The 57671-nt window shown below is 33.0% G+C and carries 55 protein-coding genes, 2 tRNA genes, 1 pseudogene and 1 riboswitch (1 of these 59 running past the window's edge); of the genes and pseudogenes, 39 read left to right on the top strand and 19 right to left on the bottom strand.

Annotation, left to right across the window (positions count from 1 at the left end; genetic code table 11):
• Positions 1-305: the 5' portion of a DUF3899 domain-containing protein gene (locus HMPREF3239_RS06480; RefSeq protein ID WP_070855092.1), read on the bottom strand. Its footprint begins 73 nt before the window's first position; the window shows 305 of its 378 coding nt (coding positions 1-305); the start codon lies at positions 303-305; the stop codon falls past the left edge of the window.
• Positions 306-550: 245 nt separating this feature from the next.
• Between HMPREF3239_RS06480 and opp3b the strand changes: the two genes are divergently transcribed.
• From opp3b to opp4C, 10 genes and pseudogenes are all read left to right on the top strand, one after another.
• The gene (opp3b, locus tag HMPREF3239_RS06475) at positions 551-1477 is read left to right on the top strand and encodes an oligopeptide ABC transporter permease (RefSeq protein ID WP_053029731.1); all 927 of its coding nucleotides are present in this window, start codon (positions 551-553) and stop codon (positions 1475-1477) included.
• Entirely contained in the window at positions 1477-2544 is a 1068-nt protein-coding gene (gene opp3C, locus HMPREF3239_RS06470; protein WP_070855091.1) for an oligopeptide ABC transporter permease, read from the top strand. The genes opp3b and opp3C overlap by 1 nt, the downstream gene beginning before the upstream one ends.
• Positions 2545-2561: 17 nt before the next feature.
• Entirely contained in the window at positions 2562-3641 is a 1080-nt protein-coding gene (locus HMPREF3239_RS06465; protein WP_053029729.1) for an ABC transporter ATP-binding protein, read from the top strand.
• The gene (locus HMPREF3239_RS06460) at positions 3634-4578 is read left to right on the top strand and encodes an ABC transporter ATP-binding protein (RefSeq protein WP_053029727.1); all 945 of its coding nucleotides are present in this window, start codon (positions 3634-3636) and stop codon (positions 4576-4578) included. The genes HMPREF3239_RS06465 and HMPREF3239_RS06460 overlap by 8 nt, the downstream gene beginning before the upstream one ends.
• A 26-nt stretch (positions 4579-4604) precedes the next feature.
• A complete protein-coding gene (locus HMPREF3239_RS06455; RefSeq protein WP_053029725.1) occupies positions 4605-6266 on the top strand; it encodes a peptide ABC transporter substrate-binding protein in 1662 nt (553 codons plus the stop codon).
• A 195-nt stretch (positions 6267-6461) separates the two neighbouring features.
• Entirely contained in the window at positions 6462-8174 is a 1713-nt protein-coding gene (gene opp4A, locus HMPREF3239_RS06450; protein WP_070855090.1) for an oligopeptide ABC transporter substrate-binding protein, read from the top strand.
• Between the two features lie 46 nt (positions 8175-8220).
• Positions 8221-9192, top strand: coding sequence for an ABC transporter ATP-binding protein (locus HMPREF3239_RS06445; RefSeq protein ID WP_070855089.1), 972 nt, complete (start codon positions 8221-8223; stop codon positions 9190-9192).
• A gap of 13 nt (positions 9193-9205) precedes the next feature.
• Positions 9206-10176 (top strand): annotated as a pseudogene (locus HMPREF3239_RS06440) (ABC transporter ATP-binding protein).
• Positions 10173-11135 (top strand): oligopeptide ABC transporter permease, encoded by a 963-nt coding sequence (gene opp4B / locus HMPREF3239_RS06435; protein WP_053029715.1) that lies wholly within the window; start codon positions 10173-10175, stop codon positions 11133-11135. The pseudogene HMPREF3239_RS06440 and the gene opp4B overlap by 4 nt, the downstream one beginning before the upstream one ends.
• A 24-nt stretch (positions 11136-11159) precedes the next feature.
• Entirely contained in the window at positions 11160-12068 is a 909-nt protein-coding gene (gene opp4C, locus HMPREF3239_RS06430; RefSeq protein ID WP_141763599.1) for an oligopeptide ABC transporter permease, read from the top strand.
• Positions 12069-12122: 54 nt separating this feature from the next.
• Here the strand turns inward: opp4C and trpS are convergent, their stop codons facing one another.
• The gene (gene trpS, locus HMPREF3239_RS06425) at positions 12123-13112 is read right to left on the bottom strand and encodes a tryptophan--tRNA ligase (protein WP_053029711.1); all 990 of its coding nucleotides are present in this window, start codon (positions 13110-13112) and stop codon (positions 12123-12125) included.
• 288 nt (positions 13113-13400) lie between these two features.
• Between trpS and spxA the strand changes: the two genes are divergently transcribed.
• From spxA to HMPREF3239_RS06395, 6 genes are all read left to right on the top strand, one after another.
• Entirely contained in the window at positions 13401-13796 is a 396-nt protein-coding gene (gene spxA, locus HMPREF3239_RS06420; protein WP_011276230.1) for a transcriptional regulator SpxA, read from the top strand.
• A 327-nt stretch (positions 13797-14123) separates the two neighbouring features.
• Positions 14124-14843 carry an adaptor protein MecA gene (gene mecA, locus HMPREF3239_RS06415; protein ID WP_053029709.1) on the top strand — a complete coding sequence of 240 codons (720 nt, stop codon included), beginning with the start codon at positions 14124-14126 and terminating at the stop codon, positions 14841-14843.
• A gap of 102 nt (positions 14844-14945) precedes the next feature.
• Entirely contained in the window at positions 14946-15905 is a 960-nt protein-coding gene (locus HMPREF3239_RS06410; RefSeq protein ID WP_070855087.1) for a competence protein CoiA, read from the top strand.
• 64 nt (positions 15906-15969) lie between these two features.
• Positions 15970-17778 carry an oligoendopeptidase F gene (gene pepF / locus HMPREF3239_RS06405; RefSeq protein ID WP_070855086.1) on the top strand — a complete coding sequence of 603 codons (1809 nt, stop codon included), beginning with the start codon at positions 15970-15972 and terminating at the stop codon, positions 17776-17778.
• Between the two features lie 349 nt (positions 17779-18127).
• A complete protein-coding gene (locus tag HMPREF3239_RS06400) occupies positions 18128-18505 on the top strand; it encodes a hypothetical protein (protein ID WP_053029704.1) in 378 nt (125 codons plus the stop codon).
• 15 nt (positions 18506-18520) lie between these two features.
• The gene (locus HMPREF3239_RS06395) at positions 18521-19168 is read left to right on the top strand and encodes a hypothetical protein (protein ID WP_070855085.1); all 648 of its coding nucleotides are present in this window, start codon (positions 18521-18523) and stop codon (positions 19166-19168) included.
• 62 nt (positions 19169-19230) lie between these two features.
• On the opposite strand, the gene yjbH is transcribed toward HMPREF3239_RS06395, so the two are convergent.
• From yjbH to HMPREF3239_RS06380, 3 genes are all read right to left on the bottom strand, one after another.
• Complete coding sequence (gene yjbH, locus HMPREF3239_RS06390; protein ID WP_053029700.1) at positions 19231-20028, bottom strand: protease adaptor protein YjbH; 798 nt, start codon at positions 20026-20028, stop codon at positions 19231-19233.
• Between the two features lie 23 nt (positions 20029-20051).
• Positions 20052-20417 (bottom strand): truncated hemoglobin YjbI, encoded by a 366-nt coding sequence (locus tag HMPREF3239_RS06385; protein ID WP_070855084.1) that lies wholly within the window; start codon positions 20415-20417, stop codon positions 20052-20054.
• Between the two features lie 87 nt (positions 20418-20504).
• Positions 20505-21086, bottom strand: coding sequence for a CYTH domain-containing protein (locus tag HMPREF3239_RS06380; protein WP_070855083.1), 582 nt, complete (start codon positions 21084-21086; stop codon positions 20505-20507).
• Between the two features lie 245 nt (positions 21087-21331).
• On the opposite strand from HMPREF3239_RS06380, the gene HMPREF3239_RS06375 reads away from it, so the two are divergent.
• From HMPREF3239_RS06375 to fabI, 7 genes are all read left to right on the top strand, one after another.
• The gene (locus HMPREF3239_RS06375; protein ID WP_070855082.1) at positions 21332-21679 is read left to right on the top strand and encodes a UPF0738 family protein; all 348 of its coding nucleotides are present in this window, start codon (positions 21332-21334) and stop codon (positions 21677-21679) included.
• Positions 21680-21695: 16 nt separating this feature from the next.
• Complete coding sequence (locus HMPREF3239_RS06370) at positions 21696-22325, top strand: GTP diphosphokinase (RefSeq protein WP_011276222.1); 630 nt, start codon at positions 21696-21698, stop codon at positions 22323-22325.
• Positions 22326-22337: 12 nt separating this feature from the next.
• Positions 22338-23147 carry an NAD kinase gene (locus HMPREF3239_RS06365; protein WP_011276221.1) on the top strand — a complete coding sequence of 270 codons (810 nt, stop codon included), beginning with the start codon at positions 22338-22340 and terminating at the stop codon, positions 23145-23147.
• The gene (locus tag HMPREF3239_RS06360; protein ID WP_070855081.1) at positions 23144-24007 is read left to right on the top strand and encodes an RluA family pseudouridine synthase; all 864 of its coding nucleotides are present in this window, start codon (positions 23144-23146) and stop codon (positions 24005-24007) included. The genes HMPREF3239_RS06365 and HMPREF3239_RS06360 overlap by 4 nt, the downstream gene beginning before the upstream one ends.
• A 21-nt stretch (positions 24008-24028) precedes the next feature.
• Complete coding sequence (mgtE, locus tag HMPREF3239_RS06355) at positions 24029-25414, top strand: magnesium transporter (protein WP_053029688.1); 1386 nt, start codon at positions 24029-24031, stop codon at positions 25412-25414.
• Between the two features lie 9 nt (positions 25415-25423).
• Complete coding sequence (locus HMPREF3239_RS06350) at positions 25424-27268, top strand: monovalent cation:proton antiporter family protein (RefSeq protein ID WP_053029686.1); 1845 nt, start codon at positions 25424-25426, stop codon at positions 27266-27268.
• Positions 27269-27473: 205 nt separating this feature from the next.
• Entirely contained in the window at positions 27474-28244 is a 771-nt protein-coding gene (gene fabI, locus HMPREF3239_RS06345; RefSeq protein WP_053029684.1) for an enoyl-ACP reductase FabI, read from the top strand.
• A 140-nt stretch (positions 28245-28384) separates the two neighbouring features.
• On the opposite strand, the gene cozEa is transcribed toward fabI, so the two are convergent.
• Complete coding sequence (cozEa, locus tag HMPREF3239_RS06340; protein WP_053029682.1) at positions 28385-29470, bottom strand: lipoteichoic acid biosynthesis protein CozEa; 1086 nt, start codon at positions 29468-29470, stop codon at positions 28385-28387.
• A gap of 451 nt (positions 29471-29921) precedes the next feature.
• Here cozEa and HMPREF3239_RS06335 point away from each other — a divergent pair, with 451 nt between their 5' ends.
• Together HMPREF3239_RS06335 and HMPREF3239_RS06330 are read left to right on the top strand one after the other, a co-directional pair.
• On the top strand, positions 29922-30683 hold the full coding sequence (locus HMPREF3239_RS06335; protein WP_070855080.1) for an esterase family protein: 762 nt from the start codon (positions 29922-29924) through the stop codon (positions 30681-30683).
• A gap of 179 nt (positions 30684-30862) precedes the next feature.
• On the top strand, positions 30863-31372 hold the full coding sequence (locus tag HMPREF3239_RS06330) for a YjcG family protein (protein WP_053029679.1): 510 nt from the start codon (positions 30863-30865) through the stop codon (positions 31370-31372).
• A 76-nt stretch (positions 31373-31448) separates the two neighbouring features.
• On the opposite strand, the gene ltaA is transcribed toward HMPREF3239_RS06330, so the two are convergent.
• Both ltaA and HMPREF3239_RS06320 read right to left on the bottom strand, forming a co-directional pair.
• Positions 31449-32645: a lipoteichoic acid biosynthesis MFS flippase LtaA gene (gene ltaA, locus HMPREF3239_RS06325; protein ID WP_070855159.1), complete on the bottom strand. Its 1197-nt coding sequence runs from the start codon at positions 32643-32645 to the stop codon at positions 31449-31451.
• Positions 32623-33798 (bottom strand): diglucosyl diacylglycerol synthase, encoded by a 1176-nt coding sequence (locus HMPREF3239_RS06320; protein ID WP_070855079.1) that lies wholly within the window; start codon positions 33796-33798, stop codon positions 32623-32625. The genes ltaA and HMPREF3239_RS06320 overlap by 23 nt, the downstream gene beginning before the upstream one ends.
• Positions 33799-34189: 391 nt before the next feature.
• Between HMPREF3239_RS06320 and HMPREF3239_RS06315 the strand changes: the two genes are divergently transcribed.
• The 7 genes from HMPREF3239_RS06315 (at position 34190) to HMPREF3239_RS06285 (ending at position 43837) form a co-directional block, all read left to right on the top strand.
• Positions 34190-35674, top strand: coding sequence for a UDP-N-acetylmuramoyl-L-alanyl-D-glutamate--L-lysine ligase (locus HMPREF3239_RS06315; protein WP_070855078.1), 1485 nt, complete (start codon positions 34190-34192; stop codon positions 35672-35674).
• Positions 35664-35915: a YueH family protein gene (locus HMPREF3239_RS06310; RefSeq protein WP_070855077.1), complete on the top strand. Its 252-nt coding sequence runs from the start codon at positions 35664-35666 to the stop codon at positions 35913-35915. Before HMPREF3239_RS06315 ends, HMPREF3239_RS06310 begins: the two co-directional genes overlap by 11 nt.
• A gap of 3 nt (positions 35916-35918) precedes the next feature.
• Positions 35919-37481, top strand: coding sequence for a peptide chain release factor 3 (locus HMPREF3239_RS06305; RefSeq protein WP_070855076.1), 1563 nt, complete (start codon positions 35919-35921; stop codon positions 37479-37481).
• A 128-nt stretch (positions 37482-37609) separates the two neighbouring features.
• Positions 37610-37716: riboswitch (yybP-ykoY riboswitch) on the top strand.
• 70 nt (positions 37717-37786) lie between these two features.
• Complete coding sequence (locus HMPREF3239_RS06300) at positions 37787-38581, top strand: TerC family protein (RefSeq protein ID WP_070855075.1); 795 nt, start codon at positions 37787-37789, stop codon at positions 38579-38581.
• Positions 38582-38839: 258 nt separating this feature from the next.
• Complete coding sequence (locus tag HMPREF3239_RS06295; protein ID WP_070855074.1) at positions 38840-40756, top strand: S1C family serine protease; 1917 nt, start codon at positions 38840-38842, stop codon at positions 40754-40756.
• An 18-nt stretch (positions 40757-40774) separates the two neighbouring features.
• Positions 40775-42133, top strand: coding sequence for a TrkH family potassium uptake protein (locus HMPREF3239_RS06290; protein ID WP_070855073.1), 1359 nt, complete (start codon positions 40775-40777; stop codon positions 42131-42133).
• Between the two features lie 192 nt (positions 42134-42325).
• Positions 42326-43837 (top strand): bifunctional metallophosphatase/5'-nucleotidase, encoded by a 1512-nt coding sequence (locus HMPREF3239_RS06285; RefSeq protein ID WP_070855072.1) that lies wholly within the window; start codon positions 42326-42328, stop codon positions 43835-43837.
• Positions 43838-43920: 83 nt separating this feature from the next.
• Here the strand turns inward: HMPREF3239_RS06285 and HMPREF3239_RS06280 are convergent, their stop codons facing one another.
• Positions 43921-44523: a CPBP family glutamic-type intramembrane protease gene (locus tag HMPREF3239_RS06280; protein WP_053029663.1), complete on the bottom strand. Its 603-nt coding sequence runs from the start codon at positions 44521-44523 to the stop codon at positions 43921-43923.
• Between the two features lie 16 nt (positions 44524-44539).
• Entirely contained in the window at positions 44540-44716 is a 177-nt protein-coding gene (locus tag HMPREF3239_RS06275) for a YkvS family protein (RefSeq protein ID WP_011276202.1), read from the bottom strand.
• Positions 44717-44916: 200 nt separating this feature from the next.
• On the opposite strand from HMPREF3239_RS06275, the gene HMPREF3239_RS06270 reads away from it, so the two are divergent.
• Entirely contained in the window at positions 44917-45906 is a 990-nt protein-coding gene (locus tag HMPREF3239_RS06270; protein WP_053029662.1) for a lipoate--protein ligase, read from the top strand.
• Positions 45907-46080: 174 nt separating this feature from the next.
• On the opposite strand, the gene HMPREF3239_RS06265 is transcribed toward HMPREF3239_RS06270, so the two are convergent.
• The 4 genes from HMPREF3239_RS06265 to HMPREF3239_RS06250 all read right to left on the bottom strand — a co-directional run bounded on the left by HMPREF3239_RS06265 (position 46081) and on the right by HMPREF3239_RS06250 (position 47634).
• Positions 46081-46572 (bottom strand): hypothetical protein, encoded by a 492-nt coding sequence (locus HMPREF3239_RS06265; protein WP_070855071.1) that lies wholly within the window; start codon positions 46570-46572, stop codon positions 46081-46083.
• Positions 46573-46730: 158 nt separating this feature from the next.
• Positions 46731-46819 (bottom strand) — tRNA-Ser (locus tag HMPREF3239_RS06260).
• A 3-nt stretch (positions 46820-46822) separates the two neighbouring features.
• Positions 46823-46897, bottom strand: a tRNA-Asn gene (locus HMPREF3239_RS06255).
• A gap of 152 nt (positions 46898-47049) precedes the next feature.
• Positions 47050-47634: a competence protein ComK gene (locus tag HMPREF3239_RS06250; RefSeq protein WP_070855070.1), complete on the bottom strand. Its 585-nt coding sequence runs from the start codon at positions 47632-47634 to the stop codon at positions 47050-47052.
• A 214-nt stretch (positions 47635-47848) separates the two neighbouring features.
• Here HMPREF3239_RS06250 and HMPREF3239_RS06245 point away from each other — a divergent pair, with 214 nt between their 5' ends.
• On the top strand, positions 47849-48067 hold the full coding sequence (locus tag HMPREF3239_RS06245; RefSeq protein ID WP_053029106.1) for an IDEAL domain-containing protein: 219 nt from the start codon (positions 47849-47851) through the stop codon (positions 48065-48067).
• A gap of 78 nt (positions 48068-48145) precedes the next feature.
• Here HMPREF3239_RS06245 and HMPREF3239_RS12645 read toward each other — a convergent pair whose 3' ends face one another.
• Together HMPREF3239_RS12645 and HMPREF3239_RS06240 are read right to left on the bottom strand one after the other, a co-directional pair.
• Positions 48146-48247 (bottom strand): SAR1012 family small protein, encoded by a 102-nt coding sequence (locus tag HMPREF3239_RS12645; protein ID WP_231119772.1) that lies wholly within the window; start codon positions 48245-48247, stop codon positions 48146-48148.
• Positions 48248-48336: 89 nt separating this feature from the next.
• Entirely contained in the window at positions 48337-48561 is a 225-nt protein-coding gene (locus tag HMPREF3239_RS06240; protein WP_053029107.1) for a TM2 domain-containing protein, read from the bottom strand.
• A 184-nt stretch (positions 48562-48745) separates the two neighbouring features.
• Here HMPREF3239_RS06240 and HMPREF3239_RS06235 point away from each other — a divergent pair, with 184 nt between their 5' ends.
• Positions 48746-49300: a GNAT family N-acetyltransferase gene (locus HMPREF3239_RS06235; protein ID WP_053029108.1), complete on the top strand. Its 555-nt coding sequence runs from the start codon at positions 48746-48748 to the stop codon at positions 49298-49300.
• A 105-nt stretch (positions 49301-49405) separates the two neighbouring features.
• Here HMPREF3239_RS06235 and HMPREF3239_RS06230 read toward each other — a convergent pair whose 3' ends face one another.
• On the bottom strand, positions 49406-50344 hold the full coding sequence (locus HMPREF3239_RS06230; RefSeq protein WP_070855069.1) for a 1,4-dihydroxy-2-naphthoate polyprenyltransferase: 939 nt from the start codon (positions 50342-50344) through the stop codon (positions 49406-49408).
• 179 nt (positions 50345-50523) lie between these two features.
• Here HMPREF3239_RS06230 and HMPREF3239_RS06225 point away from each other — a divergent pair, with 179 nt between their 5' ends.
• Genes HMPREF3239_RS06225 through menB form a run of 4 tightly spaced genes read left to right on the top strand, consistent with a single transcriptional unit; the run spans position 50524 to position 55152 of the window.
• Positions 50524-51891 carry an isochorismate synthase gene (locus tag HMPREF3239_RS06225; RefSeq protein WP_070855068.1) on the top strand — a complete coding sequence of 456 codons (1368 nt, stop codon included), beginning with the start codon at positions 50524-50526 and terminating at the stop codon, positions 51889-51891.
• Complete coding sequence (gene menD, locus HMPREF3239_RS06220) at positions 51881-53551, top strand: 2-succinyl-5-enolpyruvyl-6-hydroxy-3-cyclohexene-1-carboxylic-acid synthase (protein WP_070855067.1); 1671 nt, start codon at positions 51881-51883, stop codon at positions 53549-53551. The genes HMPREF3239_RS06225 and menD overlap by 11 nt, the downstream gene beginning before the upstream one ends.
• Positions 53538-54341: a 2-succinyl-6-hydroxy-2,4-cyclohexadiene-1-carboxylate synthase gene (gene menH / locus HMPREF3239_RS06215; RefSeq protein WP_070855066.1), complete on the top strand. Its 804-nt coding sequence runs from the start codon at positions 53538-53540 to the stop codon at positions 54339-54341. The genes menD and menH overlap by 14 nt, the downstream gene beginning before the upstream one ends.
• Positions 54334-55152: a 1,4-dihydroxy-2-naphthoyl-CoA synthase gene (menB, locus tag HMPREF3239_RS06210; protein WP_053029113.1), complete on the top strand. Its 819-nt coding sequence runs from the start codon at positions 54334-54336 to the stop codon at positions 55150-55152. Before menH ends, menB begins: the two co-directional genes overlap by 8 nt.
• A gap of 108 nt (positions 55153-55260) precedes the next feature.
• On the opposite strand, the gene HMPREF3239_RS06205 is transcribed toward menB, so the two are convergent.
• Together HMPREF3239_RS06205 and HMPREF3239_RS06200 are read right to left on the bottom strand one after the other, a co-directional pair.
• Positions 55261-56421 carry an aminotransferase class I/II-fold pyridoxal phosphate-dependent enzyme gene (locus HMPREF3239_RS06205; protein ID WP_070855065.1) on the bottom strand — a complete coding sequence of 387 codons (1161 nt, stop codon included), beginning with the start codon at positions 56419-56421 and terminating at the stop codon, positions 55261-55263.
• Between the two features lie 124 nt (positions 56422-56545).
• Positions 56546-57553 (bottom strand): acyltransferase family protein, encoded by a 1008-nt coding sequence (locus tag HMPREF3239_RS06200; protein ID WP_053029115.1) that lies wholly within the window; start codon positions 57551-57553, stop codon positions 56546-56548.
• Positions 57554-57671: the final 118 nt, after the last annotated feature.

Genomic DNA, 57671 nt, shown 5'->3' with positions numbered 1-57671 from the left:
GATGATATAAAATAAACCTCTTTTTTGACTTGTGAAGGATTAAAAAACGCATCATGTTTCATTGTCTTTTTCTTTGCACGTGAAGACATTTGATAACGAATACGTCGAAAACCATAACTTGTAGCGTCGAAAATGCCTTCTTGAACTAATAAAATAATGAAAACGAGTATAAAGACTATAAGTGATAGATAAAATAATGTATTTATGTATGAAATAAAGGAATGGTTAGAAAAGATTAACCAAATTATCAATGTAATCATAGGAGTACTTAACAACCAGAGCCCCCAACCTTTTTTATGTTTCATTTGTATACCCCCTGATGAAGTTAATACTAGTTTAACGTATTCGTATAAAGAATAATATCTTAAATCTAAAACATCGGATTATAATATCAAAAACAGTAAAAAGAACATTTATTTTACAATTCAATTTTTAAATATTGTGAAAATTATATTGCAATTGTATGAAAATTGTATATATAATATTACTAAATATTTCTGAAAATTTTGAAGGGAATGTTAATTTTGAAAATTCAAAAGGGAGCGGAGTAATGACGCGATATGTTTTAAAACGATTGGGGTACATGTTTTTGTCGCTGTTTATCATTATTACGATTACATTTTTCTTAATGAAAATGATGCCAGGTTCACCGTTTAATGATGCAAAATTAAGTGCTGAACAAAAGGCTATTCTTAATGAAAAATATGGATTAAATGATCCGGTTGCCGTTCAATATCTTCATTATTTAAAGAACGTTGTAACAGGGGACTTTGGTTATTCATTCCAGTATCATAATCAACCGGTATGGGAGTTAATTAGACCGAGATTGATTCCATCAATGGAAATGGGTATTATCGCTATGATTATAGGTATAATTTTAGGTCTAATCCTTGGTATTGCAGCTGCAACTAAGCAAAATACATGGGTAGACTATACAACTACTGTGATTTCAGTTATCGCTGTATCCGTACCATCGTTCGTTTTAGCCGTACTTCTACAATATGTTTTTGCGGTGAGATTAAGATGGTTCCCTGTTGCTGGTTGGGAAGGAATTGCTACAGCTGTATTACCTTCACTTGCGCTATCTGCAGGGGTTATGGCAACAGTAGCAAGATATATACGAGCTGAAATGATAGAAGTTTTAAGTTCGGATTACATATTATTAGCAAGAGCGAAAGGGAATTCTTCTTTGCGTGTGCTATTTGGGCATGCATTAAGAAATGCACTCATACCAATTATTACCATCATAGTACCGATGTTAGCAGGAATTCTAACAGGTACGTTAACCATTGAAAATATATTTGGTGTTCCGGGATTAGGGGACCAATTCGTAAGATCGATTACGACAAATGACTTCTCAGTTATTATGGCTACAACAATTTTATTCAGTACTTTATTTATTGTTTCAATCTTTATCGTAGATATTTTATACGGAATCATTGACCCAAGAATTCGTGTACAAGGAGGTAAAAAGTAATGGCAAATGATAAATTTGAAAAGCCATTTGATGATCATTCAAATGCGGCTATGACACATACCTCTGAAGGCATTGCAGCTTCTGATTTCGTAATGAGAGAGCTTGATTTAAATAGAGAACCAGAAATGCAAAGAGAAAGTAAAAACTTCTGGCAAGATGCCTGGACCCAATTAAAAAGAAATAAATTGGCTATTGTAGGATTAATCGGATTGGTTTTAATTGTTATTATGGCTTTTATTGGTCCTTTATTAAGTGATCATGATTATGCCGAACAAGATGTCTCAAGACGAAATTTACCTGCTAAGATTCCGGTATTAGATAAGGTACCTTTCCTTCCATTTGACGGAACAGGCGCAGATGGAACAAACGCATATAAAGATGCAGGCGTTAAAGAAAATTTCTGGTTTGGTACTGATCAATTAGGTAGAGATTTATGGACACGTACATGGACAGGTGCTCAAATTTCATTATTTATCGGTGTAGTAGCTGCAGTACTAGACATTTTTATTGGTGTTGTATATGGTGCAATATCCGGTTTCTTCGGAGGACGGGTAGATAATATCATGCAACGTATTCTAGAAATTATTGCATCTATTCCTAACTTAATTGTCGTAATTTTATTTGTACTCATATTTGAACCGTCTATATGGACAATTATCTTAGCGATGTCGATTACCGGATGGTTAGGAATGAGTAGGGTAGTTCGTGGGGAATTCTTAAAGTTAAAAAATCAAGAATTTGTGATGGCATCAAGAACATTAGGTGCATCAAAATTCAACTTAATTTTTAAACATATTTTACCAAATACGTTAGGCGCAATTGTTGTAACTTCAATGTTCACAGTGCCAAGTGCCATATTCTTTGAAGCATTCTTAAGCTTCATTGGGATCGGTGTACCAGCACCACAAACATCACTTGGTTCATTAGTTAATGATGGACGTGCTATGTTATTAATTCATCCACATGAACTATTTATTCCTGCAACAGTATTAAGTTTGCTCATCTTATTCTTTTACTTATTTAGCGATGGTTTACGCGATGCATTTGACCCTAAGATGCGTAAATAAAAAAGGAGGCAAAGGTTATGTCAGAAAGAGTTTTAGAAGTAAACGACTTGCATGTTTCCTTTGACATTACGGCAGGGGAAGTGCAGGCAGTTAGAGGCGTAGATTTTTATTTGAACAAAGGGGAAACGTTAGCAATAGTAGGCGAGTCTGGTTCGGGTAAATCAGTAACGACAAAAGCAATCACTAAATTATTCCAAGGGGATGTTGGAAGAATAAAAAAAGGTAAAATTGATTTCTTGGGCGAAGATTTGGCCGTCAAATCTGAAAATGAGCTTATTAAATTACGTGGTAAAGACATTTCAATGATTTTCCAAGATCCAATGACATCGCTTAATCCGACGATGCAAATTGGTAAGCAAGTTATGGAACCACTTATCAAGCATAAAAATTATAATAAGGCGGACGCTAAAAAACGTGCGCTAGAAATATTGAATTTAGTAGGATTACCTAATGCAGAAAAACGTTTCAAAGCGTATCCACATCAATTCTCTGGTGGGCAAAGACAAAGGATTGTTATCGCAACAGCTTTGGCTTGTGAACCGAAAATATTAATCGCTGATGAACCAACGACTGCCTTAGACGTTACTATGCAAGCACAGATATTAGATTTAATGAAAGAATTGCAACAAAAAATTGATACATCAATTATATTCATAACACATGATTTAGGTGTTGTAGCAAATATTGCAGATAGGGTTGCTGTCATGTATGGCGGACAAATGGTGGAAACCGGGGATGTAGATGAAATCTTCTATGATCCAAAACATCCGTATACTTGGGGATTACTGTCATCTATGCCTGATTTAACTACGAGCAATGATACAGAATTAATTGCAATTCCAGGGACACCTCCTGATTTACTACATCCACCTAAAGGGGATGCATTTGCTCGACGAAGTCAATATGCTTTAGATATTGATTTCAAACAAGAACCACCATGGTTTAAAGTATCACCAACTCATTTTGTTAAATCTTGGTTATTAGACGAAAGAGCGCCTAAAGTAGCACCACCAGAAATGGTGATGAAGAGACAGCGCCAAATGCCTAATAATTACGACAAACCACGTCAAGTAGAAAGGGTGTCGTTCGATGGATAAGAATAATGAAATATTATTAGAAATTAAAAATTTAAAACAATATTTTAATGAAGGTAAACGAAATGAAGTAAGAGCCATAGAGGACATCTCTTTTGACATTTATAAAGGGGAAACACTAGGGTTAGTTGGAGAGTCAGGATGTGGTAAATCAACAACAGGAAAGGCAATTATTAAATTAAATGACATCACGAGTGGAGAAATTTTATATGAAGGTCAAGATATTCAGAAAATTTCTAAACGTAAAGATTTATTAAAATTCAATAAAAAAATTCAAATGATATTTCAAGATCCATACGCATCTCTTAATCCTAGGTTAAAGGTAATGGATATCGTTGCTGAAGGAATTGATATTCATAAATTAGCTAGTGGTAAAAAAGATCGTAAACGACGTGTATATGATTTACTTGAAACAGTAGGTTTAAGTAAAGAGCACGCAAACAGGTATCCTCATGAATTCTCAGGTGGACAAAGACAGCGTATTGGCATTGCACGTGCGTTGGCCGTTGAACCAGAGTTTATCATTGCGGATGAACCAATTTCAGCACTAGATGTATCGATTCAAGCGCAAGTTGTTAACTTAATGTTGAAACTACAACGAGAACGAGGTATTACTTTCTTATTTATCGCACATGACTTATCTATGGTTAAATATATTTCAGATCGTATCGCAGTGATGCATTTTGGGAAAATTGTAGAGTTGGGTTCTGCCGATGAAATATACTATCATCCATTACATGAATACACTAAATCATTGTTATCAGCCATTCCACAACCCGACCCAGATAGTGAAAGAACACGTAAACGTGTAGCATACAAAGATGATGAATCTAAAAATAGTGAGCGAAGCCTTCAAGAAATTAGACCTGGTCATTTTGTCTTTGTTACTGATGAAGAAGCGGCTCAATTAAAAGAACAGCATCTAACGCAAAGCGTTTAATACTGGGGAAGGAGGATGAAATTGTTATGAGAAAAATTAACTTTAAAGTGATTTTAGGTTTAATTGTAACTACTTTACTATTAAGTGCATGTGGTAAAGGTGGTGGATTATATGATGATAGTGGGCAAACATATCGAGTTGCCACTTCTTCAGATATAAATACACTTGATTCAACACTAGCTACTGATACAGTTTCATTTACGATATACAATCAAGTATTCGAAGGGTTATATTCACTTAATGGTAAAGATGAAGCTGTACCAGGTGTCGCAAAAGGACAACCTAAAAAGTCAAATGGTGGAAAAACGTGGACAATTAAATTACGTAAAGATGCAAAATGGTCTAATGGGGACCCGGTAACGGCACATGATTTTGTATTTGCATGGCGTAAAGCTGTTGATCCAGAAACTGCATCAGAATATGCATACATAATGTACGATTTGAAAAATGCAGAGGATATTAATCTAAATAAAAATGGTAAGAAACCTAAAGATTTAGGAGTAAAAGCATTAGATGATTACACATTACAAGTTGAGTTAACAAAACCAATTCCTTATTTCCAACAAATGTTAGCTTTTGGTACGTTTATGCCACAAAATGAAAAAGTAGTAAAAAAATATGGTAAATCTTATGGTACTACTGCTGATAAAACTGTTTATAATGGTCCTTTTAAAATTGATAAGTGGGCTGTAGAAGATAAAATCATGTTAACTAAAAATAATGATTATTGGGATAAAAACCATGTTAAATTAGATAGAGTCAACTATAAAATATTGAAAGATACACAAGCTGGTGCCTCATTATACGATACAGGTTCTGTTGATGTTGCAGGTATAACATCTGAACAAGTAGACAAGTATAAAGATAGTCCAGCGTTATTCAAACGTTTATTAGCATCTACATTCTTTTTGAAACTAAACCAGAAAGAACAACCAGAATTTAAAAATAAAGACATGAGATATGCGATTGCTCAAGCAATTAATAAAAAGGACTATGTTAATGAAGTGCTTGGTACAGGTGCAAAACCGTTTGATGGCTTTACTGCACGTGGAACAGCTAAAACACCAGATGGCAAAGATTATGCTGATACTGTAAATTCACCACTTAAGTACAATCCTAAAAAAGCAAAAGAACATTTAGAAAAAGCGAAGAAAGCACTAGGTAAAGATGAATTTACCTTCACATTAAATACTGAAGATACACCAGATTCTAAAATTTCTGCGGAATTTATTAAATCTCAAATTGAAAATAATTTACCAGGAGTAACGGTAAAAGTTAAGCAATTACCTTTTAAACAAAGAGTTCAAGCTGAATTGACGATGAATTACTCAATGTCATTATCAGGTTGGGGACCAGATTATCCTGATCCAATTACTTTCTTAGATACGATGACAACAGGAAATGCTCAAAACAACACTGGTTGGAGTAGTAAAGAATATGACAACTTATTAAAAAAAGCGAACGGTAGTTTACTACAAAAACCAAATGAGAGATTTGCTGCTATGCGCCAAGCTGAGGAAATTTTCTTAAATGATGCACCTGTAGCACCAATTTATCAAAAAGGTGCTGCTTCATTAAGAAATCCACAATTAAAAGGTATTGAGTATCACCAAATTGGTGGAGATTATTCATTAAAACATGCATATATGGACAAATCGATTGATAGAGAAACTGGTAAGAAAAAATAAAAATGAATAAAGCGTGTCAAAATGCAGCCTAGCTACGAATGAGATAGTTAGGTTGTATTTTTTATGGAAAATTTAAAGTAATTGAAAGTTAATAAATAAAATGTTATCTGAAAATTCTAAAATTTAACTTGTTAATTTTTATTTTAGAAGTAAAATAAGAAAAACATCTTAGAATCAACAGGAGGATTGATATGAGTGAAAGTCATTGGTAAATATTTAATACTCTTACTAGTAGCAGTATTAGTATTGAGTGCATGTGGAAAAGGAAAACAGGATGAAAATTCAAAGGATTTGTCAAAAACAGAAACATCTAATCACAAAGGTGGAGTATTAAACGTAGGTTTAAATGCTGCTCCTTCAGGAACACTGTCATCTGTGTTGAGTTCAGATGCTTCAGACTCAGCAGTCGAAGCTTATTATAATGAATCATTAATTAAACTAGATAAAAATATGAAACCTAAACCATTTATTGCTTCATGGAAAGATATTGATCCAGGTAAGAAGATTAAATTTACAATTAAAAAAGGCATTAAATGGCAAGATGGTAATGAGTTTAAAATTGATGACTGGATTTATACGTTAAATGTTTTAGCAGACAAAGATTATGAAGGTAGTTATTTCCCTATTGTTGAAAACATCGAAGGTGCTAAAGAAAAACATGAAGGCAAAGCGGACACGATTAGTGGATTGAAAAAACTAGATGATTATTCTATGGAAGTTACTTTTAAAGAGAAGAAAGTAAACTATCTTGAAGGCTTCTTTGCTGGTCCATTATTAAGTAAAAAATATTTAAGCGATGTAGCAGTTAAAGATTTAGCGAAATCAGATAAAATCAGAAAACATCCAATTGGTATTGGACCTTATAAAGTGACAAAAGTTGTTCAAGGTGAAGCAGTTCAATTAGAGAAATTTAATGATTATTGGCAAGGTAAACCAAGTTTAGACAAAATTAATTTAAAAGTTATTGATCAAACACAAATTGTGAAAGCTATGAAAAATGGCGAAATTGATATGACTGATTCTACTACAGGTAGTATTGCTCAAGAAGCTAAAAAATCTGGAGATGGAAAACTTAAAGTATTATCAACACCAGGTACAGACTATTCTGTTATTGGTTTTGTATCTCATGATTATGATAAAGAGAAGAATAAAACTGGTGCAGAACGTCCTAAATATAAAGAAAAAGAACTTAGACAAGCAATGTTATATGCAATTGATAGAAAAAAATGGATTAAAGCATTTTATCAAGGTTATGGTAAAGAACTAAATAGCTTTGTTCCATCTATCCATTGGATTGCAGCCGATCAAAAAGACTTAAATAACTATAGTTACGATCCTGAAAAAGCTAAAAAAATGTTAGATAAATTAGGATATAAAGATAGAAATGGAGATGGCTTCAGAGAAGATCCTAACGGTAAACCTTTTGAAATTAACTTAAAACATTATTCAGGCTCAAACCCTACATTTGAACCTAGAACTGCGGCTATTAAAGATTTCTGGGAAAAAGTAGGATTAAAAACAAATGTGAAAATGGTTGAGTTTGGTAAATATAACGATGATTTAGCGAGTGCTTCTAAAGATATGGAAGTTTATTTCAGAACATGGACAGGCGGTTCTGACCCAGACCCTTCTGATTTATATCATACTGACAGACCACAAAACGAAATGCGTACTACTGATAAAACATCAGATAAATTGTTAGATGATGCGTTAGATTTCAATAAAGTAGGAAATAACGATAAAAAACGTAAAGAAATTTACTTAGAATGGCAAAAACATACTAATGAAGTTCTTCCAGCATTACCAATTGTTCAATTAGATACTATTACAGTAGTCAATGATAAAGTGAGAAATGTTGATATCTCAATTGGCTCAGATAAGGATTTATATCAAATAACTAAAGAATAAAAGATGAACCTCGACTTTAGTCGAGGTTTATTGATTGGAGCAAATTATGGATAACTATTTATTAGAAATAAATGAATTAGAAACATCTATTAATATCAACAACAACTGGTACCCTACAATTGATCAAATTTCTTTTAAATTAAAAAGTAATGAAACACTTGGAATTGTTGGAGAATCTGGATGTGGCAAATCAATCTTAAATAAGTCAATTGTAAAACTCTTACCAGAAAAAATATCTAAAATCACACACGGTAAAATTATATTCGACGGTAAAGCGCTACAAAATGCTAGTGAAAGTGAATACCGAAAAATTAGAGGGAAAGATATCGGTATGGTGTTTCAAGAGCCTATGACGGCACTGAATCCTGTATTTAAAATCAAAAATCAATTAATAGAACCTATTATTTTACATTTACATAAAACGAAAAAAGAAGCATATGTGTTGGCTAAAGAATTGTTACAGCAAGTAGGGATAGCTCGAGTAGAAGAAGTACTAAATAGCTATCCGCATCAATTATCCGGTGGGATGCGACAAAGAGTGATGATTGCGATTGCAATTTCTTGTAACCCAAAATTATTAATTGCTGACGAACCGACTACAGCGTTAGATGTAACGATACAAGCACAAATTCTTGAATTACTAAAAAAATTACAGCAAGAAAATAACATGTCAATTATTCTGGTTACGCATGATTTAAGTGTCGTATCGGAATTTTGTGATAAAGTCATCGTCATGTACGCTGGACAAATTGTTGAATTTGGGGAACTACATCAAATTTTAAATCATCCTAAACACCCATATACTAAGAAATTACTTCGTACAATTCCAAAGTTAAATGAAAGTGTGGAGTATTTAGAAGTGATTGATGGCATGGTACCCAGTATAACTGAGTTTAATAAAAATCAATGTCGTTTTGCGAATAGATGCGAAGTCAGAATGGAATTATGTAACCAACGAGAACCAAAACTTATGAGTAGGGATGGTAGTCAAGTACGCTGTCATCTTTTAGACCAATAGAGGGGAAGAAAAAATGGATAACATCTTAGAAATACAGAATTTAAAAACATATTATCCTATTAAATCAGGCCTTTTTAAACCAACGCAATACGTTAAAGCAGTAGATGATATTTCTTTTACAATTAGAAAAGGACAAACATTTGGTTTAGTAGGAGAATCAGGATGTGGTAAGTCAACGCTTGGAAAATCTATCGTTCGATTAGAAAATATAACATCGGGTGAAATTAAAATTAATGATGTTGATATTACGCAATTAAATGGAAAAAAATTACGAGAAGCGCGTAAAAATTTTCAAATGATATTTCAAGACCCCTATGCTTCGTTAAATCCAATGCAAATGGTTGGAGATATCATAGGCGAACTGTTACAAAATTACCATGTAGTTGATAAAAAGAAACTTAAAGATGAAGTAATGTATTTATTAAACTGCGTAGGGATGAGTGAGGATACGTATTACAAATATGCGCACCAATTTTCAGGGGGACAAAGACAGAGAATAGGTATAGCTAGAGCGTTAGCAATTAGACCAAAACTTATTGTGGCTGATGAACCTGTGAGTGCTTTAGATGTATCTGTTCAGTCTCAAGTATTAAATCTTATGAAAGATCTACAAAAAGAATTTAATTTAAGCTATTTATAGCTCATGATTTGAGTGTAGTGAAACATATTAGTGATGTGATAGGTGTTATGTACTTAGGACATATGGTGGAAATCGCAGATAGCACTGAGTTATATAGAAATCCACAACACCCTTATACTAAGGCTTTAATTTCGTCTATACCCCAATTTAATCAGGCTAAGGGAAATAGAATTATTTTGAAGGGAGAATTACCATCTCCAAGTAATCCACCTAAAGGATGCCCATTCCACACTAGATGTCCGATTGCACAAGATAAATGTCGCGAGCAAAGACCGAAGCTAGAAGAAATAAAAACACAACATCATGTTGCTTGCTTCTTTACTGAAAGGGTGAATGCTAAATGATAAAACTCATCTTAAAACGATTTCTTTTAATGATACCATTACTATTTTTAATATCAATCGTGGTATTTAGCTTAGCAATAATTCAACCAGGTGATCCTTTTAGTGGACAATACAACCCTCATGTTAAGCAAGAGGCAATTGCCGCTCAGAGAGAAAAACTAGGTCTCAATGATTCTATACCAACGCAATATGTCAGATGGATTGGAAATGTAGCACATGGTCATTTAGGAGAATCTATTAAATATAAGCGACCAGTATTTGATTTAATTATTGAACGCTTACCTAATACAATATTGCTTGGTGTTGTATCTCTAATAATTACATATATATTATCGTTTATTCTAGGAATTGTTTCAGGAAGATATGCATATTCAATAGGAGACTATACTATTCAAGTTTTTAACTACGTTATGTTGGCTATTCCTTCATTTATTGCGGGTGTATTTGCAATTTATCTATTTGCATTTCAATTCCCGATATTTCCTTTTCAAGGGTCAGTCAATATTAATCTTCAAGAAGGAAGTTTTGCATACTATTTGAGTAAGCTCTATCATACGATTTTACCTGCTTTAACGTTGGGATTATTATCAACTGCCGGTTATATTCAGTATTTAAGAAACGATATTATTGATAATGCTAATAAAGACTATGTTTTAACTGCTAAAGCAAAAGGTTTATCAATGAATAAAATTTATAATAAACATATTTTACGTAACTCATTAATTCCAATCATTACGTTTTTAGGAGCTGATATTGTAAGTATCTTAGGCGGTGCGGTTATTACTGAAACAATTTTTTCTTTTAATGGTATTGGTAAATTGTTTTTAGAATCAGTAACTGGGCAAGATTATCCATTAATGATGGCGTTAACGTTATTCTTTTCATTTTTGGGGTTATTTGGAAATCTTATATCTGATATAACTTATAATTTTGTCGATCCTAGAATTCGTAGTAATTAAAATGAGAAGAGGTAAAGGTAAATGATGACCAAACGACGTAATCACTTAAAAACTGTAAAAAAGGCATCTTCACCTACAAAGATTGCCTTACACAAATTTGCCAAGAATAAAATTGCTATGGCATCATTAGTATTTTTAATTTTAGTAGCCATTATATCAATTATTGCACCACTATTAGCACCGTTGCCTATTAATCAGCAAGATTTATTAAATATCAAAGGTGACATGACTTCTCAAAATATATTAGGAACCGACTCCGGAGGTAGAGATAATTTCAGTAGATTATTATTTGCAGGAAGAATGTCGTTGACAATTGGATTAGTTTCTACGATTGGTATGCTGATAATTGGGATAGCAATAGGTGTCATATCAGGTTATTTTGGAGGCATACTTGATACCCTATTAATGCGTGTCACTGAATTTGTAATGCTTTTTCCGTTTTTAATTTTCGCAATCGTTTTAAATGCTGCGCTTGGTGATAAAATTAAAAATCCATACGGCTCAGCGATTATTTTAGTAGCAGTTATTATCGTTCTTAGTTGGGGAGGTATTGCTAGGTTAGTACGTGGGAAAGTCATGCAAGAGAAAGAAAATGAATATTTCTTAGCAGCGAAATCGATTGGTACGCCCACACATAAAATTATTTTAAAGCATTTATTACCTAATATTTTAAGTGTAGTTATTGTACAAGCTACTTTAACATTTGCAGGAATGATTGTAGTAGAATCTGGTTTGAGCTTTTTAGGATTTGGGATTAGTAAATCCATTCCTTCATGGGGGAACATGTTAAGTGATGCACAAGAAGGCGACATTATTAGTTCTAAGCCCTGGATATGGATGCCCCCCGCACTAATGATTATGTTTACAATACTAAGCATTAACTTTGTTGGTGAGGGACTCAAAGATGCATTTAACCCTAAAGGAAGAAAATAACTAAAAATAGGTAATAAAAAAGTGAGATGACTTAACTCATCTCACTTTTTATTATTATCGTTTACGTCCTAGTCCCATAGCGCGTTCCATTTTTTTCAATGTTTTGAACGAGGCTTTTTGAGCTTTATCGCGACCATGATCTAGTATTTCATCTAATTTGTCTGAATGATAAAATTCATCATATTTCTTTTGGAAATCAATTAAGAAATCTTTGACGATTTCTGATAAGTCGGTTTTGAATTTTCCGTATCCTTCATTTTCATATTTAGCTTCTAAATCTTTAATAGATTCATTTGTTAGGCTAGAGTAGATTGTTAATAAATTTGATATACCTGGTTTGTTATCTCGATCAAATTTAATAATGCCATCTGAATCTGTTACAGCACTTTTAATCTTCTTAGCAGCCACGTTAGGTTCATCTAGTAATGAAATAAAGTTTTTTTGATTGTCATCACTTTTACTCATTTTCTTAGTTGGGTCTTGTAAACTCATTACACGGCCACCTACTTTAGGCATGCGAATTTCTGGCTTAACTAAAACGTCATTATAACGACTATTAAAGCGTTCAACTAAGTTTCGAGTTAATTCCATATGTTGTTTTTGGTCTTCACCAACTGGAACAATGTTAGTATTGTAAATAACAATATCTGCAGCCATTAACGGTGGGTAAGTTAGTAACCCAGCTGGAATACCATCAGTTCGCTTTTGAGCTTTATCTTTATATTGAGTCATACGTTCAAGTTCACCCACACTTGAGATTGTTGTGAGCATCCAACCAGCTTGTACGTGTGCTGGTACTTCAGATTGTATAAATAAGGTCGCTTTTTCCGGGTTGATTCCTGATGCTAAATAAATAGCTGCAAGTTGACGTATTTGTTTACGCAATTTGATTTTATCTTGCGGCACTGTGATAGCATGTTGGTCAACAATGCAAAAATAACAATCGTAATCATTTTGTACATCAGCAAATTGTTTCAATGCGCCAATATAATTACCAATTGTGGGTATGCCACTAGGTTGAATTCCTGAAAATAATGTCTCCATATTAGATGCCTACTTTCTTAGTTTTAATTCATATTATTTAAATTATAACAGTATTTCTTTAAAATGTAAGTTATGTTAGTATGTAGTTATACGTTAATTCTAAGCCTTTAAAGTTAGGTTTTTAGAAAATTTGAGATTTCTCAGAAAAATTAGGATTTTCTCATTTAATTTTAATGTTAGATAGTTATACTTACATTGTAAGGTTAAGAGGACTAAATAAACGATTATTTCTTAATCAATAAATTTAAAAATAATGAATAATATTCATTCAATAGGAGAGTGAGATGTATGGTAACATTATTTACTTCACCAAGTTGCACATCTTGCCGTAAAGCGAAAGCATGGTTACAAGAACATGACATTCCATATACGGAGCGTAACATTTTTTCTGAACATTTAACAATTGATGAAATCAAACAAATTTTAAAAATGACTGAAGACGGAACTGACGAAATTATTTCTACTCGTTCTAAAACATATCAAAAATTAAACGTTGATATTGATTCTTTACCATTACAAGATCTTTATGCAATCATCCAAGATAATCCTGGACTTTTACGTCGTCCAATTATTTTAGATGAAAAACGTTTACAAGTTGGTTATAACGAAGATGAAATTAGACGTTTCTTACCTAGAAAGGTACGTACTTTCCAATTACAAGAAGCGCAACGTCTTGTAGATTAATTCTAAAATTTAATTGAAGATTATAATATTATGAAGAGGCTAGGCATAAATAATATAATGCAGCTATTTTGCAAATTCGCAGTAGCTGACTGAACTGAAAAGGCGCTTAAATCAAGCTTTTCTCAGTTCTAGTCATCCTTGCGGGGGTGGGACGACGAATTTTAAAAGAATTCTGTTCCACTCCCTTTTTGTAACTTTAAAAGGGAATATGTTAGTATATATAACGATTATAAAATAGTTAAATTTAATCAAACAAATAAATTGTAATTTCCACCACGTTCTAATACAATATGGTTACTATTCATCGACTGTAAGGAGTGAGATGATATGAGAATAGAACGCGTTGATGACACAACAGTCAAATTATTTATAACTTATAGTGATATTGAAGCTAGAGGATTTAGTCGTGAAGATTTATGGACGAACCGTAAAAGAGGCGAAGAATTCTTCTGGTCAATGATGGATGAAATCAATGAAGAAGAGGACTTCGTAGTTGAAGGTCCACTTTGGATACAAGTACATGCCTTCGAAAAAGGTGTGGAAGTTACGATTTCTAAATCTAAAAATGAAGATGCTATGCATATGTCAGATGAAGATGCGAATGAACAATTTGAAGAACAGGTTAATGAATTGCTTGCAAATACATTGGAAAATGAAGACAGTATTGAAAACTTATTCGAACAAAGAGCGCAACAAAAACAAGCGCATAAATCTGAACAAAAGCAAACGAAACAACGATCTAATATTAGAACAGTTATTGTTAAATTCGATGATTTAGAACAAGTGATAAGTTATGCTTATCATCATAATTTATCAACTGATGAATTTGAAGATTTATTATATATGAATGATAATAAATATTATTATGCTGTTCACTTTGATGAAACAGTGAGTCAAGAGACTATTAATGATAGTTATAGTCAAATGTTAGAATTTGCATATCCAACTGATAAAACTGAAGTGTATTTAAACGATTATGCTAAGATTATTATGAGTCATAACGTTACTGCACAAGTCCGTCGTTATTTCCCAGATACGGTTGAATAATGAAACGTTTTTACCGAGGCAATGAATAATGCTTCGGTTTTTTTGTGTTGAGAAGTAAAATCACCATCTCAAACGTTTAATCTTATGAGGTGAGTGAAATTTATGTTAATGGCTATAAATCAACAAGGCGAGCAAGTATATGCGCATCGTGCAAAACAACAAGACAGTTATTTTTGTCCGCATTGTAGATCACAACTATTGCTAAAACGTGGCACAAAGAAAATGCCGCATTTCGCGCATAAAGTGGATAGCGTAAGTTATTGTGCGAAGCAAGAATCGGAACAACATTACTTTGTAAAGTGCTTCATTGCGAAGATGTTATCACAACAGCATTATCACGTTCAAATTGAGCCTTATTGCCCGACGATACAACAATTCCCAGATATACTAGTCAACTTAAATTTTGTCATTGAAATTCAATTTTCTAGAATAAGTATAGAAGAAATCTTAGAACGAACAAAGGGGTTTAAACAACTGAATATGGAAGTCATTTGGTTGCTTAAAGATTGTCGATATCATAGAGGAAGGTTATATCTCAATTCATTTCAAGCACATTTTATACATCCAATTAACAGGTGTTTATATGTATGGAATCATGAGAACAAGCGCATTGTTTTATATAGTCAAATTCAGCATATTGGTGGCAAACAATTTATCGCAAAACAAACAGTAATTGAAATCAATGAATTAGTGAATCAGATTAATATAATGTCTCCACCATATCAACACATTTTCAAGTTAACGAAATCTGAAATACATCATTACTTGAATCAATGTAGAAGGCAAAATTCTGTCCTTGAGCCTTCTTTAAGTGCAATGTATCAATTAAGGTTGTCAGATGAAGTTGTTTATCGTAACTTCGGATACATATTCCCTTATCAACTTTACATTGAGAATCATCCAGTTCAGTGGCAATTACAATTGGAATTATTGAATCAACAAGAACGTGATGTGCATCAGTGTTTAAAAGACTTTCTTAAATTTAGACAGATGTACCTTAACACTATTTCTATGGATCATGTTGTCTCAGAACTCATTAATCATTACAGAAAATATAGTTAAAACGTGCAATTCAAAGGGAATAATGAGAAAATTATACCATTAGTTATTATAGGAGGTTTACTATATGAGTCAACAATTAACAAGAGAAGAGCAAGAACGTAAATATCCAAATGATACGTGGGATTTAACAACAATTTTTGAGAGTGATGAAGCTTTCGAAGCCGCATTAAAAGAGGTTGAAGGTTATCTAGGTAAAGAAGAACAATTTAAAGGACACTTAGGTGATAGCTCGGAAACGTTATACAATGCGTTATCATTAGAAGATGAAATTAGTACTAAACTTGAAAAAGTATATGTTTATGCACATTTAAAACAAGACCAAGACACATCAAATGATAAATATACTGGTTTTGAATCACGTGCGCATCAACTTATCATTAAAATAAGTTCAGCATGGAGTTTCTTAGTACCTGAAATACTTCAAATTGATGAAGATAAATTACAATCTTTTATTAATGAGAATAATGAATTAAAACGTTACGAATTTGACTTGAAATTGATTAACGAAAAACGACCACACATTTTAGATGCAGAACAAGAAAGATTATTAACTGAAGCACAAGATGCATTGTCTACACCAAGTAATGTATATGGTATGTTCAGTAATGCTGATCTGGAATTTGAAGATGCGGTCGATAAAAATGGTGAGAAACATCCATTAACGCAAGGCATTTTTATTAAATATTTAGAATCAGATGATCGAGTATTACGTCAATCTGCATATAATAATTTATATAAAGCATATGGTGCTTACAATAATACTCTAGGATCAACTTTAGCAGGTGAAGTTAAGAAGAATGTGTTTAATGCTCGAACACATCATTATAAAACAGCTCGTGAGCGTGCGTTAAGTAACAACCATATTCCTGAAGAAGTGTACGATAATTTGATTAAGACCGTGCATAAATATTTACCATTATTACACAGATATACGAAACTAAGAAAAGAATTATTAGACGTTGATGAGCTGAAAATGTACGATTTATATACGCCAATGGTTAAGGACGTTAAATTTGAAATGCCTTATGAAGAAGCGAAAGAATGGATGCTTAAAGCGTTAGAGCCAATGGGTGAAACATATCTTGATGTTGTTAAAGAAGGTTTAAATAATCGTTGGGTAGACGTATATGAGAATAAAGGTAAACGTTCAGGTGGTTACTCATCTGGTGCGCACTTAACTAATCCGTTTATTCTATTAAACTGGTCAGATACTGTCTCTGACTTATATACACTAATTCATGAGTTTGGTCATTCAGCACATAGTTATTTCAGTCGTAAATATCAACCATCAAATTCTAGTGACTATTCAATCTTTGTTGCTGAAGTTGCATCAACTTGTAACGAAGCGTTATTAAGTGATTATATGGATAAACATTTAGATGATGAACGTCGTTTATTATTGTTAAATCAAGAACTTGAAAGATTCAGAGCGACTTTATTCCGTCAAACAATGTTTGCAGAATTTGAACATAAAATTCATCAAATTGAAGAAGCGGGTGAACCATTGACGGCAACACGTATGAATGAGGAATATGCTAAATTGAATCAACAATATTTTGGTGATGTTGTTGAAACAGATGACAATATTAGCAAAGAATGGTCACGTATTCCTCACTTCTATATGAACTATTATGTATATCAATATGCAACAGGTTATAGTGCCGCACAAAGTTTAAGTCATCAAATTCTTACTGAGGGTAAACCAGCTGTAGATAGATATATTAATGAATTCTTGAAAAAAGGAAGTTCTAATTACCCAATTGAAATTCTGAAAAATGCAGGTGTGGATATGACATCTCCAGAACCTATTGAGCAAGCTTGTGAAGTTTTTGAGCAAAAATTAGATGCGTTTGAAAAGTTAATGAAAGCTTAAAATAACTGTATACGTTTACAATATGGCAAGTTTGTGACAATTTAAAAATAAAGGGACTTTATTATTGAAACACCTATTTTAGCGTGTTATATTATGAACATGAAATTAATCACATAACAAACATACCCCTTTGTTTGAAGTGAAAAATTTCTCCCATCCCCTTTGTTTAGCGTCGTGTAATCAGACACGGCGTTTTTTTATGCCTTTTAATAACCATCTCAGTTTATTATCTCTTATTTTATAAATAGTTTTATTCCCTTTTCTATTACATGATGATTTTTAATATTAATTTGTTAAAATTAAGTCGTGATTTAATTTTATATTTAATCAATTTGAAAGGGGAGTATCAATGAAAAAATTTACTTTGTTATTGTCTATGATTTGCTTAACAATTGTTTTAGCTGCTTGTGACGATGGGGAACAAAAGGAACCATCAAATGACAGTAAGAAATCAGAAAAATTTGAGTATGTATATTACGAAGTCTTAAATGATGGTGATGAAGATTCGCCTAATGTTGAAATTAAATATAATGATAAAGAAAAGCACCCACATATTGAGCGCACAAGTTTAGATCATGTTTATGAACATATATTAAGCGATGGTAATGAAAAACCTTACATCATTAAAGATGGTAAAAATATACATGTCTATCGACCACCGTATATGACTTATGGCGATGATGATGTAGAAGGAAAAGTAATTTCAAAAGATCAAGTAACTAAATAGGAGGGCGACGACTTAGTGAACAAAATATTAAAGTTGATAAGTTGCATTTGTATTGTGAGCTTACTTTATATGTTTGAAATGACGCATCATCAGTTACATGCTACAACTTCAAATGGTGGCACATCAAGTAGTTCATCGTCTTCAAGTTCAAGCAGTGTATCTTCAAGTAGTGCAGCAACTAGAACGACATCGTCTTCAAGTTCAACTATGAATCGCTCTAGTGCAGTTAACGCTTCTCGTGCATCGAGACTGTCTAGCCAACGTGCTGCAGCGCAAGCGTCTAAAACGAGTAATATAGCTCATAATACTAAAGCTAAAAACACATATCATTCAAGTCGCTACAATCATCAAACACGTGCACTTTTAAATCCTAATTACAAATATAGTCCATATGCTTCTGTACCATCACAATTTATGGCAACAAACTTCTATAACAATTGGCTATTTTATTATATGATTGCTAATTCATCTCAAGAACATAAACATAGCGTTAACTATCAAATGAATATGTTAAAACATCAAATGAAAGCTAAAGAGACATTATATACAGTGACTATTAAGACAAAGCAAGGAGATAGAGTTGTTGTGTTGCCAAAGCATCAATTTGATAAGCTTCAAAAAGGAAGTAATGTGAAAATAAAAAATGGGGTTGTACAACCTTAAGTAAGTTAAACGATCAAAAAACAACCAATCAAAGCGACTCTGCAATGATTGGTTGTTTTTAATTAAATTCTAGGCATTTTTGATTGCCAAAAATCGCCTTCAGGATATTGAAGTTTTTCAACTTTTTGTTGTAATGCCAATTTTTTTAGTTCTTTGGTCAATAACTTTTCGGGCCACTCGTAAATGGTTAATAATTCTTCCATAGTGACAAGTTGTTTCTTTTGAATATATTCCTCAATTTTTGGTGGAAGATTTTTCTCAATTGGGGTACCCATTAATTCGTTAATGATGTAAGTATATATATGATATGGATACAATCCTTCGACTTTGAGTCCTTCCTCATGAACATCTTCACTGAAGAATACAAGTGAAGGTGCCTGTTCAATTTCCATTTCTCGAGCAATGTGTAAATCTATTTTTAAACTTTCAGTTAGTTTGCGCTTTTGTAGATCTTCTTTAAATTCATTGTAATCTAAACCTGCGTTGATGATACAGTCACAAATCATCTCTTCCGTAATAATATCCTTCTTAGGGATGATTTCATTTTGCATTAAATGTATAAAACGCTCTGCTCTTAAACGCCCTTGTAATTCAGCGGCTTTATAAGCTAAGGCGATATTATCAAAATCAGAGGTACTTTGAGCTTGGCACTTAGTAAGTACTTTCAATGAAGGGTTTAGAATATGTCTGATACGGATATATTGATTATATTCAATTCTTAATTTAGAAATAATCGCTGATAATTTAAAGCAATCTGCATTAAACGGATCGAAAAATGAATAAATTTCAATTTTATTTACAGGTGACAGATTAGCATCTTCACGACTTTTATTGTCTACGATTTTTAGTTCTTCAGCCATGTTTTACTCACCTTCAATTATATTTAGGAATTTACCATGTGATTTGCGGTTAGACGTAATCGTTCATATAAGTAATCTCCGACGCCAGCTGGAAATTGCGCATCGGTTATTGCAATATGCATATTTTCTAACCATGCATCTCTTTCGTAAGTTGTTATTTTAAATTCCATGTGTCTCTTTTTTAATATCGGATGTCCGTGTTCTTCAGTATATAGGTTTGGTCCACCAAGAAATTGAGTGAGAAATTGTTTTTGTTTTCTACTCGTTTCGGCAAAATCCCCAGGAAACAAATGATTGATTCTATCATCTTTTTCGACTAAAGAATAGAAATGATCAATCATATTGTAGAGTGCTGTTTCACCTATAATATCGTATGGCGTTTTAGACATAATATCACCAATTTCCATTAATATATTACTAATATAACATGAATTTTTACATTTAAAAGTAATTTGACTTTTTACAATGACGTTTGATTAGTTCTCAATTTGGTTCTTGTAGTCGAAGAAACGTTGTACTTTATTTTTCGGTACAGTGTGTTCAAGATTAAATTCATTTAATAGCTTATTAAATTTCTGCAAGCCACTGTTATAATCATTAACTTCAAATTCTAATTCATAATCAACCTTGTCGAAATAATCACTTTTATCTAATACTAATAATTCGTCTTGATAAGTTGTTTCCAGACGCGCTGTTGTTAGTGCACCTAATATAGTGAGTTCATTGTCATTAACACCATATGATTCAATAATGTCTCGAATATCATGTGGTAATGTGTGCGTGGATATCACATCACCAGTGTTTGGGTGATACGTCACCATATGATTGTATTCCATTAAACCTACTTCGGCTGGTACTTTTAAGGTCAATTCGTATGTATCATTTTTAACACGAATACGTAATGCTGACTTATGATTACGTAATGTGAAACTTGGCGTATCAATATAATAGTTTGTTTGAGTAAAAGGTTCTTTATGTTCAAAAAATGCATGCTTAAATTTATCGTATACGTCTTTATTTAGTAATTGTTTGAATTCAATTTCATTATTTGTAGCCATAACTTGCACCTCGTAATCCATTTATTGTAATACATTATGACTGAGTTGTATCAAAATTTAAAGTAATTAAAGTTGTGTGAAATAAGTAAATATGAGCAAAAAAGTATAGATTATAAAATGATGCGTCTAAAGGCGACGTAACGGCGTTAATTGAACAGGACTAAACGATTAATAAGTGCATTTCAAACGTGTGTTATGCAGTTGAATTATGTTAAACTAGTAAAGAATAATAAGGAGGAACAAGCATGCGTATTTATGTAAATGAAATTAAAATTAAAGACGATGGCATTTATTGCTACTCAGAAGATCCAACCGATGGGTTAGTAGAAGTAGGGCAAATGCTTGTTGATAGTGATAATTATGGATTTGCCTACTTATTAGATGATGGACAATCGTATGATTACTTGATTTTCGTTCAAGAAACATGGTCCATGTTGCATGAGAATAGAGGCAAGAAATTAATTGTAAACGATGAATTGGAATTAGAACATTTTCAAGAGGAATTAGATTATATCCTTGAGAATGTTGAAGGAAATAATAACTATGGTAAGGAGTTTGTTTCAGCTGTTGAAGAAACTTTTGACCTAAAGTGAAGCGGAGTGAAACAATATGAATCAATGGGATCAATTTTTAACACCATATAAACAAGCCGTTGATGAGTTAAAGGTAAAATTAAAAGGTTTGCGTAAGCAATATGAAGTTGGAGAAGATGCTTCACCCATTGAATTCGTTACTGGTCGAGTAAAACCAATTACGAGTATTATTGATAAGGCGAATAAAAGGGGTATACCATTTGATCGACTGCGTGAAGAGATGTATGATATTGCCGGTCTAAGAATGATGTGTCAATTTGTGGATGATATTGACGTTGTGGTTAATATGCTTAGACAGCGCCAGGATTTCAAGGTAATTGAAGAACGTGACTATATTAATAATACGAAACAAAGTGGTTATCGTTCATATCATGTGATTATTGAGTATCCGATTGAAACGCTAAATGGTCAGAAAGCTATTTTAGCGGAAATCCAAATTCGAACATTAGCGATGAATTTCTGGGCTACAATCGAACATACACTTAGATATAAATATGACGGTGATTATCCAGCAGAAATTCAGCATCGTCTTGAACGTGCAGCAGAAGCGGCATATCTTCTAGACGAGGAAATGTCTGAGATTAAAGATGAAATTCAAGAAGCACAGAAATATTATTCTCAAAAACGTGCAAAAAAACATGACTAATGAGGTGTGGGGATGCGTTATACAATCTTGTCAAAAGGTGATTCGAAATCCAATGCATTAAAGCATAAAATGATAAATCATATGAAAGACTTCCATATGGTAGAAGATGCCGTTAATCCAGAAATAGTGATTTCGGTAGGTGGAGATGGAACGTTGCTCCAGGCTTTTCACCAATATAGTCATATGTTGTCACAGGTGGCGTTTGTCGGTGTACATACAGGTCATTTAGGATTTTATGCTGATTGGTTGCCTCATGAAGTGGAAAAATTAATTATCGAAATTAATAATTCTGAATTTCAAGTCATTGAATATCCATTGTTAGAAATTATTGTGAGATACAATGATAATGGTTATGAAACACGTTATTTAGCTTTAAATGAAGCAACGATGAAGACTGAAAATGGATCGACACTCGTTGTGGATGTAGGTATTCGTGGGAAACAATTTGAGCGTTTTAGAGGTGATGGATTATGTATTTCAACACCATCAGGTTCTACTGCCTATAATAAAGCATTAGGTGGTGCGTTAATACATCCTTCACTTGAAGCCATGCAAATCGCTGAAATTGCTTCTATCAATAATAGAGTTTTTAGAACAGTGGGGTCACCACTTGTTTTGCCTAAGCATCATACATGCTTAATCACACCAGTTAATCACGACACGATACTTACCACAATTGATCATGTGAGTTTAAAACATAAAAATGTCAATGGTATCCAATTTAGAGTAGCGAACGAGAAAGTTCGATTTGCTAGATTTAGACCATTCCCATTCTGGAAAAGGGTACATGATTCATTTATAGAGAGTGAAGATGGTCGATGAAATTTGTATATAAGATTCAGCATAATGAACTGCTTAAGTCTTTTTTACAGCGTCATCAATACTCTAAAAAGACAATTAGCGCCATTAAACTTAATGGCGCTTTAATTATTAATAATAAGCATGTCACCGTTAGGAAAATGATGATGCCGGGTGATGAATTAACCATTGAGTTGCCTGAAGAAATACCTAGTGCGTATTTAATACCTTCCGATAACCCTGTTGAAGTGCTATATGAAGACGATTATTTAATTATTGTTTCTAAACCGCATCATTTAAATAGTACACCATCAAGAGAACATCCACATGATAGTTTGATAGAACGCGTATTGTACTATTTGAATGATGGACAATTTACGCATTCAGTTATTGTACCGCATATTGTTACACGTTTAGATCGTAATACCCGTGGCATTGTTGTATTTGCTAAGTATGGGCATATCCATCATTTAATGTCGACGATGGCTCTAGAAAAACGATATATGTGCGTGTGTTATGGTCAAACGCCAATCGACGGTGTGATAGAAGCGCCAATTGCAAGAGATAGTCAAAGTATTATCACTAGGAAGGTAGATCATTTGGGGAAATACGCTAAAACATCGTATAAAGCGATTGCGCATAAACCTAATGCGAGCCTATGTGAAATTAAGTTACATACCGGGCGTACACACCAAATACGCGTTCACTTTAATTATATTGGGCATCCACTTGTAGGCGATGATTTATACGAAGGAAGTCATCCTACAATTCATACGCAATCTTTACAATGTTATAAAGTGACATTCATACATCCGATTTATAATAAAGAGATTGAGATAGAGATAGATTATAAATGGCTAGACAAGATATATACAGAATTATAATAAGATTTGGAGGTGCTGACGTTGTCATTAGAAACAGAAAATAATGACTATAACAATGAGGAAGTCTATAACCAAAATTTGTTAGACGAGTTATTAATACAAGATGATATTGATCGTTTTAGAGAAGAATTTCTAGCAATGCATGAATATGAACAAAGTGAATACTTTGAAGATACAACGAATGAGAACAGACAAAAAATATTTGAATTTTTATCACCACAAGAAGTTGGGGAATTCTTTGAACAATTAGAGATTGATGATGAAGCATATGAGGACCTCTTTGATACGATGAATGCGCATTATGCGAGTAAAGTATTAGAAGAAATGTCTTCCGATAATGCTGTAGATATTTTAAATGAGCTGTCAAAACCGAAAGTAGCTAGCTTGTTAACATTAATGAACCGTGAAGATGCAAATGAAATTAAGCATCTATTACATTACGAAGAAGATACAGCCGGCGGTATTATGACGACGGAATATATTTCGCTTGATGTGAATACACCGGTTAAAGAAGCATTAATGTTAGTAAAAGAACAAGCACCAGATGCCGAAACAATTTATGTTATTTTTGCCGTAAACACGGACGGACAATTAGTTGGTGTATTATCTTTAAGAGATTTAATCGTGGCAGAAAATGATGCTTATATTGAAGATATCATGAGTGAACGTGTCATTAGTGTTAATGTAGCTGATGACCAAGAAGATGTAGCACAAAAGATGAGAGATTATGACTTTATCGCTATGCCAGTTATTGATTATCAACAACATTTATTAGGTATTATTACAATCGATGATATTTTAGATGTCATGGATGAAGAAGCGAGTGAAGACTACTCACGTTTAGCCGGGGTATCTGATATCGACTCTACGAATGATTCTGTTGTCAAAACCGCGACTAAACGACTACCTTGGTTAATCATACTTACATTTTTAGGAATGATTACTGCCACAATATTAGGAAGTTTTGAATCAACATTATCACAAGTTGCGTTGTTAGCAGCATTTATACCAATTATTAGTGGTATGTCTGGGAACTCTGGTACGCAATCATTAGCGGTGTCTGTACGTAATATTTCAACTGGAGAAATTGATGAGCAAAGTAAATTTAAGGTTGCTTTAAGAGAAGCGGGAAGTGGCTTACTATCAGGATTAGTGTGTGCCACTGTCTTATTTATTATCATCGTTGTCATTTATAGACAACCATTTTTAGCTTTAATTGTAGGGGGCAGTCTGACTATTGCGATGACAGTTGGTACATTAGTTGGTTCTATGATTCCATTGTTTATGAATAAATTGAATATTGATCCAGCTGTAGCCAGTGGACCATTTATTACAACGATAAATGATATTGTAAGTATGTTAATTTACTTTGGTTTAGCAACAACATTCATGTCATATTTAACATAGGGGGACAAAATGGAGTTTTTTTCACTAGTTATTGTAGTTCTAGCAGCTTTTTTAACACCAATTATTATCAATAGGCTGAACATCAATTTTTTACCAGTTGTCGTAGCTGAAATTATAATGGGGATTATTATTGGTCAGTCTTTTTTAAATTTAGTACATAAAGATAGTATGCTGAACATATTATCAACTTTAGGGTTTATCTTTTTAATGTTTTTAAGTGGGCTAGAAATTGATTTTAGTACGTTTAAAAAGGATAAAAGAAATCGACAAGGTACTAATAAGCATGAAAAGAATGTACCAAGTCATCTTAACTTAGCCTTAACTGTGTTTGCTTTTATCATGATTATTTCTGTTATATTAGCATACGCGTTCAAATGGTTAGGGCTAGTAGATGATGTCTTGTTAATGATTATTATTATTTCAACGATATCACTAGGTGTTGTCGTACCGACATTGAAAGAAATGAATATCATGCGTACGACCATTGGTCAATTTATATTGTTAGTGGCCGTATTAGCCGATTTAGTGACAATGGTACTGTTAACTATATACGGTGGTATCAATGGTAGTGGTAATGGTTCTGTATGGCTTTCAGCAATTCTGCTTGTCTTTACGGCCATTTTCTATATATTAGGTGTTGTATTTAAGCGTATGAAATTTTTACACCGTTTAATTGGTGGCACAACACAAATTGGTATCAGAGCAATATTTGCCCTTATCATTCTTTTAGTCGCACTTGCTGAAGGGGTAGGCGCTGAATACATACTAGGCGCATTCTTAGCTGGCGTCGTTGTATCTTTACTGAAACCAGACGAAGAATTAGTGCATACGCTCGATTCATTTGGATATGGGTTCTTTATTCCAATCTTCTTTATTATGGTGGGTGTTGATTTAAATATTCCGTCATTAATTAAAGAACCATCACTATTATTAATCATTCCAGTATTAATTATCGCTTTTATTATTTCGAAATTAATTCCAGTTTTCTTTATTCGACGATGGTTTGACAGCAAGACAACAATAGCATCAGCATTTTTATTAACGTCAACACTATCATTAGTCATTGCATCTGCTAAAATTGCAGAACAATTAAATACGATATCTTCTGAAATGTCAGGCATACTTATTTTAAGTGCGATTATTACTTGTGTGTTTGTACCAATTATTTTCAAGAAAATGTTTCCAATTCCGGATGAGGCTAATCGCAAAATTGATATTGCGTTAATAGGTAAGAATCAGTTGACGATTCCAATTGTGCAAAACTTATCACCACATCTTTATAACGTGACCTTATATTATCGTAAAGATTTAGGAGATAAACGTAATTTATCGGATCATATAACTGTGGTTGAAATCGCGCACTATGAGGAACACCTCTTAGAAAGATTAGGATTATTCAATCAAGATATTGTAGTTTGTTCTGCTAACGATGATAGTCTTAACCGAGAAGTCGCTAAATTAGCTAAAGCACATGATGTTAAGCGCGTTATTTGTCGATTAGAAAACAGTAATGAAGATGAAGAAATGAAAGGTGAAGGTATTGAAGTATTCAGTAACTTCATTAGTAATAAAATCTTCTTACAAGGCTTAATCGAAACACCAAATATGTTGAACATTTTAAGCAATGTGGAAACATCATTATATGAAATTGAAATGTTAAATCATCAATATGAAAATATTCAGTTACGTAATTTCCCATTTGGCGGTGACATTATCTTTGTACGAATTATCCGTAACAATGAATCCATCGTTCCTCATGGTGATACACAATTAAGGTATAAAGATAGACTTATCGTAACGGGCTCGAAAGAGTACGTTGATGAATTAAAATCAGATTTAGAGTTTTATTATTGATTTACGAAAATCAAAAACAAACGTGAGGGAGTGGGACAGAGAATTTAAAAAGAATTCTATCCCACTCTCTCATTATATGACCAGGTAATAATATCACTTTATAATTATGAAGCAAAAATGGTAGAATAATAATGTTAGATTAGTCTTCATTGTTTGTACAGTGAGATTAAGATATAAAAAATCGATGATTAAGGAGTTATTTCGAATGATTAACCTTGAAAATAAAACCTTCGTAATTATGGGTATTGCTAATAAACGTAGTATCGGATTTGGCGTTGCAAAGGTATTAGATCAATTAGGGGCTAAACTTGTTTTCACGTATCGTAAAGACCGTAGCCGCAAAGAATTAGAAAAATTATTAGAACAATTAAATCAAGAAGATCCTAAACTATATCAAATTGATGTTCAAAAAGATGAAGATGTAGTCAATGGTTTCGCGAAAATTGGCGAAGAAGTAGGCAATATTGATGGTGTATATCATTCTATCGCTTTTGCTAATATCGAAGATTTACGTGGCCGTTTCTCAGAAACATCAAGAGAAGGTTTCTTACTTGCTCAAGATATCAGCTCTTATTCATTAACAATTGTTGCACATGAAGCGAAGAAATTAATGCCAAATGGTGGTAGTATTGTTGCAACAACATATCTTGGTGGCGAATTTGCTGTTCAAAACTATAACGTTATGGGCGTAGCGAAAGCAAGTTTAGAAGCGAATGTGAAATATTTAGCCTATGATTTAGGTCCAGATAATATTCGTGTCAATGCGATCTCTGCAGGTCCAATTCGTACATTAAGTGCTAAAGGTGTCGGTGGCTTCAATACAATCCTTAAAGAAATTGAAGAACGTGCACCATTAAGACGAAATGTAGATCAAGAAGAAGTAGGTAAAACAGCTGCTTATTTATTAAGTGATTTCTCAAGCGGTGTGACTGGAGAGAACATTCACGTAGATAGTGGTTTCCACGCAATAAAATAATGAATACATTTAATATGGGAGCGGGACAACGAATTTATTTTAAATTCTGTCCCGTTCTCTTTTTTCAAAAAAAGGGAGTAGATTTGAATTCGTAATAAATTCAAACCTACTCCTAAAATATATTATACATTTGTATCAAATTAATCTTTGACGTCGCTATTCGCTTTATCAATAATACGTTGACGATATTTAAAGACATTGCTTGCGAGGGTCTTAAGTACTGCATAAAGAGGGACGGCAATTAAAATAAGTGTAAAGCCACCTAAATCTCCTGCAGCTAAAATAACTACAATGATAGTAAGTGGGTGAATACTCAAAGATTTACCCATAACATTCGGCGTAATGACGTTACCTTCAAGTTGTTGCGCGATTAATGTCACCACACAAACCCAAATAAATGTAGTAGGGCCATCAATTATACCTAGTATGCCTGCAGGTGCAAAAGATAACCATGGTCCTAAGAAAGGAATTAAGTTAGCTACACCGGCAAATAGTACTAATAAAGGTGTGTAAGGTAAGCCTATAATTGTATAACCAATATATAAAATAACCCCTAGGATAACACTTACTGTCACTTGTCCTTGAATGTATGATTTTAAAGTGAAGTTTAAATCTTTCATTAAATCGACTACAAATACTTTACGCTCTCCTTTGAAAAATTTAGCAAGCGCAGGAATAAATTTTTCATGATCTTTTAACATGTAAATTAAGAAGAACGGGACCATGATAAGTAAGAAGACAGTTGAAATAAATGACGTAATGTAAGAGAATGAGTTGGCTAAAATACCTGTCAAACTGTCACTCATTGATTTAACGGCTGAATTAATTCTATCTGTTACGTCACTTGGAAGTTTATCCATTTGAGTAAGTGAGAAATTAACAATCTGTTCAGCCTCTTTTTGTAATGATGGTGCCGCTTTAATTAAGCTGTTCACATTCGAAATAATGATTGGTGCTATAAATGCGACAACGATTGCAATGATAGCAATTAAACCAATAAAGATGGTTGTAATACTTGCCCAACGTGGGAATCCCCACTTTTCAAGAATATTTTGAAAAGGTAAGCAGATATAAAATAAAAATCCGCTAATCATAAATGGAAGAAACACAGAACCAATAATGGTTACAATAGGTGCAAAAACGCTTTGTACTTCCATAAACAATTTAATTAGCACGAACAAGATAATTAGGGCAATACCTGTTCGAAACCAAACTTTGTTAAGCATATGCTTACGTCCTCCTATTTTCATTTGTTCACTATTTATTAAGTATATATCAATTAAGACATGTTAAAAAGGGAAATTTTAACTTCAAGAAATACTCAGAAATGCATCACACCTAAATTTAGATACGTAAACCAAACCTTCAACAAACCTAAAACAACACCACAACTTTCAAATTAAAATACGGTGGGGCCCCAGCACAGAGAATTTCGCAAAGAAATTCCACAAGCAAAGCAAGCTGGGGTGGGCCCCAGCACAGAGAATTTCATAAAGAAATTCCACAAGCAAAGCAAGCTGGGGAAAAGCTTATCCGTATTAAATCGTCTTCTTTCCCTAATAACTATGATTAAATTACCAAATTTCATGAATATGAAACATTTGTTTTTTTCAGAGATTTAAAAGTCATCGTGAACTTGATACAATGAGTATATTCTATTTAGGGGGCGTCAATGTCATGTCGAATTTTAAAGCAGGCAAAATTAATAAACATATCTTACATAGTCATATCTTAGAAAGAGATGTTACATTATCAGTTTATTTGCCTGAAGATTATTCTGAACTATTCAAATATCAAGTCATTATTTGTTTTGACGGGTTAGATTTTTTAAGATTTGGAAGACTTCAACGTGAATATGAACGTTTAAGAAGAGAGGATGAAATTCAACGCGCAATTATTGTCGGTTTCCATTATGAAGATGTTGATAAGCGTCGAGAAGAGTTTCATCCACAAGGAAGTAGAAGTCAGAAGACGATACAAGCCGTAGGTAAAGAGTTACTACCATTTATTGATCATACGTTTCCAACCTATAAAGTAGGAAACGCCAGAATTTTAATGGGTGATAGTCTTGCAGGCAGTATAGCACTATTAACTGCATTAACGTATCCAACCATATTCAGTCAAATTGCAATGCTTAGTCCACATTCAGATGCTACAGTTATAGATAAATTTAATCATTGCTTACAGTATAATGAATTATCTATTTGGCATGCGATAGGGTTAGAAGAGGAAGATTTTGCTTTACCAACAACGGGAGAACGTGCGAACTTTTTAACACCAAATAGAGCGCTTGCAGATGTGATTAAAGATAAGGGTGTGACCTACCATTATTTAGAGTTTGAAGGCGGGCATACTTGGAAATCTCGGAAGCCATTATTACCAGATGTACTAACGTATTTTCTTGGTGATGAAGTAACGGCACCATCAGATGAAGTTTAATTCGTTTTATTAGGAAAAGGGGAATCAAGGGTACAGTGTCGGGTTGTAAAATGATTTTTTGATGATGCGAAATGAAATATTTAATTATTGTAAACCTTTTCAAAAAATTCTGCTAACTAATAACGTAAAATATAGAATTTTGCTATAATGGTAATATGTTAAACAAAGGAGGAATTTAAATGAATATAGGATTAGCATTAATTCCGTCAAAATCATTTCAAGATGAAGTGAACGGTTATCGTAAACGTTATGATACTGAATATGCACGTATCATGCCTCATATCACGATCAAGTCACACTTTGAAATCAATGATGATGAATTAGATTCAGTAAAAGAAGAAGTTAAAAAAAGATTAGAAGGTTTTAAACCAGTTGAAGTACATGCAACAAAAGCTTCAAGTTTTAAACCAACTAACAATGTGATTTATTTTAAAGTTGCTAAAACTGACGAATTAGAACAGCTTTTCAATTTATTTAATACTGAAGATTTTCATGGTGAAGCGGAGCATCCATTTGTACCGCACTTTACAATTGCTCAAGGTTTAACAAGCCAAGAATTTGAAGATATATTTGGTCAAGTAGAATTAGTAGGGGTAGACCTTAAAGAAAATATTGAAGAACTTTCATTGTTACGCTATGACGAGGATGAAGATAAATGGAAAGTGATTGATACTTTCAAATTAGCGTAATTGTAAATAATAAGTAAAATAAAATCTAGTTAATGTACATTGTTTGCACGTTAACTAGATTTTTTAGTGTTTTATATTATATACGATTTACTTTGCCTCGGCGCTTAATAAAATAAATGCCGTAGAAAATAGCCAATATTAAAAAGATCGCGGCAGAAAAGTAAAATGTATTACTTAGCCCGTTAGAAAATTGAGCGATTAAACCACCAAATAAAGGACCAATCATAGAGCCAAAGCCTTGTACGCTGTTAAAGACGCCCCAAGTTTCCTCTTGTTCAGCGGGGTCAATTTGTCCTGCCATAAATGTATTCCATGCTGGTAATAATATACCATACATTAATCCTATAAATATTGCTACGATCCATACGACAACAATATTGGTTACTAGTGATAAACCGAAGATAAATGCTGTAAATAGTAAAAAGCCTACAAAAATAACGGCATACATAAATCCTTTACTATTTTTATCGATAATCTTAGATAAGAATAGCATTGAAATCGCACAACCTGCGCCACCGATAGCAATGGCAACGGTATACTCAATTGTACTAACACCAACTACCTTTGTCGCATATGTTGGTAGTATAGGTAACAACGCTGAGATAGATGCACCTTGTAACAAAATGCCCGGGAATAATACCAAATGGCGTTTCATAACGTTGACAATTTGTCCTAATTGTTCACTCACAGGTTTCGTATTATAATTTGTTAATTTAACGTCAACAAAATAATACAACACCCATGCAATAACTACGACGAGTGACATCATGAATGCAAATCGAGTTGGATGTATTTTAACTAATACATTCATAAACGCCCAACCAACAAGTAAACCTAACAACCAAGAAAAGTAGACATAACCCATTTGTTTACCACGCTGTGCTTCTTCTACACTTGATAACATGATGACCCATATAGGGCTAACTGCAATACCTAGCATGATTGCACTAATAATGATTACTATAGGGTTAGCTGGAAACCAAATGACTAAGAATAAACTCATAAAAGCTAATAAAAATCCTAGGGTTAATACTAGCTTAGTACCAATTTTTTTTAAGAGGAATCCAATGACAAAATTTGTTGCTGCATCGGATATAAAGTGAATTGATAATGCCGCTGATGTTACTGCTACTGCAATCGAAGTAACGGTTGGTAAGTAATTAACGTAACTTAATACATACATACCTCTTGCAAATTCCATTAAGAATAAAATAACGAGCATTATCTTAAAGTTGTTACTAATTCCTTTACTACTTAACGAAGAATTTGGCATACAAAGGTACCTTTCCGTAAATTTCCTGTTGTTGTGATGAACTGTCCAGGATATTTAGTAAATCGGTACATAATCTATAGGTTGAATGATCAACTTTTTCTTCAGTCATTTTATTAGTCATAGCTTGTAATCGTTCTTCATGATTAGTTAAGTCAGAAACAATTTCGATAGCTTCCTCAGGTGTGTTTGCAATTTTTCCGTATGATTTATCTTGGAAATACAATGCGTTTTCAAGTTCTTGACCTGGTGCAGGATTTAAAAATATCATTGGTAAACTACGTGTTAAACCTTCAGAAATTGTAATCCCACCTGGTTTTGTAATCATAATTTGACTTGAAGCCATCCATTCATTCATATGTTTGGTATAACCTAGAATGAGTACGTTATCATATGACTTAAATTGTGCTTCTAAAGTACGTTTTAGTGCTTTACTACGTCCGCAAATCATCACGATTTGTGATTGAGGACTCTTCTTCAGGATACTATCAATCATATAGTCAAATCCTTTAGAAACGCCAAATGCGCCTGCAGACATTAAAATAGTTGGTTTATCAGGATTTAAATGATGCTTTTGTAACCAAACTACTTTATCGATATCAGATTCGAACTTATCAGAAATTGGTATGCCAGTTACTTTGATATCAGAAGCTGGAATACCTGCATTGATAAAATCACGCTTAGTATCTTCAGTAGCGACATAATATCGATGAGAATTAGGCGTTATCCAGTTTTTTTGCAAACGATAATCTGTCATAACCGTTGCAATTGGAATGTTCATGTTAAATTGCTTAGTCAACACTGACATTACTGGTGTAGGGAATGTCAATAAGATTAAGTCTGGCTTTTCTTTAAGCAGCAAATTGATCAATTTATTTAATCCATAATATTTATAAAAACATTTATCTAACTCATCAGGGCGACTATAATAAAAGTTCTTATACATATTTCTAAAATATTTAAAGCTATTGATATACCATTTTTTGCAAATAGAAGTTAAAATTGGATGTGCTTCCATAAACAAGTCATGCTCAATAACTGATAGGTGAGACAAGTTCATTTCGTTAAGTTGATCAACAACACTTTGAGTCACCTGTAAATGTCCGTTTCCAAATGAGCCGGTAATAATCAATATCTTTTTATTTTGAGTAACCATTAATAGTCACCCTCCATTAATTTAAATTTAAAATACACATTAACGTATTTAATGCGAACTGTAATAGCATTAAATACGGATACTCAGTTATCGTATTATATTTATACCCTTTATTAACAGTATAAATTTCATTTATAGTGCATTATAGCATACTAACGAAGTTAACATCATCTTTATATCACTATCCTAGCACTAATATATTTAAATGTATTGAATTGTAGTGATATATATAGGAAATTTTAAAATAATTAACGCTTAATTAATAATTTCTTCACTTTATTGATTCATATATTGAGTGTGAGGTTAAAACTAATATTTTAATGATTATAAATTTATCAACAACTTCAAAACGTGTATAATAAACTTATTGTAAAAAAAGGAGCGATACATTTTGAATGCGAATGAGTTGTTCGAAAAAATACGAGTAAAACAAGTAATAGGTACTTTAGATATAAATGTTACAGATATCACTACAGATTCACGTACCGCAAGTGAAGGAAGTATATTCGTCGCATCAAAAGGTTACACGGTTGATAGCCATAGATTTTGTCAGAATGTTGTAGACCAAGGCGCAAAAGTCATTGTAGTTAATCAACAACAAGACATTAGCGGGAACGTAACGCAAGTTATTGTACCAGATACATTAAGAGTTGCTAGCTTATTAGCGCATACACTATATGACTATCCGAGCCATCAATTAACGACAATTGGTGTAACAGGGACAAATGGTAAAACTTCAATTGCTACGATGATCCATCTCATTTATAGAGGATTAGGCAAAGGTAGTGCATATTTAGGAACGAATGGTTTCCAAATCAACGAATATAAAACTAAAGGTGCAAACACGACACCAGAAACGGTCTCTTTGACTAAAAAGATTAAACAAGCTGTCGATGAAGATGCGGAAGTTATGACTATGGAAGTATCTAGCCACGGCTTATCATTAGGAAGATTAAGAGGCGTTGAATTTGATGTAGCGGTATTCTCTAATTTGACACAAGATCATTTAGATTTCCATGGCACAATGGAAGCTTACGGTCACGCTAAGTCATTATTATTTAGTCAATTAGGAGAAGATTTATCGAAAGAGAAGTATGCCATTGTCAATAATGATGACGCATTCTCTGAGTACTTGATGTCAGTGACACCATATGAAATTTTTACGTATGGTATAGATCACGATGCGCAATTTATGGCTACCAATATTCAAGAATCTTTACAAGGTGTTCAGTTTGATTTTGTTACACCTATTGGTACTTATAATGTTAAAACCCCATATGTAGGTAAATTTAATATTTCAAATATCATGGCTGCCATGATTGCTGTTTGGAGTAAGGGTACGTCAATGGAAGATATTGTTAAGGTGGTTGAAACTTTAGAGCCAGTTGAAGGTCGTTTAGAAGTGCTTGATCCATCGTTACCGATAGATTTAATTATTGACTATGCACATACAGCGGATGGAATGAATAAATTAATAGATGCTGTGAAACCTTTCGTAAAACAGAAATTAATCTTTTTAATTGGTATGGCTGGAGAACGTGACTTAACTAAGACACCTGAAATGGGTGCAGTAGCATGTAGGGCAGATTATGTTATATTCACACCAGATAATCCAGCTAATGACGATCCTAAAATGTTGACAGCTGAACTCGCTAAAGGTGCTACACATGATCATTACATTGAATTTGAGGACAGAGCTGAAGGTATTAGACACGCCATTGATGTGGCCGAACCAGGAGATACAGTCGTATTAGCTTCTAAAGGAAGAGAACCATATCAAATCATGCCTGGACATGTTAAGGTACCTCATAGAGATGATTTAATTGGACTGGAAGCAGCATACAAGAAATTTGGCGGTGGCTCTGGTGAACATTAAACAATTAACTATTAATGGTGAAATTGTTAATGCATATCTATGTATTATTGAAGCAACAGAGCAAATCATGATAGCTATACCTGATGTATTTTGGTCAATAGAACTAGATGTACATATGGATAGTGACGACATTAAAGAAGAATTGATAATGCAACTATTTGCATTTGTAGATGAAGAAGCAGCGATACATATTGCTTCAAATTTAACAAAATGGATTGCGAATGATTTTAAAGGAGATTAATAGATGAGTTTAAAAGAAGAAGTTGAATCAAGAAAGACGTTCGCCATCATCTCTCACCCAGATGCTGGTAAAACGACATTGACTGAAAAGTTATTATATTTTAGTGGTGCTATAAGAGAAGCGGGTACAGTTAAAGGTAAAAAAACAGGGAAATTTGCAACAAGTGACTGGATGAAAGTCGAACAAGAACGTGGTATCTCAGTAACAAGTTCAGTTATGCAATTTGATTATGATGACTACAAAATTAATATTCTAGATACACCAGGACACGAAGACTTCTCAGAAGATACTTACCGAACATTAATGGCAGTGGATAGTGCGGTAATGGTTATTGACTGTGCCAAAGGTATTGAACCGCAAACCTTGAAATTATTTAAAGTATGTAAAATGAGAGGTATTCCGATTTTTACATTTATTAATAAATTAGACCGTGTAGGTAAAGAGCCATTTGAATTATTAGATGAGATTGAAGAAACATTAAACATCGATACGTACCCTATGAATTGGCCAATTGGTATGGGGCAAAATTTCTTTGGTATTATTGACCGTGATTCAAAGTCTATCGAACCTTTTAGAGATGAAGAAAATGTCTTACACTTAAATGATGATTATGAATTACAAGAATCACATCCCATTAGTAATGACAGTGCATTTGCGCAAGCGATTGAAGAATTCATGCTCGTAGAAGAAGCGGGTGAAGACTTTGACAATGATGCGCTATTGAATGGTGAACTGACACCGGTGTTCTTTGGTTCTGCTTTAGCTAACTTTGGTGTACAAAACTTCTTGAATGCCTACGTTGATCATGCACCTATGCCGAATGCACGTCAAACAAATGAAGAAGTTGAAGTAAGTCCTTTCGATGATGAATTTTCTGGATTTATCTTCAAAATACAAGCCAATATGGATCCTAAACATCGTGACAGAATTGCATTTATGCGTGTCGTAAGTGGCGCATTTGAACGTGGTATGGACGTAACTTTACAACGTACGAATAAAAAACAAAAAATCACACGTTCAACATCATTTATGGCTGACGATAAAGAAACAGTGAATCATGCCGTAGCCGGAGATATCATTGGTTTATATGACACAGGTAACTATCAAATTGGAGACACATTAGTTGGTGGTAAACAAAAATATAGTTTCCAAGACTTACCACAATTTACTCCTGAAATATTTATGAAAGTTTCAGCTAAAAACGTAATGAAACAAAAACATTTCCATAAAGGGATTGAACAACTTGTTCAAGAAGGTGCAATCCAATACTATAAAACGCTTCATACGAACCAGATTATTTTAGGTGCCGTAGGACAACTACAATTTGAAGTATTTGAACACCGTATGAAAAATGAATATAATGTTGATGTTGTAATGGAACCTGTCGGTAGAAAAATTGCGCGTTGGATTGAAAATGAAGATGATATTCAAGACAAAATGAACACATCTCGCTCAATATTAGTAAAAGATAGATATGATAATTTTGTCTTCTTATTCGAAAATGAATTTGCAACACGATGGTTCGAAGAAAAATTCCCAGAAATTAAATTGTATAGTCTTTTATAAGCATACGATTGAAAAAGAAGGGTATTAACAACAAGCTCATCTCTTTAAATTTTACAATTTATTGAACGCAAATGGTTTATTTATATGGCGTATGGTGTATAATACACTTAACAAATGAATACCTATGACAATTTGTCAGAGGGGAGTAACTTGAGAATCATCATTACATTTGATGATTAGCACTTTATCGTCATTACGAAGTATGGACTTCCGGTAAAGTGGGCAATTATTTGCTAAGTGAGACCTTTGCTATTATTTAGCATAGGTCTCTTTATTTGTATTCAAACAAAAAGGAGCTGTCCACTATGGATCCGAGTTTAATTTTACCCTACTTGTGGGTAATTCTCGTTCTTGTATTTTTAGAAGGGCTATTAGCAGCTGATAATGCTGTTGTTATGGCCGTTATGGTTAAACATTTACCACCTGAACAACGTAAAAGAGCTTTATTTTATGGTTTACTAGGTGCATTTGTATTTCGTTTTCTTGCCTTATTCTTAATTAGTATTATTGCTAATTTCTGGTTTATTCAAGCACTGGGTGCCGCATATTTAATTTTCATGTCTATAAGAAATCTGTGGCAATTTTTCCATAAAAAACACGAAGATCAACCTGAAGGTGATGATCATCATTTCGACGATGATGGTGTTGAAAAGAAAGTCGGACCAATACAATTCTGGGGTACTGTGTTAAAAGTTGAATTTGCAGATATCGCTTTTGCTATTGATTCTATGTTAGCTGCCATGGCTATTGCTGTTACATTACCTACAGTTGGCATTCATTTTGGTGGCATGGACTTAGGTCAATTCTCAGTTATGTTTATTGGTGGCATGATCGGTGTTATTTTAATGCGTTTTGCTGCTACATGGTTTGTTGACCTATTAAACAAATACCCTGGCTTAGAAGGTGCTGCCTTTGCAATTGTAGGATGGGTAGGTATTAAATTAGTTGTCATTGTACTTGCGCATGAAGACATCGGTATTTTACCTGAACACTTCCCTCATAGTACATTATGGCAAGCTATTTTCTGGACAGTTATGATTCTATTAGTTGTTATCGGTTGGTTAACATCAGTACGTAGTAACAAAAAGAAAACTAAATAATTTGGCTTAAACGCTTCATTCGAGTCTTTTAAATTTGATGAGAACCATTAAATTTAAAAGGCTTTTTTATTTTTTATAGAATGATATATATAAATAGTAAGAAAAATTCAGATTTGAACCTTCAATTCATTGCCAATTGGCAATAATGATATTAAACTTTAATTAATGTATAAATAAATTAAACAAAACCACAACCATATAAACATAATGCAACGTTACCATAATAGATTGTGAGTGAATCGATAGGAGTGGACACCTTTGGATAATGATAAAAAACACGTAATACCACGTGAACAATATCGTCGAAAACGACACGAGTATTTTCATAACGAAGAGCGTGAAGAACGATTAGCACGTGAGAAAGCACAGCGTGAAAGACTTGCACAAAAAGAGCAAGAACAGGCAAAAGTTAATGAAGAACGTGTTAAAGATAACATGCGAAAAGCAAGAATTGAGAAATTGACGCAAGAAGAAATTCAGCAACAGCAACATTTAGCCAAATTACGTTCTGAAAATGAATCTGAATATGCGGCAGACGAAAAAGAACATCATTTAACATTGCCTGAGGAGCAACAACTTAAAAATGAGGACAAAGATAATAAACCGATAGCATCAAAATCTAAAGTTGAAACAGGTAATAAGACTAATGAAGATGAAAATGAGCTATCTTCAAATCAAAGTGGTATAGAACCTAAATATAGTAGATTAGAAAAGAATAAAGGCAAAACTCAGCATGCGAGCGTTAGTAAACAAGATGCGCATCAACGTGATGATATTAGCACATACAAAGGAGAAAAAGGTACCTCAGAAGCTAATACTACGTTTGATTTAGAAACGCATGATAGTGAAATGATAGAATCACAAGATTTAAAGACGAATGAGCATCATGCTTCAAAACAGGTATCCACATCTCATCAAGATCATAAAGATGATGAAGGTGCGGCGCATGGTAATACAACACGTCATAATTCAAATCCAACGAATCATGAAGAAGCAAGTGAGCATGAACACGATAAGTCTAATCATAATGATATGATGGACAAAGTAAAATCATTCTTAACATTACATTGGCTTAAAATTGTTATCGTAGTTGCAATTATATTAATTATCATATTAATTAGTGCAATTATTTCAACAATTAACCAAAATAGTAGTATTGAACAAAGTAGTCATCAAAATACAAAATATACAACAACAATGAAAAATGCAGATACCGCTGTAAAATCAGTGGTAACAGTTGAGAACGACACACCTAAGAATCCAACAACACAAACAACTGATAAAACAAATATAAATACAAATTCAAATAACGAAGTTGGTTCAGGTGTCGTCTACAAAGCTGTAGGCGATACCTTTTTTATTTTAACGAATACACATATAGTCGGTAATAACGATAAGGTTAACATTACATATGATGATAATAAGGCAGCTACAGCTACAGTAGTTGGCAAAGATATGTGGTCAGATATTGCAGTGCTTAAAGCAACGATCAATAACAAAAATGTTCAACCTATTAAAATCGGTCGTTCAAATCAATTGAAGTTAGGTGAAAGCATCTTAGTTGTGGGTAATCCGTTAGGCAATGATTTTAAAAACACAGTAACAAAAGGTATTGTTTCTGGATTAAACAGAGCAGTACCGGTCGATTTCGATAAAGATAATAAAAATGATGAACTGATTAATACGTTTCAAATAGATGCTTCGGTAAATCCTGGTAATTCAGGAGGTGCTGTCGTTAATCAAGATGGGGAACTCGTAGGTGTAGTATCACTGAAAATAAACATGCCGAATATTGAAGGTATGGGATTTGCTATTCCAATAGATGATGCACGTGCAATTGCTTCAGAACTAGAGAAAAAAGGTGAAATTCAATATCCTAATACTGGTATTGGCATTAAAAATGTTTCAGAGTTATTACCATATGAAAGAGCATTATTTAAAGTCCCTGAAGATGTTCAAAGCGGAATTGTAGTAGAAAAATTGAAAGATGATGGATTAGGTAAAAAATCAGGTTTAAAAATTGGTGATGTAGTTGTAGAATTAGATAGTAAATCAATTCAAAATAATTTACAGTATAGACAAACTATTTTTAGCCATAGACAAGATTTAAAAACATTGTCGGCTAAAATTTATAGAGAAGGTAAGTCTCAAGAGATAAAAATAAAATTGAAATAACGTTGAGGTGACAAATGCGTGTCTATTTTTAGTAAGTTACTTAAAAAATCTAGTCCTCAACAGGGGATAGTTTTATATTATTTGATAGCCATAGTTGTCGCTTTCTTATTACTAAATCTCCCTTTTGTGCACAAACAAGGTGTAGATGTTAGTCCAATTGATACACTGTTCGTAGCTGTATCAGGGATTAGTGTAACTGGACTGTCTCCCGTTAACATTGTAGATACATACTCAACATTTGGCCAAATTATTATACTAATCATCTTAAATATAGGCGGTATTGGTGTCATGGCGATTGGTACAGTGTTGTGGGTTGTATTAGGCAAACATATAGGTATCCGTGAACGCCAATTGATCATGTTAGACAATAATAAGGATACTATGAATGGAACTGTAAAGTTAATTTTAGAGATCATTAAAACAATCTTAACTATTGAGTTTATTGGTGCATTGCTATTAGCATTTTACTTCTATAGAGATAATCCTGATTTGAAAAATGCGCTCATGCAAGGATTATTTGTTTCAGTATCCGCTACTACAAACGGTGGATTAGACATTACAGGTCAATCCTTAATCCCGTATGCTAAAGATTATTTTGTACAAACGATAGTTATGTTTCTCATTGTATTAGGTTCAATAGGGTTTCCTGTATTATTGGAAATTAGAGCCTATGTTAGAAACAGAGTTAGTCATTTTAGATTTTCATTATTTACCAAAATCACAACTTGTACATATTTATTTCTATTTATCTTTGGTGTCTTAGCTATTTTAGCTTTAGAACATCATCATGCTTTCAAAGGTTTAAGTTGGCATCAATCACTATTTTACGCACTATTTCAATCAGCAACAACACGTAGTGCAGGATTACAAACAATTGATGTTACAAACTTTAGTGATGCAACGAACGTTATCATGAGTATTTTAATGTTTATAGGCTCATCGCCAAGTTCAGTTGGTGGTGGTATACGTACAACAACATTCGCGATACTCATTCTCTTTGTCATTAACTTTAATAATAATACTGAAAAGACAGCGATAAAAGTCTTCAATAGAGAAATACATGTGGTTGATATTCAACGTTCATTTGCAGTTTTTACGATGGCATCAATTTTAACATTTGTAAGTATGGTTATTATTCTTGCAACAGAAAAGACTAATTTATCATTTCTACAAGTATTTTTTGAAGTCATGTCAGCATTTGGAACATGTGGTTTATCTTTAGGTGTGACAGATGATATTAGCGGTCTTACGAAAGTAATACTGATGATCTTAATGTTCATTGGTCGTGTTGGTTTAATATCATTTATTATTATGATAGCTGGACGTAAAGAACCTGATAAATACCATTATCCTAAAGAACGTGTACAAATTGGCTAAGTTTAAGATATTAAGTTGAATAGTTAAATCATTTAAAACGTTATGGTATTAATTTGAATAAGACATATATCTATAGCAAGCTGGGATAGAACGAATTCAAGATAATTTGTTCTGTCCCAGTTTTTGGTTAGAAATAAATAGCACCCGTAGTTTAATAAATGTTAAACTATCTTTAAATAAGGGGTGTGTAAATTGGAGAAAAATGAACATATAAATATAGATATCTTAGCAACTTCAGATATGCATAGTCATTTTATGAACGGAGACTTTGGTTCAAATATCTATCGTGCAGGAACTTACGTTAAAAATGTGAGAGATAATAATGATAAAGTCATTTTATTAGATAGTGGAGGCAGTATTGCTGGCTCGATGGCTGCGCATTATTATGCAGTTGTGGCGCCATACAAACGTCATCCAATGATTAAATTGATGAATGCGATGCAGTATGATGCTAGCGGTGTAAGCCCAGACGATTTCAAATTTGGTTTATCATTTCTAACAAAAGCTGTTTCACTATCTCGATTTCAATGGTTATCTGCAAATATAGAGTTTGCGCTCACAAAAGAGCCATACTTCTCAACGCCTTATATCATCAAAGAGTATGATAATGTTAGACTCGCGATTGTTGGCTTAACTGCTGATGGGCTCATGAAAAATGAATTTGCTGAAATGGAGAAAGCTGTCAGTATTGAAAAAGCTTTACTATCTGCAAAACGATGGATTAGATATATTCATGAAAGTGAACATCCTGACTTTTTAATCGTGATATATCATGGAGGCCTCTATAAAATCAATCAAACCAATACTAGACATAGTAAAGGGTCGCATGAAGCGGAAAAAATTATGAAAGAAATTGGTGTCATCGATTTGATGATCACTGCACACCAACACCAAACCATTATTGGAAATGACTTTGAAACTGTATATGTTCAAGCAGGACAGAATGCACAAGAGTTGGTACACGTGAAGATTAAATTTAAAAAACGCACTAATTCTTTTGAAAAAGAAGACATTCAATCTACTGTAATCAATTTAAGTGAATATCCAGAAGATCAAGCATTACTCGAAACAACGTATTATGATCGAAAAGCACTAGAACATTGGTCTAAGGAAATCGTTTCTAATAATAAAGTTAATTTAGACGTTAATGGATTAGAAGATTTGTTAAGTAAACCACACCCATTTACCCAATTATTACATGACAGTCTACATTTGGCTTTTGACAATGAAATTACGTGTGCTAATGTGCCTAAAAATGGTGAAAAGGGATTAAAAGGTATTGTTACGAATGAAGATGTATATAACGCTTATCCACATCCAGATAAAGCAATAGATATCACTTTAAAGGGTCATCAAATTAAAAAGATGATTGAATATACGTACTCTTATATTCAATTTGAACACAAACAATTAAGTATGACAATTATTGATGAAACACGATGTACGATGTGGCAAGGATTCGATTATATCGTGGATATGTCTGCACCACGCTTTAACAGGGTGACATTAAAGGGTCTTGAATTAGATAAACACTATAGAGTAACGATGACAGATTATTGCTATAGAAATTACCGTCAATATTTAGAGTCTGAATCAACATTGCATTCTACATGTGATCAACCAATGAGCACACTTATAGCTACAAGACTCAATCAATCTGATTTCAATCTAAATGTTGATGCTAACTTTATAGTTAAATATTAAATCAGCTCTATATAATAAAACGTTGCTGAAACGCAAATGACTACAAAAAAACTTTTCTTAGCTCAAACACTAAGAAAAGTTTTTTATCCATGAAATATTAATAATAATATAATTGCAACAATTTGTCCTAAAGATGTTGTTACGATGCGACGTGTATATTGATAACTCAATGATAAAAGAAGTTGAGCTACGAAAATAAACGCCACGATCCACCATTTGTCTAAATAGATAAATAATGAACTAGAACATAATGCAGTTATTAATATGATTAACCAAGTAGGTAATTTAAAACGCGTTAATTCTTTTTGTAAAATCGTTCTCATATATAACTCATGACAAGGTATAACAAAAATTAATGTTACTAACATTTGCCATTTGAAATAAACACCTGTTCTTGATAATTCTTTAATGAGTTCTGCATAAGTAATTTGTGGAGATAGCAATGAAAAGATTAATTGTATAATAACCAATACAATACCCGTAACAATACCAACGCCAATAGAAGTTAATAAGCGTTTAGATTCGATGTCTCGTTGGTAAAATACATAACTAATACCTGCAATTAACATAATACCGGTATATAAATACCAATATTCTTGATGTTCTCCCCACATTACAAATAAAATCAAATGGAATACAATGAAACTTGCTATAAACCAAATTAAAGCTTTTGATATATTTTTCATTTTAATGTATACCTTCTTATTCAACGATAGTATATCGTTTATGATTAATAACCGTTTTCTCAGGTAAGTCTAATTCATTGAAGTTATCCATAATTGTTAAGTCTACAATAACTGAATTGTCATTAATTTTCTCAACACGGCCTCTTAAACCGTCATAAAATTCTACGATATTTCCTACTTCTGCAACAGTCATACCGAGTCCTCCTAAAATCATAGCTAGACTATATTGTACTAAAAATTACCATAATAATAAACAAATATATGCTAAAATTGGCAAATAATATTTTAATTATGAAAATAATGTCAAATTTGAGTAAATGATTGGCAAAATAAATAAATATAAGGCATAACTTAATTAAGGGCATATACGAGTGAGACAAAGGAGAGATAAAGATGAAATTTGTAAGTAATAATAATATTACAGATCCTACAATGAATCTTGCTATGGAAGAATATGTGTTAAAACACTTACCTTCAGACGACAGTTACTTTTTATTTTATGTAAATGGTCCGTCAATTATTGTTGGAAAAAATCAAAACACTATAGAAGAAGTAAATAAACAGTATGTGGATGAGCATAATATTCATGTTGTGCGTCGTATTTCAGGTGGAGGTGCTGTATATCACGATCAAGGTAATTTAAACTTTAGTTTTATTACAGACGATGATGGTAATAGCTTCCATAATTTCAAAAAATTTACAGAGCCAATTGTACAAGCACTTCAATCAATGGGCGTAGATGCAGAAATGACGGGACGTAATGATATTCAAGTTGGACAAGCTAAAATTTCAGGAAATGCGATGGTTAAAGTTAAAGACAGAATGTTTAGTCATGGCACATTAATGTTAAATAGTGACTTGGGAGAAGTACAAAACGCATTAAAAGTTAACCCTAAAAAAATTCAATCTAAGGGTGTTAAGTCGGTACGTAAGCGTGTCGCAAATATTGATGAATTCTTAGAAGAATCAATCTCTATTGATGACTTTAAACAAATCATCTTGAAAACAATCTTTGGTGAACATGAAGTCGAAGAATATAAATTAACTGATGAAGATTGGAAGAATATTGAAGCGTTAAGTAACGAGAAATATCGCACATGGGAATGGAATTATGGTCGAAATCCTAAATACAATTTTGAACGCGATGAAAAATTTGAAAAAGGATTTGTACAAATTAAGTTTGATGTGAAAAAAGGTAAAATTGAACATGCTAGAATCTTCGGTGACTTCTTTGGTGAAGGCGATGTTACAGAGTTAGAAGAAGCACTTATAGGCGTCTTACATGACTATAATCATATTAAAGAAGCGATGGAAGAATTTGATTTCTATCATTATTTCGGCGCTATTGAAAAAGAAGATATCTTAAAATTAATGTCTTATTAAAATGGTATAAATACTAAGTCGAAAAGCACAAAGATATAAATGTACTGAACCACTAAAGTTAAAATTAACTTGGTAGGTTAGACGTTTAAATATCTTTGTGCTTTTTATGTTATAAATTTGTATTATAAAATGGGAGGACATTTTACTACATTAATAGTACCTATTTTATTTTTATTATTCATTAGGCCCCGCTTGAGTAGGTTCTTGCAATCCATAAGGAGAGTTTTTACTTAATTCTCGCATTCTTTCTATTTCTTCATCAGTGGGATTGTTAAAATCTATACCTTCATTTAATGCTTGCTCTCTTGCACTATTTACAGGTTGCTGAAATTGTTGGCTATTTTGAAAATTTTCGGATTGATTGTTTTGTTGTGTATTAACTTCATGCTGATTGCTTTGGACATTATGTTGTTGAGTTTGAAATTGCTCTTGAGTATTTGCTTGTTGAGTTTGTGATTGTTCTTGGCTGTATTGCTTCTCTTCATTTGAAGCTGCTTCTTTCTTTTGATCTTTTGATTTCTCTTTCTTTTTAATAGGCTCATTTGACTTTTTACTAGAACTTGATTCTGTTTTTTTATTAGCATCATCTTTATTTGATGAATCGTTGTTGCCACATGCACCTAATATTAATAAACTACTAAATAATAAAACAAAAACCTTTTTCATTATGAAACTCCTTTATTGATAAAAATGTAGCAATTTATAAATTTAACAAGTATAATGAGCAATTTTTTCATTAATCCAATTTTTGTAGAACCTTAATTTTGATGAAGATCACTTAAAAAATAGAAAAAACCCTCCGATTTACGGAGGGTTTTAAATGACGGAAACGGAGGGATTCGAACCCTCGCGCCGCTCTCGCGACCTACACCCTTAGCAGGGGCGCCTCTTCAGCCAACTTGAGTACGTTTCCATATGGCTCCGCAGGTAGGATTCGAACCTACGACCGATCGGTTAACAGCCGATAGCTCTACCACTGAGCTACTGCGGATTAATATGTATTTATATAATGTATCTCTATGAGCACAAATATTATTATATCAATAAACTTAAAATTTGCAAGGGATTATATTCAAAAAATATACGGAACATTTACACTATATTAATATAAAAGTTCCGTATGATTTAAAATTAAACGTGAAACTAGTTATCTTGCAATAGTGAATAATGTGAAAGTGCTTCGAAAATATTTAAAGTTGTTTTTTCATAATCAATTGGCATTTCTGGATTGTTTGATTTCATACGTGATTGTTTATCAACCATGTAATAATAGAATATGCAGTTAGAGTATTGGTGCCAAATGCTATGATAGGATACATTCAGTGTTAACGTTTGGTGATTTGCGAAGATGATTTTACATTTTCGATTTTTAAGAGGTTTGATTTCATGAACATAATGCATATTGATCCACATGTTTTCTTCTAAACGGTATGAATGGGTTGGGAAAAAGTACGTAGGGAATAGAGGGGTCAATAAGATAGGCGGTTTGCTAGTAATACCAGCAATACGTTGCGTTTCGGATTTTTTACTAATATAACTGTTTCCATAAAACTTACATGATCGCTCGACAATCTTTTGTGTTTTAAATGGACTCGTTACAATTGAGGAATCATACTTTAATATTTCTGATCCTTTCGTTTGCTCATAGGCATCAATAACTGGTTTGATGACCATGTCGCCTTTCCGAATAATATATACGGTATTTTGAGTTTGAGAAATTTTTGTCATCTCTTAACCTCCTTAAAATAAAGTTATTATTAAGCGCTAAAAATACAACGATTAATAATATAAATTTATTATATAAAATTTTTATATGTCGTCAAGATATTCATTACATATAAAATTACACATATTTTTTTGTGAAAAGTCAGAATATTCGATTGATTTAAAAAATAAAAACTTGTATACTATCCTTATACAAAAAAGAAAGGCAGTGATTGCAATGAATTACAACACGAATGTCAAACATACGACGTTAGAAGACTTTGTTACTACAGTTAATGATTTAGGCGTAGAGATGGTCATTGAAGAGGCCCTTCGTCAAGGAAGAAAAAAGCAACTATTAAAGTTGATTGATGAGGCACTTATTAATAAGAATGAAGAAGCATTTATCAATTATACGAACGAATATAAAAATCTGGAGGCATTTCTCAATGAGTAAATTAGGATCCTGTCACTCATCATTATAAAAGGTCTATTCACTACTTAATTATAGTTAGCGAATAGACCTTTTTTATTTCTATTTTTGTCCACCGTTTGATTTACCCTCAATTTTATTACGAATCCACTTTACTAAGTAGCCTGTTATCACGATTCGAATGACACGTTTAATGATATTCATATTAACTTGCTCCTTTTTTAAATTGTTTATTTGAGTTTACCCGTTCTACACATAATTAAAGATATTATCTATAATTATTTATTAAAAAGTTATGGATGTCGCTTATTTGGTATATAAATATAGCCATATTGATCTGCTTTAGTTGTGAAGATGACAATAATCCCATGAATAATAGAAACGATAGTAGGAATTGTAGTCCAGAAGAAAACTAAATGAAAGACGCCTTGCCATACTTTATCTGCATAAAATTTATGAATACCGACACCGCCTAAAAACAAAGAACATAATACATATAATGTTTTATTAACTCTCATAATAATGATGCCTCCTTAAATTTATATTTTAAGCATTTCAAAAATTAAATCAAATAATACTCAGATATTAGATAATGTATTTATAATCAAAATTTCAATGCTTCAATTTATTGCAATTAATTTATTATTATTTGTAAATTTTATATAATATAGTTAATACACTAATCGAAAGGGGAATTAACTAATGATACGAAAAGCACGTCCGAGCGATAGTAAGTCAATTGCAGAATTATGTTACATTATTTGGAAAGATATGGAACTTGATATTGTGCAAGAAATTTCCAAAGAAAGAGTCATTCAAGCTATTGAAGAGAGTATCGTTAATATTAATTATAGAACGAATTATAATAATATCTGGGTATATGAGCAAGACGACGAAGTGGCAGGTTGTATCATTGCCTATGAGGGCTCTAAAGAATTAGAGTTAGAAGCAGCATGGAATGAATTACCATTAGAGGATGACATAAAAGCACTTGGAACGCCATTGCCATTGAAAGAATCGAAGGATGATGAATGGTATATTGAAGCTGTTGCTACTTTTTCAAAGTTTAGAGGACAAGGTATTGCAACGAAACTGTTTAATTATTTAATAGCAACGTATCCAGATACAAAGTGGAGTTTAAGTTGCGACTATGATAATCCGAGAGCTAAGAAATTGTATGAACGATTGGGCTTTAAATGGACTGAAGATGTGGAATTATATGGTCATCAATATTTACACATGGTTTATTCATCATAAAGTAAAAAAATAGAACGGAGGAGACAGAAATTAGAAATCATTTCAAAGTCTCGTCCTCCGTCCTATTTTACTTGTATCAACATTTAAAATGTCACAAGTGATGTATTATATACCACCTAATAAAGCACTGATGTATATGCCTAATGCGTATAATACACCGAAGATTGTATTTGTTTTTCCAGTTGCAGCCATTGCAGGCATCATACTTGCAGGTGTGTCATTCTTCTTGAAGCGACGGATCGCTTTGACTGGCATAGGAAATGATAGCAATACAAGTAAATAAAATAGTGAACCGCCATCTACAAATAGCGCAGTATAAATAACGAACACATATGCAACGATATACATAATTGCCATAAATGTAATTGAAGCGTTCTTACCTAATAGGATTGGTAATGTTTTACGCCCACTCGCTTGGTCTTTAACGCTATCGCGAATATTATTAGCCATGTTAATTAAGCCAATTGTAATAACAATCGGAATACTAATCCAAACTACAAAGCCATTAACATTGCCAGTTTGAATAAAGAACGCTAATAAAATAATAATCATGCCCATAAACAATCCAGAAAATAGTTCACCGAATGGGGTCCAAGAAATAGGGATTGGGCCACCAGTATATAAATAACCAATTGCCATACAAACGATGCCTACTGGAATAATCCAAAATGAACTATTAGCTGCTAAAATGATACCGAGAAATGCAGCGATGATATAAAAAGCAATTGCTAGATTCATGACAAGTTTTGGACTCATACCGTTTCTTACGATAGCACCACCGATACCAACGGAAGTGTGATCGTCTAAACCTTTTTTAAAGTCATAATACTCGTTAAACATGTTCGTTGCAGCTTGAATAAGTAAACAAGCAATTAACATTGCAAGAAATAACATGAATTTAATGTGATCTTGACTACCTAATAAAAAAAGTTTAGCAGTTGCCGTACCAACTAATACAGGTACAACAGCAGCAGTTAAAGTATGAGGTCGCATCAAATGCCAATATTTTCTAACAGTAGAATATTGTTGATATTGATTTGTCATAATTTGATCTACCTCTTATAGTATATAGTTTTAACATATGTATTTTAAAGGAATCATATATAAAGGTCAATTGTCGTGAAATATTTCCCTAGAAGATTAAGCAATTATGCCACTATAAATAATTAAAAATGATACAATATTGTAATGAGAAAAAATAGATAATGAAAGAAGTGAAATGAATGGCTGCGAATATAAAGGAAGATGACATTATTGAGTCAATATATGAAAGTAACAAAAGCTGGGTATCTGTTGAAGTGAAAATTGATAGATCACTTGCGCCTGACGAGTTGTTCAATTTAACAGAAGCACAAGCAGGGGATCGCTTTTATTTTCGCTTAAATGATAATGCGTCTTCGTTTTTCGGCTATCATGCTGTTCAAAGGTTCAAAAATAACTTTGATAACAAGCAATCGATCTTTCGTGAGTGGGAAAAATTTAAAAAAGATGTTGAATTAGTTCACCCAGATATAGAAAAGCATCATTTAAAAGTCATTGGAGGATTTCAATTCTCTAGCCATAAGTCTGATGATGAGTGGCGAGAATTTGGCATCAATCATTTTGTAGTGCCTCAAGTACTCATTTCGAATATTAATCAGACTACTTACCTGACTTATACAGTGGAAAGAGCCAATTTTGATATTGAAGCATTCAAAGAGGTAGTCGCTTTCTTTGAAGAGGCGCACATTGGACAAGATGATCAAGATGAAACATTAGGAAATATCTTACGAATGGAAGATATTTACGTTGATGAGTGGAAAGAACTGGTTAGAGATGCGATTGCTCAGCTTGATGAAACTAAAAAAATTGTGCTTGCTAGACGTCGTATGATCAAATTTGATAAGCCAATTAGTATACCTTACGTGCTTAATCGCGCACTACAAAATGAAAAAAATAGCTATTTATTTATTTTAGAGTCCAACCAATCTGTATTCTTTTCACAAACACCAGAACAACTTCTTAAGGTAGAAGATGGTGTTTTATCTACGAAAGCAGTAGCTGGTACGATTAAACGATCTAACGACACTGAAGAAGATGAAAAAAATATACAAGCATTTTTAAAGGATAAAAAGAATTTAGGTGAACATGATTTTGTAGTTAGAAGTATTCTAGATGATATCACACCTTACGTTGATCATATTGAATATAATCATACACCGAATATTTTAAAAAATGACCATTTATATCATTTATATACGCAAATACAAGGTCAGTTAAAAAACAATGCATTTATTGGGTTAATAGACGACATGCATCCTACACCAGCGTTAGGTGGCTATCCTAAAGATGAAGCACTCAAATTTATTGAAGAAAATGAGTTTGGAACGCGTGGTTTATATGGTGCACCGGTTGGCTACATTGACATGAATGATGATTGTGAGTTTATTGTAGCCATACGCTCTATGTTAATGAAACAAAATCAAACGACGTTATTTGCAGGATGCGGAATTGTAAAAGATTCTGATCCAGATAGCGAATTAGCTGAAACAGCGGTTAAATTTTCACCAATGATGAATGCTTTAGGAGTAGTGGATAAGAATGAATCATAACGAAGCATTAACTAAACAAGTATATACCTTTGCATCTGAGTTATATGCCTATGGTGTACGTGAAGTAGTCATTAGTCCCGGCTCAAGATCTACACCACTAGCAATTGCGTTTGAGGCACATCCTAACATTAAGACTTGGGTACACCCAGACGAACGTAGTGCGGCATTTTTTGCTTTAGGTTTAATAAAAGGGAGCGAACGACCTGTAGCGATTTTATGTACTTCAGGTACTGCAGCAGCGAATTATACGCCAGCAATTGCAGAGAGCCAAATCAGTCGTATACCTTTAATCGTGTTAACAAGTGATCGTCCTCATGAATTAAGAAGTGTAGGCGCACCTCAAGCGATTAATCAAGTGAATATGTTTGCAAATTATGTTAATTTTCAGTTTGATATGCCTGTCGCTGATGGTACTGAATACATGCTAGATGCCATTTATTACCAAATGCAGATTGCAAGCCAATATTTATATGGTCCTCATAGAGGTCCAATTCACTTTAACTTACCATTTAGAGAGCCATTAACGCCTAATCTTGAAAGACAAGAATGGTTGACGTCTTATACTAAAAAGTTACCGCATTATCAAAAAAATATTAACGTTCAAGATATCAGTCATATTTTAAAAGAGAAAAAAGGATTGATTATTGTCGGTGACATGCAACATCAAGCTGTTGATCAAATTCTTACATATGCAACGGTGCACGATTTACCTATACTTGCTGACCCATTGAGTCAGTTACGTAAGTATAATCATCCTAATGTGATAACGACGTATGACTTATATTTTCGTGCAGGGCTTGATTTAGATGTTGATTTTGTTATTAGAGTTGGGAAACCAGTTATCTCTAAAAAGTTAAATCAATGGCTTAAACATACGAATGCCTATCAAATACTTGTTCAAAATAATGACAAGATAGATGTTTTTCCAACACCACCAAGTGTGTCTTATGAAATATCTGCAAATGATTTCTTTAGAAACCTTATTGAAGAATCAGCAGTTGAACGTAACGATTGGATAGAAATGTGGCGAACACTTGAATCTCAAGCGAGACATCATATCGATAAGCATATGTCACATGCGACAGATGAAGCGGCATTTGTAAAAACAGTCATTGATAAACTGACTAAAGAAGATGCTATTTTTGTAAGTAATAGTATGCCAGTTCGTGACGTAGATAATTTACTTTACAATAGTGAAGTTGAAGTATACGCAAATCGTGGCGCAAATGGTATTGATGGTGTTGTGTCTACAGCTATTGGCATGGCTGTACATAAGAAAATAACGTTATTGATAGGTGACTTAGCCTTTTATCATGATATGAATGGTCTTTTAATGGCAAAAATTAACAACATTCATTTAAATATTATATTGCTAAACAATGATGGTGGTGGTATATTCTCATATCTTCCACAGAAGGCGTCTGCAGAAGCTTATTTTGAAAGATTGTTTGGCACACCAACTGGACTAAATTTTGAATATACAGCGCTACTTTATGATTTTTCATTCAAACGCTTTAATTCGGTAACGGATTTCACTCAAGAAAAGCTGTCACACATGCATTCACATATTTATGAGTTGGTAACGAATAGAGATGACAATATGTCGCAACATCAAATTCTATATAAGAAATTGAGTGGTATTCTGAATGTTACATTATAACTTTTATCAGTCAAAACGAGAGACAAATCAATTATTAGTACTTCTACATGGCTTTATAAGTGATAGTCGTACGTTTGATGCGCACGTGGATCCATTGTTACAAGAGGTTAATGTGTTAACCGTTGATTTACCAGGCCATGGTCAAGATCAATCCTCAATGAATGTAACATGGGATTTTCCATTTCTTGCGAAGCAATTGGATGAATTATTAGACATGTATGAATCTTATAAAGTCACGTTATTGGGCTATTCAATGGGTGGTAGGGTAGCACTCTACTATGCACTGTATGGTAAACACACAATTAACAAATTGATTCTTGAAAGTAGTTCACCAGGAATTAAAGAAGAAAATAATCGTTATGAGCGACAACAAATAGATGCTGCTAGAGCGAAAGTATTAGAAATAGCTGGATTAGAAGTCTTTGTAAATGATTGGGAAAAATTACCGCTATTCTATACACAACAGCATTTGGATAAAGCGCAAAAGATAGCTATGCGTGATATGCGTATGGCTCAAGACCCTTATAAATTGGCAAAGGCATTACGTGATTACGGTACAGGGCATATGCCTAACCTATGGGATCAAATCAGTCGAATTCAAATACCGTGCTTTATATTAACAGGTGAATTAGACCAAAAATTTGTGAAGACTGGACAAGCTATGAACAAAGATATGCGCTATAGCCAAGTCCATACCTTTTCCAATGTAGGTCATACAATTCATGTGGAAGATAAAGCGGAATTTGATACAATAGTATTAGGTTTTTTAAAGGAGGAGCAAAATGACTAGACAGTGGGAAACACTTAGAGAATATGATGAAATAAAATACGAATTTTATGAAGGTATTGCAAAAGTAACGATTAATCGTCCAGAAGTGAGAAATGCTTTTACACCAAAAACGGTTGCTGAGATGATTGATGCTTTCAGTCGTGCGCGTGATGATCAAAATATTTCTGTAATCATCTTAACTGGCGAAGGTGACAAAGCCTTTTGTTCAGGCGGTGACCAAAAGAAACGTGGGCATGGTGGCTATGTAGGTGAAGACCAAATTCCTCGTTTAAATGTATTAGATTTACAACGTTTAATCCGTGTCATTCCTAAACCAGTAATCGCAATGGTTAGAGGTTATGCCATCGGTGGTGGTAACGTATTAAATGTAGTATGTGACTTAACAATCGCTGCTGACAATGCTATTTTCGGACAAACAGGTCCTAAAGTAGGTTCATTTGATGCTGGTTATGGTTCTGGCTACTTAGCAAGAATCGTTGGCCATAAAAAAGCGCGTGAAATTTGGTACTTATGTCGCCAATACAATGCACAAGAAGCTTTAGACATGGGCTTAGTTAATACAGTTGTACCATTAGACCAAGTTGAAGATGAAACGGTTAAATGGTGTAAAGACATTATGAAACATTCTCCAACAGCTTTACGTTTCTTAAAAGCTGCTATGAATGCTGATACGGATGGCTTAGCTGGCTTACAACAAATGGCTGGAGATGCTACATTACTTTACTATACTACGGATGAAGCGAAAGAAGGTCGTGACGCGTTTAAAGAAAAACGTGATCCAGACTTCGATCAATTCCCTAAATTCCCATAAACCGGTTAATGATAATACAAATATAAATATAAGTAAAGGACACTTGTATAGTGATAAATTGATAAACAATTTAATCGCTATTAACAAGTGTCCTTTTAAATTAAGGTATCAATTATAATATTTTTTTAAAAATAATTCTAATCGACGCATACCTTCTTTTAAGACATCCATATCGTAAGCATAAGAAATGCGGATATAACCTTTACCCATATCGGTAAAGGAAGACCCAGGCACCATTGCTACGTGGGCTTCTTCAAGCACTTTTACGCAAAAGTCAAAATCATTGGACGTAAACTGTCGAATACTTGGGAATATATAGAACGCACCTTCTGGTTGAGCATCAAGTTCAAAACCTAATTCTGTTAGTTTACTGACTAGATAGTCACGACGCTCGATATAGGCTTGGTTCATATATTGAGGTGCATCTAATCCTTCATTGAGTGCGGCAATGCAGGCAATTTGTGAAGGGACATTTGCACAAATGCAATTATAGGCATGCATAAATGTTAGCTTTTCAATTAAATATTCAGGCCCTAGTAAGAAGCCGATACGAATACCTGTAGCAGAATGAGATTTACTCAAACCACCAATAAGTAAAAGCTGATCGCGTATCTCTTCAAATTCTGCAAAGGAAACATGTTTACCTTTAAATGTATTTTCCGCATAAATTTCATCACTAATAATAAAAATTTCTTTATCTTTTAAATAATTTACAATGCTTTTAACTTCATTACGATCTAATATGACACCCGTAGGATTCGTAGGGTAATTCAACAAAATTGCTTTTGTCTTATCAGAGTAGTGTTGAGCAATTAATTCAGGCGTGATTTTAAATTCTGTCTTTGTTGTATCTATATATATAGGGTGACCACCTAAAGTCTCTACTAATGGAATATAGCCAGCGTAAATAGGCCCCGGAATTAATATTTCGTCACCAGGTTCGATAATACTACGTAATGAAGTATCAAGTGCTTCACTTGCACCATTCGTAACAATAATTTCTTCTTCACTATAATAGAAACCGTATTTATTGTTGAAATAGTTACGGATTGCCTGACGTGTTTCAGGTAATCCTTTATTATGTGAGTAACTCGTTTTATCTTCTTGTATTGCAGTGATATAGGCCGCTTTCACCACATCTGGCATAGGAAAGTCGGGTTGACCAATCGTTAAATTGACGCAATCATCAATATCCTTCATACGATTAGAGAACTGACGAATACTTGGTGCCCTTAAAAATTTAGCATTTGAATTTAAAGTTAATTTCATTTTTACACCTCAAAAAACCAAATTATAGTAACCGTACATGTTACTATAAATTTTTAGAATAATCTTATAATAACATATTTTAGCTACCATAATTTGGTAAGTATTGTTTTATATGATTTTGTCATTATCCTTTAAATGAAGAAGGTTTCTTCAAATTGATTAAAGGATTTGTCCATTTACAAACAAAATTCGTTGATAGTAAATAAACAATCACGATTGAGATTATAAATAAATAGCCATAAGTAAGAACGGATGTTTGAGATTTAAATGGATATATTTCATAACCTCTAACGATGCCTATAACTAGTCCATGAAGTAAATAGATATACATTGTACGATTACCAATATAAGTATAAAAACGTTTAGTCGTACTCATTAAATTAAGAAACGAGAACATAGTTACAAATATGATGAAGTAAAGTAATAAACGTTTTAAGGGACTATATACATCTTCGTTATTATTTTCGAGAGAAGTGTATGGACTGCTACCTAAGAGCCAATCTGAATTGATTGGATGGATGTAATAAACGATGAAAAATATGATAAGTACAATAATTGAAAATACGTTTATTTTTTTATTACGCAATAGTTGCGTATGTGAACGTGTTGTTAAATAGCCAACATAGAATATTGGGAAAAATACAATTGTTCTAGAAATACTCATATAACCATCGATATCGTCAGAAAAACCAGCAAGTATTGAAATGATTAATGCGATAGGTAACACATAATATGCTTTGTATCGACGTACAATGACAAGTATGACGTGAAAACTAAATAATGTAAGTAAAAACCATAAAGCAAATACTGGATTAAATGGATCCATTTGTATTGCGTCACTTTTACCAGTTAAAAAATAATAAACTGAGAAAAAGGCATAAAATATCGCATATGGTGCAAGTAACTTTTTAGCTACATTCTCTAAATAATGTGGTTTATCCAAATGTTTGGCAAAGTATCCAGAGATAAATAAAAATGATGGCATATGGAAACTATAAATCAGTAAATATAATGCAGATAACGATTTACTTTCAGAAGTATAGGGTTGAATCATATGACCGAACACGACTAAAAAGATGAGGATGGCTCGAGCGTTATCGAAAAAGTAATCTCTTTTTGTATCAATGGACATACGATTGTCTCCTTTTTTATTAATAACTGTATCTAATTTAGTATATTTTGACACTTCAATGCAACAATTTAGAAAAAATGTTGAGAGTGGGACAGAATTCTTTTAAATTCGTCGTAAC

It is taken from the genome of Staphylococcus sp. HMSC34C02 (assembly GCF_001838705.1).
GTDB lineage: Bacteria > Bacillota > Bacilli > Staphylococcales > Staphylococcaceae > Staphylococcus > Staphylococcus borealis.
The sequence above is the reverse complement of the archived record's forward strand: the minus strand, read 5'-3'. Positions and strand labels throughout refer to the sequence as shown.

Excerpts from the sequence above, each read along its gene's own strand:
- opp3b (WP_053029731.1), top strand. The coding sequence starts at position 551 with ATGACGCGATATGTTTTAAAACGATTGGGGTACATGTTTTTGTCGCTG.
- opp3C (WP_070855091.1), top strand. The coding sequence starts at position 1,477 with ATGGCAAATGATAAATTTGAAAAGCCATTTGATGATCATTCAAATGCG.
- HMPREF3239_RS06465 (WP_053029729.1), top strand. The coding sequence starts at position 2,562 with ATGTCAGAAAGAGTTTTAGAAGTAAACGACTTGCATGTTTCCTTTGAC.
- HMPREF3239_RS06460 (WP_053029727.1), top strand. The coding sequence starts at position 3,634 with ATGGATAAGAATAATGAAATATTATTAGAAATTAAAAATTTAAAACAA.
- HMPREF3239_RS06455 (WP_053029725.1), top strand. The coding sequence starts at position 4,605 with ATGAGAAAAATTAACTTTAAAGTGATTTTAGGTTTAATTGTAACTACT.
- HMPREF3239_RS06445 (WP_070855089.1), top strand. The coding sequence starts at position 8,221 with ATGGATAACTATTTATTAGAAATAAATGAATTAGAAACATCTATTAAT.
- opp4B (WP_053029715.1), top strand. The coding sequence starts at position 10,173 with ATGATAAAACTCATCTTAAAACGATTTCTTTTAATGATACCATTACTA.
- opp4C (WP_141763599.1), top strand. The coding sequence starts at position 11,160 with ATGACCAAACGACGTAATCACTTAAAAACTGTAAAAAAGGCATCTTCA.
- trpS (WP_053029711.1), bottom strand. The coding sequence starts at position 13,112 with ATGGAGACATTATTTTCAGGAATTCAACCTAGTGGCATACCCACAATT.
- spxA (WP_011276230.1), top strand. The coding sequence starts at position 13,401 with ATGGTAACATTATTTACTTCACCAAGTTGCACATCTTGCCGTAAAGCG.
- mecA (WP_053029709.1), top strand. The coding sequence starts at position 14,124 with ATGAGAATAGAACGCGTTGATGACACAACAGTCAAATTATTTATAACT.
- HMPREF3239_RS06410 (WP_070855087.1), top strand. The coding sequence starts at position 14,946 with ATGTTAATGGCTATAAATCAACAAGGCGAGCAAGTATATGCGCATCGT.
- pepF (WP_070855086.1), top strand. The coding sequence starts at position 15,970 with ATGAGTCAACAATTAACAAGAGAAGAGCAAGAACGTAAATATCCAAAT.
- HMPREF3239_RS06400 (WP_053029704.1), top strand. The coding sequence starts at position 18,128 with ATGAAAAAATTTACTTTGTTATTGTCTATGATTTGCTTAACAATTGTT.
- yjbH (WP_053029700.1), bottom strand. The coding sequence starts at position 20,028 with ATGGCTGAAGAACTAAAAATCGTAGACAATAAAAGTCGTGAAGATGCT.
- HMPREF3239_RS06385 (WP_070855084.1), bottom strand. The coding sequence starts at position 20,417 with ATGTCTAAAACGCCATACGATATTATAGGTGAAACAGCACTCTACAAT.
- HMPREF3239_RS06380 (WP_070855083.1), bottom strand. The coding sequence starts at position 21,086 with ATGGCTACAAATAATGAAATTGAATTCAAACAATTACTAAATAAAGAC.
- HMPREF3239_RS06375 (WP_070855082.1), top strand. The coding sequence starts at position 21,332 with ATGCGTATTTATGTAAATGAAATTAAAATTAAAGACGATGGCATTTAT.
- HMPREF3239_RS06370 (WP_011276222.1), top strand. The coding sequence starts at position 21,696 with ATGAATCAATGGGATCAATTTTTAACACCATATAAACAAGCCGTTGAT.
- HMPREF3239_RS06365 (WP_011276221.1), top strand. The coding sequence starts at position 22,338 with ATGCGTTATACAATCTTGTCAAAAGGTGATTCGAAATCCAATGCATTA.
- HMPREF3239_RS06360 (WP_070855081.1), top strand. The coding sequence starts at position 23,144 with ATGAAATTTGTATATAAGATTCAGCATAATGAACTGCTTAAGTCTTTT.
- HMPREF3239_RS06350 (WP_053029686.1), top strand. The coding sequence starts at position 25,424 with ATGGAGTTTTTTTCACTAGTTATTGTAGTTCTAGCAGCTTTTTTAACA.
- fabI (WP_053029684.1), top strand. The coding sequence starts at position 27,474 with ATGATTAACCTTGAAAATAAAACCTTCGTAATTATGGGTATTGCTAAT.
- cozEa (WP_053029682.1), bottom strand. The coding sequence starts at position 29,470 with ATGCTTAACAAAGTTTGGTTTCGAACAGGTATTGCCCTAATTATCTTG.
- HMPREF3239_RS06335 (WP_070855080.1), top strand. The coding sequence starts at position 29,922 with ATGTCGAATTTTAAAGCAGGCAAAATTAATAAACATATCTTACATAGT.
- HMPREF3239_RS06330 (WP_053029679.1), top strand. The coding sequence starts at position 30,863 with ATGAATATAGGATTAGCATTAATTCCGTCAAAATCATTTCAAGATGAA.
- ltaA (WP_070855159.1), bottom strand. The coding sequence starts at position 32,645 with ATGCCAAATTCTTCGTTAAGTAGTAAAGGAATTAGTAACAACTTTAAG.
- HMPREF3239_RS06320 (WP_070855079.1), bottom strand. The coding sequence starts at position 33,798 with ATGGTTACTCAAAATAAAAAGATATTGATTATTACCGGCTCATTTGGA.
- HMPREF3239_RS06305 (WP_070855076.1), top strand. The coding sequence starts at position 35,919 with ATGAGTTTAAAAGAAGAAGTTGAATCAAGAAAGACGTTCGCCATCATC.
- HMPREF3239_RS06300 (WP_070855075.1), top strand. The coding sequence starts at position 37,787 with ATGGATCCGAGTTTAATTTTACCCTACTTGTGGGTAATTCTCGTTCTT.
- HMPREF3239_RS06280 (WP_053029663.1), bottom strand. The coding sequence starts at position 44,523 with ATGAAAAATATATCAAAAGCTTTAATTTGGTTTATAGCAAGTTTCATT.
- HMPREF3239_RS06275 (WP_011276202.1), bottom strand. The coding sequence starts at position 44,716 with ATGACTGTTGCAGAAGTAGGAAATATCGTAGAATTTTATGACGGTTTA.
- HMPREF3239_RS06270 (WP_053029662.1), top strand. The coding sequence starts at position 44,917 with ATGAAATTTGTAAGTAATAATAATATTACAGATCCTACAATGAATCTT.
- HMPREF3239_RS06265 (WP_070855071.1), bottom strand. The coding sequence starts at position 46,572 with ATGAAAAAGGTTTTTGTTTTATTATTTAGTAGTTTATTAATATTAGGT.
- HMPREF3239_RS06250 (WP_070855070.1), bottom strand. The coding sequence starts at position 47,634 with ATGACAAAAATTTCTCAAACTCAAAATACCGTATATATTATTCGGAAA.
- HMPREF3239_RS06245 (WP_053029106.1), top strand. The coding sequence starts at position 47,849 with ATGAATTACAACACGAATGTCAAACATACGACGTTAGAAGACTTTGTT.
- HMPREF3239_RS12645 (WP_231119772.1), bottom strand. The coding sequence starts at position 48,247 with ATGAATATCATTAAACGTGTCATTCGAATCGTGATAACAGGCTACTTA.
- HMPREF3239_RS06240 (WP_053029107.1), bottom strand. The coding sequence starts at position 48,561 with ATGAGAGTTAATAAAACATTATATGTATTATGTTCTTTGTTTTTAGGC.
- HMPREF3239_RS06235 (WP_053029108.1), top strand. The coding sequence starts at position 48,746 with ATGATACGAAAAGCACGTCCGAGCGATAGTAAGTCAATTGCAGAATTA.
- HMPREF3239_RS06230 (WP_070855069.1), bottom strand. The coding sequence starts at position 50,344 with ATGACAAATCAATATCAACAATATTCTACTGTTAGAAAATATTGGCAT.
- HMPREF3239_RS06225 (WP_070855068.1), top strand. The coding sequence starts at position 50,524 with ATGGCTGCGAATATAAAGGAAGATGACATTATTGAGTCAATATATGAA.
- menD (WP_070855067.1), top strand. The coding sequence starts at position 51,881 with ATGAATCATAACGAAGCATTAACTAAACAAGTATATACCTTTGCATCT.
- menH (WP_070855066.1), top strand. The coding sequence starts at position 53,538 with ATGTTACATTATAACTTTTATCAGTCAAAACGAGAGACAAATCAATTA.
- menB (WP_053029113.1), top strand. The coding sequence starts at position 54,334 with ATGACTAGACAGTGGGAAACACTTAGAGAATATGATGAAATAAAATAC.
- HMPREF3239_RS06205 (WP_070855065.1), bottom strand. The coding sequence starts at position 56,421 with ATGAAATTAACTTTAAATTCAAATGCTAAATTTTTAAGGGCACCAAGT.
- HMPREF3239_RS06200 (WP_053029115.1), bottom strand. The coding sequence starts at position 57,553 with ATGTCCATTGATACAAAAAGAGATTACTTTTTCGATAACGCTCGAGCC.